General features: G+C 64.5%; 52 protein-coding genes and 1 pseudogene. 18 read left to right on the top strand and 35 right to left on the bottom strand.

The genetic code is table 11. The annotated features are described in order from the left end of the window. The 3 genes from JOY90_RS13345 to dctP form a co-directional block, all read right to left on the bottom strand. Nucleotides 1-1272 (bottom strand): TRAP transporter large permease (locus JOY90_RS13345; protein WP_291691593.1); only part of this gene is annotated, 1272 nt, incomplete at its 3' end. Beyond that, the gene (locus JOY90_RS13350; RefSeq protein WP_291691594.1) at nucleotides 1269-1823 is read right to left on the bottom strand and encodes a TRAP transporter small permease; all 555 of its coding nucleotides are present in this window, start codon (nucleotides 1821-1823) and stop codon (nucleotides 1269-1271) included. The genes JOY90_RS13345 and JOY90_RS13350, both read right to left, overlap by 4 nt. Then, nucleotides 1820-2842, bottom strand: a complete 1023-nt coding sequence (dctP, locus tag JOY90_RS13355; RefSeq protein WP_291691595.1) for a TRAP transporter substrate-binding protein DctP — start codon at nucleotides 2840-2842, stop codon at nucleotides 1820-1822. The genes JOY90_RS13350 and dctP overlap by 4 nt, the downstream gene beginning before the upstream one ends. 354 nt (nucleotides 2843-3196) lie before the next feature. On the opposite strand from dctP, the gene JOY90_RS13360 reads away from it, so the two are divergent. After that, nucleotides 3197-3445: a pentapeptide MXKDX repeat protein gene (locus JOY90_RS13360; RefSeq protein ID WP_291691596.1), complete on the top strand. Its 249-nt coding sequence runs from the start codon at nucleotides 3197-3199 to the stop codon at nucleotides 3443-3445. A 93-nt stretch (nucleotides 3446-3538) separates the two neighbouring features. On the opposite strand, the gene JOY90_RS13365 is transcribed toward JOY90_RS13360, so the two are convergent. Then, on the bottom strand, nucleotides 3539-3892 hold the full coding sequence (locus tag JOY90_RS13365; protein WP_291691641.1) for a DUF6481 family protein: 354 nt from the start codon (nucleotides 3890-3892) through the stop codon (nucleotides 3539-3541). A gap of 549 nt (nucleotides 3893-4441) precedes the next feature. On the opposite strand from JOY90_RS13365, the gene JOY90_RS13370 reads away from it, so the two are divergent. Both JOY90_RS13370 and JOY90_RS13375 read left to right on the top strand, forming a co-directional pair. Continuing rightward, complete coding sequence (locus tag JOY90_RS13370) at nucleotides 4442-4618, top strand: hypothetical protein (protein WP_291691597.1); 177 nt, start codon at nucleotides 4442-4444, stop codon at nucleotides 4616-4618. Nucleotides 4619-4819: 201 nt separating this feature from the next. Next, a complete protein-coding gene (locus tag JOY90_RS13375; RefSeq protein ID WP_291691598.1) occupies nucleotides 4820-5608 on the top strand; it encodes a hypothetical protein in 789 nt (262 codons plus the stop codon). Between the two features lie 103 nt (nucleotides 5609-5711). On the opposite strand, the gene JOY90_RS13380 is transcribed toward JOY90_RS13375, so the two are convergent. The 3 genes from JOY90_RS13380 to JOY90_RS13390 form a co-directional block, all read right to left on the bottom strand. Beyond that, the gene (locus JOY90_RS13380; RefSeq protein ID WP_291691599.1) at nucleotides 5712-5978 is read right to left on the bottom strand and encodes a hypothetical protein; all 267 of its coding nucleotides are present in this window, start codon (nucleotides 5976-5978) and stop codon (nucleotides 5712-5714) included. Nucleotides 5979-6090: 112 nt separating this feature from the next. Beyond that, a complete protein-coding gene (locus tag JOY90_RS13385) occupies nucleotides 6091-6276 on the bottom strand; it encodes a hypothetical protein (protein ID WP_291691600.1) in 186 nt (61 codons plus the stop codon). A 110-nt stretch (nucleotides 6277-6386) separates the two neighbouring features. Then, nucleotides 6387-6812: a hypothetical protein gene (locus JOY90_RS13390; protein ID WP_291691601.1), complete on the bottom strand. Its 426-nt coding sequence runs from the start codon at nucleotides 6810-6812 to the stop codon at nucleotides 6387-6389. Between the two features lie 23 nt (nucleotides 6813-6835). Here JOY90_RS13390 and JOY90_RS13395 point away from each other — a divergent pair, with 23 nt between their 5' ends. Both JOY90_RS13395 and JOY90_RS13400 read left to right on the top strand, forming a co-directional pair. Next, nucleotides 6836-7321, top strand: a complete 486-nt coding sequence (locus tag JOY90_RS13395) for a UTRA domain-containing protein (RefSeq protein WP_291691602.1) — start codon at nucleotides 6836-6838, stop codon at nucleotides 7319-7321. 86 nt (nucleotides 7322-7407) lie between these two features. Further along, nucleotides 7408-7950, top strand: coding sequence for a hypothetical protein (locus JOY90_RS13400; RefSeq protein ID WP_291691603.1), 543 nt, complete (start codon nucleotides 7408-7410; stop codon nucleotides 7948-7950). A 57-nt stretch (nucleotides 7951-8007) separates the two neighbouring features. Here JOY90_RS13400 and JOY90_RS13405 read toward each other — a convergent pair whose 3' ends face one another. Further along, nucleotides 8008-8451, bottom strand: coding sequence for a hypothetical protein (locus tag JOY90_RS13405; RefSeq protein ID WP_291691604.1), 444 nt, complete (start codon nucleotides 8449-8451; stop codon nucleotides 8008-8010). Nucleotides 8452-8608: 157 nt separating this feature from the next. Between JOY90_RS13405 and JOY90_RS13410 the strand changes: the two genes are divergently transcribed. Next, a complete protein-coding gene (locus JOY90_RS13410) occupies nucleotides 8609-8893 on the top strand; it encodes a hypothetical protein (RefSeq protein WP_291691605.1) in 285 nt (94 codons plus the stop codon). A 189-nt stretch (nucleotides 8894-9082) separates the two neighbouring features. Here JOY90_RS13410 and JOY90_RS13415 read toward each other — a convergent pair whose 3' ends face one another. Together JOY90_RS13415 and JOY90_RS13420 are read right to left on the bottom strand one after the other, a co-directional pair. Continuing rightward, the gene (locus JOY90_RS13415; protein ID WP_291691606.1) at nucleotides 9083-9328 is read right to left on the bottom strand and encodes a hypothetical protein; all 246 of its coding nucleotides are present in this window, start codon (nucleotides 9326-9328) and stop codon (nucleotides 9083-9085) included. Nucleotides 9329-10393: 1065 nt separating this feature from the next. Continuing rightward, entirely contained in the window at nucleotides 10394-10570 is a 177-nt protein-coding gene (locus JOY90_RS13420) for a hypothetical protein (protein ID WP_291691607.1), read from the bottom strand. 255 nt (nucleotides 10571-10825) lie between these two features. Here JOY90_RS13420 and JOY90_RS13425 point away from each other — a divergent pair, with 255 nt between their 5' ends. The 3 genes from JOY90_RS13425 to JOY90_RS13435 all read left to right on the top strand — a co-directional run bounded on the left by JOY90_RS13425 (nucleotide 10826) and on the right by JOY90_RS13435 (nucleotide 11776). Continuing rightward, entirely contained in the window at nucleotides 10826-11170 is a 345-nt protein-coding gene (locus tag JOY90_RS13425) for a CsbD family protein (protein WP_291691608.1), read from the top strand. 10 nt (nucleotides 11171-11180) lie between these two features. Next, entirely contained in the window at nucleotides 11181-11429 is a 249-nt protein-coding gene (locus JOY90_RS13430; RefSeq protein WP_291691609.1) for a hypothetical protein, read from the top strand. Between the two features lie 128 nt (nucleotides 11430-11557). Next, on the top strand, nucleotides 11558-11776 hold the full coding sequence (locus JOY90_RS13435) for a hypothetical protein (RefSeq protein WP_291691610.1): 219 nt from the start codon (nucleotides 11558-11560) through the stop codon (nucleotides 11774-11776). A gap of 18 nt (nucleotides 11777-11794) precedes the next feature. Here JOY90_RS13435 and JOY90_RS13440 read toward each other — a convergent pair whose 3' ends face one another. Next, nucleotides 11795-11917, bottom strand: a complete 123-nt coding sequence (locus tag JOY90_RS13440) for a hypothetical protein (protein WP_291691611.1) — start codon at nucleotides 11915-11917, stop codon at nucleotides 11795-11797. 113 nt (nucleotides 11918-12030) lie between these two features. Beyond that, complete coding sequence (locus JOY90_RS13445) at nucleotides 12031-12540, bottom strand: DUF1236 domain-containing protein (RefSeq protein WP_291691612.1); 510 nt, start codon at nucleotides 12538-12540, stop codon at nucleotides 12031-12033. 370 nt (nucleotides 12541-12910) lie between these two features. On the opposite strand from JOY90_RS13445, the gene JOY90_RS13450 reads away from it, so the two are divergent. The 5 genes from JOY90_RS13450 (at nucleotide 12911) to JOY90_RS13470 (ending at nucleotide 15312) form a co-directional block, all read left to right on the top strand. After that, entirely contained in the window at nucleotides 12911-13573 is a 663-nt protein-coding gene (locus JOY90_RS13450) for a phosphatase PAP2 family protein (RefSeq protein WP_367276924.1), read from the top strand. A 19-nt stretch (nucleotides 13574-13592) separates the two neighbouring features. Continuing rightward, complete coding sequence (locus JOY90_RS13455; RefSeq protein WP_291691613.1) at nucleotides 13593-13940, top strand: DUF3147 family protein; 348 nt, start codon at nucleotides 13593-13595, stop codon at nucleotides 13938-13940. Continuing rightward, nucleotides 13937-14449 carry a DUF3147 family protein gene (locus JOY90_RS13460; RefSeq protein ID WP_291691614.1) on the top strand — a complete coding sequence of 171 codons (513 nt, stop codon included), beginning with the start codon at nucleotides 13937-13939 and terminating at the stop codon, nucleotides 14447-14449. Before JOY90_RS13455 ends, JOY90_RS13460 begins: the two co-directional genes overlap by 4 nt. Before the next feature lie 9 nt (nucleotides 14450-14458). Continuing rightward, nucleotides 14459-14653 carry a hypothetical protein gene (locus JOY90_RS13465; RefSeq protein WP_291691615.1) on the top strand — a complete coding sequence of 65 codons (195 nt, stop codon included), beginning with the start codon at nucleotides 14459-14461 and terminating at the stop codon, nucleotides 14651-14653. A gap of 191 nt (nucleotides 14654-14844) precedes the next feature. After that, nucleotides 14845-15312 carry a hypothetical protein gene (locus JOY90_RS13470; protein WP_291691616.1) on the top strand — a complete coding sequence of 156 codons (468 nt, stop codon included), beginning with the start codon at nucleotides 14845-14847 and terminating at the stop codon, nucleotides 15310-15312. Between the two features lie 76 nt (nucleotides 15313-15388). Here the strand turns inward: JOY90_RS13470 and JOY90_RS13475 are convergent, their stop codons facing one another. The 18 genes from JOY90_RS13475 to JOY90_RS13560 all read right to left on the bottom strand — a co-directional run bounded on the left by JOY90_RS13475 (nucleotide 15389) and on the right by JOY90_RS13560 (nucleotide 35237). After that, nucleotides 15389-17230: an alpha-amylase family glycosyl hydrolase gene (locus tag JOY90_RS13475; RefSeq protein ID WP_291691643.1), complete on the bottom strand. Its 1842-nt coding sequence runs from the start codon at nucleotides 17228-17230 to the stop codon at nucleotides 15389-15391. A gap of 193 nt (nucleotides 17231-17423) precedes the next feature. Beyond that, nucleotides 17424-18065 (bottom strand): NUDIX domain-containing protein, encoded by a 642-nt coding sequence (locus tag JOY90_RS13480; RefSeq protein WP_291691617.1) that lies wholly within the window; start codon nucleotides 18063-18065, stop codon nucleotides 17424-17426. A 24-nt stretch (nucleotides 18066-18089) separates the two neighbouring features. Then, nucleotides 18090-19505 carry a UDP-glucose/GDP-mannose dehydrogenase family protein gene (locus JOY90_RS13485; RefSeq protein WP_291691618.1) on the bottom strand — a complete coding sequence of 472 codons (1416 nt, stop codon included), beginning with the start codon at nucleotides 19503-19505 and terminating at the stop codon, nucleotides 18090-18092. 11 nt (nucleotides 19506-19516) lie between these two features. Beyond that, nucleotides 19517-20575 carry a UDP-glucuronic acid decarboxylase family protein gene (locus JOY90_RS13490; protein WP_291691644.1) on the bottom strand — a complete coding sequence of 353 codons (1059 nt, stop codon included), beginning with the start codon at nucleotides 20573-20575 and terminating at the stop codon, nucleotides 19517-19519. Between the two features lie 11 nt (nucleotides 20576-20586). Continuing rightward, on the bottom strand, nucleotides 20587-21729 hold the full coding sequence (locus tag JOY90_RS13495; protein ID WP_291691619.1) for a glycosyltransferase: 1143 nt from the start codon (nucleotides 21727-21729) through the stop codon (nucleotides 20587-20589). Then, nucleotides 21726-22814, bottom strand: coding sequence for a glycosyltransferase (locus JOY90_RS13500; RefSeq protein ID WP_291691620.1), 1089 nt, complete (start codon nucleotides 22812-22814; stop codon nucleotides 21726-21728). The genes JOY90_RS13495 and JOY90_RS13500 overlap by 4 nt, the downstream gene beginning before the upstream one ends. Further along, nucleotides 22811-23941: a glycosyltransferase gene (locus tag JOY90_RS13505; RefSeq protein ID WP_291691621.1), complete on the bottom strand. Its 1131-nt coding sequence runs from the start codon at nucleotides 23939-23941 to the stop codon at nucleotides 22811-22813. The genes JOY90_RS13500 and JOY90_RS13505 overlap by 4 nt, the downstream gene beginning before the upstream one ends. Beyond that, complete coding sequence (locus JOY90_RS13510; RefSeq protein WP_291691622.1) at nucleotides 23938-25026, bottom strand: glycosyltransferase family 4 protein; 1089 nt, start codon at nucleotides 25024-25026, stop codon at nucleotides 23938-23940. Before JOY90_RS13510 ends, JOY90_RS13505 begins: the two co-directional genes overlap by 4 nt. Nucleotides 25027-25052: 26 nt before the next feature. After that, nucleotides 25053-26339, bottom strand: a complete 1287-nt coding sequence (locus tag JOY90_RS13515; protein ID WP_291691623.1) for a TIGR04295 family B12-binding domain-containing radical SAM protein — start codon at nucleotides 26337-26339, stop codon at nucleotides 25053-25055. Beyond that, the gene (locus tag JOY90_RS13520; RefSeq protein WP_291691624.1) at nucleotides 26336-27403 is read right to left on the bottom strand and encodes an NAD-dependent epimerase/dehydratase family protein; all 1068 of its coding nucleotides are present in this window, start codon (nucleotides 27401-27403) and stop codon (nucleotides 26336-26338) included. Before JOY90_RS13520 ends, JOY90_RS13515 begins: the two co-directional genes overlap by 4 nt. Further along, nucleotides 27400-28512: an NAD-dependent epimerase/dehydratase family protein gene (locus JOY90_RS13525; RefSeq protein ID WP_291691625.1), complete on the bottom strand. Its 1113-nt coding sequence runs from the start codon at nucleotides 28510-28512 to the stop codon at nucleotides 27400-27402. Before JOY90_RS13525 ends, JOY90_RS13520 begins: the two co-directional genes overlap by 4 nt. 219 nt (nucleotides 28513-28731) lie before the next feature. Continuing rightward, complete coding sequence (locus JOY90_RS13530) at nucleotides 28732-29940, bottom strand: phosphopentomutase (protein WP_291691626.1); 1209 nt, start codon at nucleotides 29938-29940, stop codon at nucleotides 28732-28734. Further along, a complete protein-coding gene (locus JOY90_RS13535) occupies nucleotides 29928-30866 on the bottom strand; it encodes a beta-xylosidase (protein WP_291691627.1) in 939 nt (312 codons plus the stop codon). Before JOY90_RS13535 ends, JOY90_RS13530 begins: the two co-directional genes overlap by 13 nt. Next, nucleotides 30863-31627 (bottom strand): TIGR04290 family methyltransferase, encoded by a 765-nt coding sequence (locus JOY90_RS13540; protein WP_291691628.1) that lies wholly within the window; start codon nucleotides 31625-31627, stop codon nucleotides 30863-30865. Before JOY90_RS13540 ends, JOY90_RS13535 begins: the two co-directional genes overlap by 4 nt. Further along, nucleotides 31624-32436, bottom strand: a complete 813-nt coding sequence (locus JOY90_RS13545; protein ID WP_291691629.1) for a nucleotidyltransferase family protein — start codon at nucleotides 32434-32436, stop codon at nucleotides 31624-31626. Before JOY90_RS13545 ends, JOY90_RS13540 begins: the two co-directional genes overlap by 4 nt. Before the next feature lies 1 nt (nucleotide 32437). Beyond that, entirely contained in the window at nucleotides 32438-33541 is a 1104-nt protein-coding gene (locus JOY90_RS13550) for a glycosyltransferase (protein WP_291691630.1), read from the bottom strand. After that, nucleotides 33538-34134: a histidine phosphatase family protein gene (locus tag JOY90_RS13555; protein ID WP_291691631.1), complete on the bottom strand. Its 597-nt coding sequence runs from the start codon at nucleotides 34132-34134 to the stop codon at nucleotides 33538-33540. Before JOY90_RS13555 ends, JOY90_RS13550 begins: the two co-directional genes overlap by 4 nt. An 8-nt stretch (nucleotides 34135-34142) precedes the next feature. Further along, on the bottom strand, nucleotides 34143-35237 hold the full coding sequence (locus JOY90_RS13560) for an inositol-3-phosphate synthase (protein ID WP_291691632.1): 1095 nt from the start codon (nucleotides 35235-35237) through the stop codon (nucleotides 34143-34145). Nucleotides 35238-35423: 186 nt separating this feature from the next. Here JOY90_RS13560 and JOY90_RS13565 point away from each other — a divergent pair, with 186 nt between their 5' ends. From JOY90_RS13565 to JOY90_RS13575, 3 genes are read left to right on the top strand one after another with little or no spacing between them, the layout of a single operon-like run. Continuing rightward, entirely contained in the window at nucleotides 35424-35561 is a 138-nt protein-coding gene (locus JOY90_RS13565) for a hypothetical protein (RefSeq protein WP_291691633.1), read from the top strand. Beyond that, complete coding sequence (locus JOY90_RS13570) at nucleotides 35530-35805, top strand: hypothetical protein (protein WP_291691634.1); 276 nt, start codon at nucleotides 35530-35532, stop codon at nucleotides 35803-35805. The genes JOY90_RS13565 and JOY90_RS13570 overlap by 32 nt, the downstream gene beginning before the upstream one ends. A 2-nt stretch (nucleotides 35806-35807) precedes the next feature. Further along, the gene (locus tag JOY90_RS13575) at nucleotides 35808-36893 is read left to right on the top strand and encodes a hypothetical protein (protein WP_291691635.1); all 1086 of its coding nucleotides are present in this window, start codon (nucleotides 35808-35810) and stop codon (nucleotides 36891-36893) included. Nucleotides 36894-36927: 34 nt separating this feature from the next. On the opposite strand, the pseudogene JOY90_RS40125 reads toward JOY90_RS13575, so the two are convergent. Beyond that, nucleotides 36928-37578, bottom strand: a pseudogene (locus tag JOY90_RS40125) (Crp/Fnr family transcriptional regulator); the annotation flags it as partial. A gap of 217 nt (nucleotides 37579-37795) precedes the next feature. Here JOY90_RS40125 and JOY90_RS13585 point away from each other — a divergent pair. Then, entirely contained in the window at nucleotides 37796-38722 is a 927-nt protein-coding gene (locus JOY90_RS13585) for a cytochrome c (RefSeq protein ID WP_291691636.1), read from the top strand. Nucleotides 38723-38726: 4 nt separating this feature from the next. On the opposite strand, the gene JOY90_RS13590 is transcribed toward JOY90_RS13585, so the two are convergent. The 4 genes from JOY90_RS13590 to JOY90_RS13605 form a co-directional block, all read right to left on the bottom strand. Beyond that, nucleotides 38727-39131: a c-type cytochrome gene (locus JOY90_RS13590; protein WP_291691637.1), complete on the bottom strand. Its 405-nt coding sequence runs from the start codon at nucleotides 39129-39131 to the stop codon at nucleotides 38727-38729. Beyond that, on the bottom strand, nucleotides 39112-40008 hold the full coding sequence (locus tag JOY90_RS13595; protein WP_291691638.1) for a cytochrome c oxidase assembly protein: 897 nt from the start codon (nucleotides 40006-40008) through the stop codon (nucleotides 39112-39114). The genes JOY90_RS13590 and JOY90_RS13595 overlap by 20 nt, the downstream gene beginning before the upstream one ends. Beyond that, complete coding sequence (locus JOY90_RS13600; protein ID WP_291691639.1) at nucleotides 39996-40259, bottom strand: hypothetical protein; 264 nt, start codon at nucleotides 40257-40259, stop codon at nucleotides 39996-39998. The genes JOY90_RS13595 and JOY90_RS13600 overlap by 13 nt, the downstream gene beginning before the upstream one ends. Nucleotides 40260-40333: 74 nt before the next feature. Beyond that, entirely contained in the window at nucleotides 40334-40936 is a 603-nt protein-coding gene (locus JOY90_RS13605; RefSeq protein ID WP_291691640.1) for a cytochrome c oxidase subunit 3, read from the bottom strand. Nucleotides 40937-41019: the final 83 nt, after the last annotated feature.

Consider the following 41019-nt stretch of genomic DNA (forward strand, 5'->3'; position numbering starts at 1 on the left):
CATCAGCCCGACGAAGGGCAGCACGCCCCAGATGATCTCGCCGAGGCTGATGTCGGGGGCGATGTTCTTGATGACGAAGAGGTTGAGCCCGACCGGCGGATGGATCAGCCCCATCTCCATCACAATGGTCATGACGATGCCGAACCAGATGATATCGAACCCAGCCGCGCGCAGCGGCGGCAGGATGATCGGCGCGGTCATCAGGATGATCGACACGGGCGGCAGGAAGAAGCCGAGCACGACCACCATGACGAGGATCGCCACCAGCAATTCCCAGCGCGGCAGGTGCATCGCGACGATCGACTCGGCGGCGGATTGCGAGATGTGCAGATAGCTCATCACGTAGGAATAGAGCAGCGACATGCCGATGATCATCATCAGCATGGTGGATTCGCGGATCGTCGAGTTCAGGATCGGCGCGAGGTCGCTCGGCCGCCACACGCTGTAGATCAGCGCGATCAAGGCGAGCGCGAGGATGCCGCCGAGGCCGGCGGTCTCCGACGGCGTCGCATAGCCGCCATAGAGCGCGATCATCACGCCGGTCAGAAGCAGCACGAAGGGGATCACCCGCGGCAGCACGTTGAAGCGTTCGGCGAGCGTGAATTCATCGCGGGCCAGGATCGCAGAGCTCGTGCCGGTCCTGGCATAGGCGACCTTCGCCATCTCGTATTCGCGGCGGAAACGGATCACCGCATAGGCGCCGAACAGCGTCACCAGCAGCAGCCCAGGCCCGATGCCGGCGAGGAACAGCCGGCCGAGCGACTTCTCCGCTGCGATCGCGAACAGGATCATGGTGATCGACGGCGGCAGCAGGATGCCGAGCGTGCCGCCGGCGGCGATGATGCCGGCCGCGAAGCCGCCGGAATAGCCGCGCTTGCGCATCTCGGGGATGCCGGCCGAGCCGATCGCCGCGCAGGTCGCGGGCGAGGAGCCGGCCATCGCCGCAAACAGCGCGCAGGCAAACACGTTGGCAACGCCGAGCCCGCCGGGGACGCGGTGCAGCCAGGCATGCAGCGCGGAGTAGAGGTCCGCGCCGGCGCGCGAGCGGCCGATCGCGGCGCCCTTGAGGATGAACAGCGGGATCGACAGCAGCGTGATCGAGGCCATCTCCTCGTAGACGTTCTGCGTCACCGTATCGAGCGAGGCGGCGGGCATGTAGATGCCCATGAAGACGACGGCAACGGCGCCGAGCGCGAACGCGATCGGCATGCCCGAGAACATCGCAAACAGCGTCGCCGCCGCATAGGAGACGCCGATACCGAACACGCTCATCGGCGCGCCGCTCCGGTCAGGGGAAGGACGATCTGCAGCAGGATCTGCACGCACAGCAGCGTCATGCCGCAGGCCATCAGTCCGTAGGGAATATCGAGGGGCGGCGACCACATCGAGTTGGAGACCTGGCCGTCGCTATAGGCCTCCCAGGTCAGCGTCCACGACTTCCAGGCAAAGAAGGCGCAGAACAACAGGCTCGCGACGTCGACCAGCCACAGCCTTATGCTGTTGGCGAGCGGCGACAACAAGCCGACGAACGCCTCGATGCCGATGTGGCCGCGCTGCTGCTGGACATAGGCCGCAGTCATGAAGGTCGCGCCGACCAGGAGGAACACCGCCGCCTCGTCCTGCCAATAGTTGGCGGCCTGGAACAGCGCGCGTCCGATGACGCTGTAGCTCAGAACGCAGCAGGCGGCGATCAGCGCCACCGCCGCGAACACGGCGATGACGCGGTTGATGAGCGCAAGCGCACCTTCGAGCATCGCCACGGGCCCGCGGCCGGTGGCTTGTCCCGTCAGCTGCCGGGGATCCTGGAGAGGACCATGCATCATGCGGAGACGTCGGATGCGAGCTTCAAGAGGTTGCCCGCGGTCGCGGTCTTGGCGCCGTAGTCCTTCCAGGCGGTGTCGCGGGCGATATCGCGCCACTTGCCGACAGTGGCGAGATCGAGCGGGGCGACCTTGGCGCCCGCCTTCTCGTAGACCTTGGCGACCTCGACGTCGTCCTCCTGCGCACCCTTCTTGCCGAACGCCTCGAGCTCGGCGCCGACCGCCACGAGGATGTCCTGGTGGTCCTTCGGCAGCTTGTCGAACACCGCCTTCGACATCATCAGTGGCTCGAGCATGAACCAGTAGGAGGCGCCCGCGCCTGAGGTCAACGCCTTGGAGACTTCGTCGAGCCGGAACGAGATCAGGCTGGTGGAGGAGGTGAGGCCGGCGTCGCAGGCGCCGGTCTGCATCGCGGTATAGATTTCGTTCGACGGGATCGACAGCACCGAGGCGCCTGCGGTCTGCAGCACCATGTCCATCTCGCGCGAGCCGCCGCGCACCTTCATGCCCTTGGCGTCCTCGGGCGCCACGATCGGCTTGGAGCGGCTGGCGACGCCGCCGGCCTGCCAGACCCAGGTCAGCAGGATGATGCCCTTGTCGGCAAGGAAGTCGGTGAGCGCCTTGCCGACCGGCTCGGTCTTCCATTTCAGGCCCTGGTCGTAGGTGGCAACCAGGCCGGGCATCAGGCCGATATTGGTTTCCGGCAATTCGCCGCCGGCATACGGCATCGGATAGAGGCTGAGGTCGAGCGCGCCCTTGCGCATGGCGGCGAACTGGGCGTTGGTCTTGATGAGCGAGGAGTTCGGATAGATCTCGGCAGTGATGTCGCCCTTCGAGCGCTTGTTCACCTCTTCGGCGAACATGCGGCAGAGCCGGTCACGGAAATCGCCCTTGTCGATGGTGCCGCCGGGAAACTGATGAGAAATCTTCAGCGCGGTTGCGGCCTGCGCGGTGCCCGTGCCGAGGCGCAGGATGGCGGGCGCAGCGAGGGCGGATGCGATGACGTGACGGCGTGTAAGCATGGTACTTTCCCCTTGATCGGTCATTGACCGAGTGCTCGAGCCGGCCAGAGCGTGTCAGCCGGTAGTCGCGTGTGACTGCTTCTGTGTTGATAGCCCGCCCCGGAACGGAGGCAAGGTTGCTGCGGCGCACACCTAGCCCAATCCCGCGGGTGCGCGGTGCGGCACTTTAACGCCCCCATCGCGGGCGAAATTGTGTCCGACCCCCTGAAGTTGAACTTTGTGAGTACTCTGAACCGCTATCGGCAGAAAATTTTTGTTTTTGCCTTACGTGTAACAATCACTCCAGTGCAAGCGTCGAGACGTGTGGCGACATCGGTCGCTCGCAAACACCAGCTCTCGAAGGGATGACCCTCCATGACCATTCGCACCCGCATCGCGCTCGGATTTTCGGCGGCTCTGATCGCCTCCAGCCTCGCGCTGGCGCCCACAGCTTTCGCCCAGGACAAGATGGGCAAGGACGACGCCATGAAGAAAGACACGATGTCCAAGGACGGCATGATGAAGAAGGACGGCATGTCCAAGGACACCATGTCGAAGGATACGATGTCGAAGGACGGCATGGCGAAGGACGGCATGAAGAAGGACGAGATGAAGAAGAACTGAATTGCCCATGCCCCGTCCGTGGCCCGCCTCGCACGAGGCGGGCCCATCTGATCGTGTTGGCGTGAGCTGAGGAACTGCGGCGACTGTGCGCCGCTACTTCTTCTTGCCGCGGGCCTTTCGCGCCGCGTAGCGCGCGTCGCGCTTGGCTTTCTGCTCGGCCTCCAGTGCCGCCAGGCGGGCCCCCTCATCCTCCTTCTCCCGCGCGATGCGGGCGGCCTCGGCGGCGGCGGCCTCCGTCGCGCGCCGGACCTCCTCGGCCTTGGCGGCTTCCTTCTCCTGCCTGATTCGCTCTCGATTGGCGGCGATCGCCTCGCGTTCGGCGCGGCGTTTGGCGACCTCGGGATCATCGGGGCCGGGTCGGGCGCGGAACTTGCTCAACAGGTCCTGCTTGGCCTGCTTTGCCGCCTTCTGTCTGTCGGCGAAATCGGGTTGCTTGAATCCTCTCATCGAACGAGCCTTGTCACTTTTCCGTTTAGCCTTGCGTACCGTCTTGTCGTGCGCGGGCCAGCGCACATTTGGTGTCACGGCAGCGGTGTACAGCGCGCCGCGTTCGGATTCCACCGAATATCCTGATCTGCCGACAACGCGATGACGAACGGCCGACTTGTCCGGGCGCTCCGGGGAAGCGGCGAATTTTTGCCTCGCGTGTGATTTCAATCATAGGGTTAAGAGCCCGGCGGCTCCTAAACCATGGCGCGTCTGAAGAGGAGTGTTTGTCATGACCGCACGGAAGACCTTGGGCTTTGCGGCCGCTGCCCTTGCCGGTGCGGCGGCGCTTATCTCGGCGGCGTGGGCGTTGCAGCCGACGGCGGATGCGCGACTGGGCGATGGATGGCGGTGCCGCACCATGGCCGTGTACACGAGTTGCACGCGGGTCGGTCATGCCGAGCCCAGGCTGCCCGAAGGAAGCAGAACGCCGCTCGCACAATTGCGCGTATGAGCGGCGGCGAGCCGTGCTAGAGGCGGCCCTCGGTGCAATCGACCATTGATCGTTTCATGACCGATCCCGAGCCAAGCGACAGCCGGCGCGGTGCGGCCATCGGCCTGATCGTCGTCGCTGTTCTACTGGCGGTGGGGATCTGGCTGGCGCGCGAGCTCACGGCGGCCAGCCGGATGCAGGATTGCGTGATGTCAGGCCGCACCAATTGCAATGTGATCGAGCCCGCACGATAAAGGCGCGGGTCGCCCACAGCGGTCTGATTCGAGCACCGTGACGGCCTGGAATTGTCTTGATCTTGCCGATTTGTAACAAGAAAAAACCGACCCGGTCGGGCAGCAATGGCCCGCCTGTCAGTTGACGCAAAATTGAGCTCTTGCAAAACAGAGCTTTCATGCGTTTGGGTGCCACGACACGGGCAAGGAGGGGTCGCAGCAATGAGCGTGTCCAATCGATCCAGGATCGTTTTTCCCTTGGTTTCCGCCGTCGCCTTGTTTGCGTGCCAGGCGCAGGCCCAGGATCATCGGCCGGGAACCGAAAGCGGCCATGCGGCGGCCCCGGTCAGGCCGGGCGTGCAGGCCCATCCGGGTGGTCCCGGTGGCCCCGTCCATCTGGGCGGCCCGGGCGGCCCGATGCACGCCGGCGGGCCAGGCGGCCCGGTGCGTGCCGGGGGGCCGGGCGGTCCCGTTCATGCTGGTGGACCGGGCGGCTACGCGCGTGGCCCCGTCCGCGGGCCGGACGCTCACTTCGCACGCGGGGCGATCGTCGCCCATAACTTCGGTGGGCATGCCTATCGCGGTCGCGTTGCCTGGGAAGGCGGACGCTGGCGCCACGAGATCCATGACGGTCGCGATGGCTGGTGGTGGGACGTCGGCGGCGTCTGGTACTATTACCCGCAACAATTGGATGGCCCGCCCACCTATGTCTCTGACGACTATGCCGACGACGTCGTCTATGCCGATGCGCCCGACGCTGCCTATGCCCCGCCGCCGGCACCGCCCCCGCCCGATCCGGGCGCGAGCGCGATTGGTGGCGCCGTGGTTGGCGGCTTGCTCGGTGGGCTCTTGACGGGACGGGCGAGCGGCGCAGCCGCGGGTGCCGTGATCGGCGGCATGACCGGTGCGGTCGCAGCCTCGCATCCCGGCTATTATCTCGCCGACGGCAACTGCTATTATCGCTACCCGTCTGGCCAATATGTCGCGGCTGATCCGCGTTGGTGTTACTGAGCTACAGGCCCGAACAAGCGAAAAGCCGAAGCGCCATGAGCGCTTCGGCTTTTTCGTTGACCGTTATGTTTTGACGCTGGGCGTGACGCCGTTCGAGTGAAGCTCAGCCTTCGGTCGCCGGCGCCTTGGCCGACTCCTCGGTGGGCGTCTCGGACCGACGCGACAGCCAGCTCGGCACCTCGAGATAACAGGTGCCTTTCGCATCCATTTCCGCCATCGTCCACTTGCTCGGATGCCGCTCCTTGCCGACATACATCCAATCGTCGGCAACGGGCGGCGGCTGGTCAGGCAGCGTCCTCAGCCACGCCGACCTTGCCCCCTTGGGAAGCCGATCTGGCTTCATCTGGTAGAGGTTATAGACGGGCCGCATCTTGTTACTCCCACGCAACAATACCGGTGGGAACCGTCAAACGAGGGCGCGGCGGAATTATGAACCGGTTGCGTCGATCCAGTGGCCGGACGCGGTGGGCGGCAGAGTGTTGTCAGTAGGACACGCCCGCGAGCGGCAACACACGCTGCAGGATGGCGGCGAGGCAGACCAGCACAACCAGAAGCTTCAGCAAACCCCCGAGGCGGCGGTCTCGGACGAAACTGTCGATCGCCCAGAAACAGATCGCGCCGACCACGACGATGATCAATATGCCGATCAACAGCGAAATCACACCCATCTACCCATCCCCGTTCACTTGTGTCGAGCGCGCAGCTTCCCCAAGCGCGCCGCGCCGTCAAGGGTCGGCCGCCATTCGGGCGCGGAATCTCGGGGGACGTGGAGAATGAGTCACCCCAGCGTTTCGTCCAGCACGAGGCCGCGCAACGGCTCGGTTTCATAGCGGGCATGGAAACCGCGCGGGTCGCGGCCCCAATTGCCGAGATCTGTGTTGACGAACTGACAGGGCTCGACGAGCTCGTGGTGGTGGTCGCTGGCATCGAGCACATGGCGCAGATAACCGACGCGTTGGATGCCCGGAAGCGGCTTCTGGCCGCGGACGCCGATGGTGAAGGAGGTCGAGGGTGCCCAGATTTGCCCGATATTGCCCCAGCTCTCGGCACGATAATGATGAATGTGGCCGCTGCACACCACGCAGCGCCTGCCGCCCGCGAAGATGTCCCGCAGCCGCGCCCGATGCTCGGGATAGATCGCGCTCTGGGTCGACGCGCTCTCCGCCGGCTCGCGATGATAGAGCGGTTTGATAGGGCTGTTCACCCATGACCTCCACGGCGCGCTGCGTGATCGATGACGACTGGCTGAAATCGACGAATGCACCGAGCCATACGCTGCTGGGCGTCGGCGAGCGGGCGATCTACGGCAAGGTGGCGGCCGCCCTGAAGATGCGCGATGGCGACATCGCGGTGTTTCTTCACCTGGTGGGCGAAGCGGACAACGTGTCTATCAGTGTCGCGAAAACCTACCTGCCGGCGGGCCGGTTTGCCGGGTTCGGCGAGGTGTACCGCAAGACCATGTCGATGACCGCCGCGCTGAAGAAGTTCGGCGTGCTCGACTATTTCCGCGGCGTGACGCGGTGCACGACGCACATGCCGTCGAAGGCGGACGCGCGGCATCTTGGACAACCCGCGACCGTTCCGGTCCTGCTGCTCGAAAGCGTCGACATCGATACGAGCTCGCGTCCGATCGTCTACCACGAGACGCTCTATGCCGGCGAACGCGTTCAGCTCGTCATCGGTGGGCAGCCCGAAGGCGTTGCGCGTAGCTGAAGGCCTGCGCAATTTATCGCTGTGTCACCTCTAACTCACTATTTCTGTTAGAGTTTTCGGTTCCATCAGCGTCATATTTTCGCCATTTGCGGTTTCTTAAAACCGAAACGCCGGAGCTAGTTCCGCGCAATCCGAAGCCGCCGCTGGACGTTTTGAGCGTCCCCGTCATCACGCGGCTTTCTCGATCGCTGGCAGCGATCTTCCTCTCCAAGACGAAGGAACAGTTAAGTATGCGTAATATCGTGGCTGCAACGGCATTGCTTTGCGTATGTGTATCCACCAGTGCGGAAGCCCGAACTCACCATCATCACTATCGTCATCATTCCCACGCGGCTCATGGCGGGCGGCCCTATGCGTGGTGCGGATGGTACATGCGCAGCCAGGTCGGCGGCGATCCCGGTCCCTCCTTCAATCTCGCGCGGTCCTGGGCGCATTACGGCGTGAGCGCCGGCGGCCCCCACGTCGGCGCCATCGTGGTGTGGCCGCATCACGTCGGCAAGATCGTCGGCCACGAGAACGGCCAATGGATCGTGCAGAGCGGCAATGACGGCCACGCGATTCGCACCCGCCCTCGCTCGCTGGCGGGCGCGATCGCGTTCCGAAGCGCGTATGCATCGGCGGCGTTCTGAACCACGCCGCGACAGCTCTTCATCGAAGCCGGTTCGCCGGCTTTGATGAGGTTGGCTCTATTTCTTCAGGCACAGTCCGACCGTAGGTGAGGTGCCGCATTTGGCGCCATCGGGCGCGCCGCCGGCGGGGCAGAACACCGAGACCAATGTTTCGCCGGCGTCGCAACTCACGGCGCCGTCGGCCTGCACCGAGCGCAGGCCCGCGGGCGCGGCATCGCCCTTGTCGCCTTTCTCCCCCTTGTCGCCTTTGTCTCCCTTCTCGCCTTTGTCTCCCTTCTCGCCGTTATCTCCCTTCTCGCCCTTGTTACCGGGCTTGCCTTGCGGCCCCTCGGGTCCTTGCATTCCCTGCGGACCTTGCGCACCCGCGACACCCTGGATGCCCTGAGGCCCTTGCGGACCTGTCGGTCCCTGTGCGCCGGTGTCGCCCTTCGGGCCCGGATCGCGACCGCATGCGGCCAGCGAGAGCGCGGCCGCCACTGCAAGCAACGGAAGAAGTTTCATGCGACGCTCCCATCCCAACGTTCCCCTTCGGCGACACTAGCCGAGCGAATCGGAGCGTCAACGCGGTCGGCAAGTGCGCGCAAATGTTTGCGCGTCTGTGGCGGCCGCGCCACGTTGCTGCCCCAGCGCCCCTACTGAAAGTTGCTTCGGCTATCCCATGCCGCGAAAGTGTTGCATCGATGCTGTCGGACGCGACAAAGATTCGCTTCTCCGCCGCAATGTTTCTTTGGCCGGTTCCCACGAAACGAGAGCAGCCGCTTATGAAGCCATTTTCCGCGCGTCGCGAAGATCGACAGAAACACAGCACTGGCAGGATTGTTGCATTGAAATGCATCGACGAGACGGATTCGATTTCATGTCGGCACTGATTGAACTGATTTATCGCGAATATTGCCGCGCACGCTTGGCCGAGCTGAGACTGCTGGTGGAGAAGCATGGCTGATCCCCGGCGGAGACTGGCGATACCAATCTTGCTGAGTGCGGCGTTGATTGCGGTTGCGGTATGGGTCGTGGCGAAGCCGCTGCCGCCGGCGACGCCGGTCACCTGGCACCATTCGCAGTCCGGCGGGTAGGGTCTGTCTGACGCGATCGTCGATCTCTGAAAGTGTGCGCGGCGTGACGATCGCGCCGCTCAGGCGCTGCCGCGTCCGGCCGGCAAGTTTCCTTCCACAATGACGCTCGCAGCCGACGACGGCTCTTTTTTGGTCGCGTTATAGCGGCGGATGGCCTGGTCGATCGAACGCTTCATCTGGAGGAATGCATCCTCGCGATCGGCCTTTTGCCCGCTCCGCTGCCGGCCCTTGTATTCGAAGCTCCATCGCCAGCCCTGTGGCGAGATGGCCTGAACCAGACTGTACTGGACACCACGATAGATCATCGGACGCGACAACTCACCAACATGCCGCTCCGAAACCAGGATCGGGGCGAACCACAAGCGGGATGACGTACATGGGACGAGATCGTCGTAGGACGAGCAGCCTTACACGCGAATCTTGACAAGCAGATGATTCCGCGGCGGTGCGCGATGGCGCAGCGTGGCAGGCGGCTTCCTCGGCCTCGCGATCATGCGCGAGGGCCGGGAAGACGACGAGCTGCGGGCAAATCATTTGGGTAAACGAGCCTTCGACCGCCGGGCGCCTTGGAGCGCGCAGGGCCGGCGAAGGCTGATCTGCGGTGAAACGCGTCTGGTTCGACGGGACCGTATTCCTACGGCAAAACTTTTCCCGGCCGAGCCCGTACCAATTGGTCGGCCGTGGCCTCCGTCGATCGGCACAGGGGCAATTGGAAGTGGTCGGCGGGGACCGCCCTGATTTCAGCGCGGCAGGGCGGTCCCACGATCTGATTGCGACGCGCAGCATCGATCTCTTGATGGGTAACCCGATGGAACGCGATACTGGCTCTTCGCCGTCTGGGCGGTGTGGTGCGCTGTCTTTGCGGGTTTGTTGCCGTTTCTGATCCTCGTGCATTGAGAATGGTCCGGCGCCGATCGCAGCCGAGGCAACGAAGCGCGAAATGGCTTCGAACCAAGCCGGTCATGCATCCGCGTCGACACGCGATCGTGAGAGAAACGCCAGCGCGCTTGCGGCTAAGCTTTGGGCCGGGTTGATCGAACCGGCTCTCGCGCCACGCGCGCCGACAGGATCAGGACCGACAGGCCAGTGCCCGACGGGGCGAGCGCCGACCGTGCCAGCGTCCTGCCGGCCAGGGAAAGCGAGCATCAGCCTCCGCGCCCCCCGCCGCGCAAGCGCTTGCGCCGGCGACTCGGGCGCGGTCGCTTATGGCGCCCTGGGCAGATGCCGGCGGGCGCGGTCGCGCGATCTCAATTGCGTGTCCGACGGCGCCATGATCTGTGATCCGGACATGGTGGCTTCGGCGGCCCTACGCCAGGCTGAAGAGCATTTGCCGAGGCTGCTGAATTCGGCTGCACTTCGAGGCGTCTGGTTCAATAGGTCAGCACAAGCAGCCGCTGCACGATCGCCCCGAGGCAAACCAGTGCGACGAGCAATTTCAACAGGTTTGCGAGGCGGCCATCCGGCGCGAACCGATCGATCAGCCAAAAGCAGATGGCCCCAACGATCACGATGATCAGGATTCCGATCAAGAGCGAGATGATATCCATGTCGTTCTCCCGGGCTTGCAACTCGCATCAGGCGGAGCGGTTCCGCCAAAGCGCAACAGTCGAGAGTCCGATGACGCGCTGCCACACTGGCCACGCATGAGGCGTCTCCCCCTCCAACCGGCGCTCCGCGTCGTGGAGTTGGAAGCGGGGAGGCTTGGGCCGATCTCGGATGCCGGCGCGAGCGCCGAGAAAATCGGTCGCAGGAACCACGATCGATTGCCGCTGTTAGCCCCGCGAGGTTTCAGGGAGAGTGTCATGGACAAGGACCGGATTGCAGGATCGGCGAAAGGGCTTGGCGGCAAGGTCGAGGCTGGGGTTGGAGAGGCGGTTGGGGACTCGAACACCCAGGCGGCGGGGCAGGTGCGGGAGGCGGTTGGCAAGGTGCAAGAGCTATACGGGCAGGCGAAGGATGCGGCGCGCGATGCCGCCGACACGGCCGTGAGCTATGTCGGGGGCGACGGTGTGGAAGCGGTCGAACGGCTGGTGAATCGGAACCCGATCGGCGCGTTGCTTTCGGCGGCGGCGGTCGGCTTTGCATTCGCCATGCTCATGCGACCGGCGCCTCGCCCCAAGCGTCGCAGGTACTTCTACTACGAGTAGGAGGCGGGGGATGATTGGCGAAGGCGAGCCGCTTCAGGATTTCGGCGCCAAGAGCAAGATCGAGCAGGCGAAAGAGGCCGTTCAGGCGGCGACCGACACCGTCAGAGTGACGACACAGACGGTCGCTGGCGCGATCGAGGCGGGACGCAAACCAGGCGCTCCATTGGACCGCTTGGCCCATTGGGCGCGGGCCGCACCGCTGCATGCCTTGGCGGTCGCCTTCCTCGCCGGCATGGTGGTCGGCCGCGGGCGGCGGTGACCACGTCGGCTGATCCGAGCGGGCGCTCGCGTCATCGCCCGTGCAATCGTGCGTTTCCTCAGTCGGCACCGGGTCGAGTTCTCGAGACGCATTGGTGCCTACGCCGCCCCGGCGGAGCCGGGGCGGGTGTGGACCCGGATGCGCTGAAGCTGAACGGGTTGACCGGACCTGCAGGAACTCAATTTATCGACGACGCGGAGCGCATTGAAATCGCATTGAAGCAGCCGCGAGTTCGGCTTCCTCGACAGCGTCAAGCCCGGCTCGCGTCAGGTGCCGCACCTGACCAACTCGGTGCGCGGCACTTCCTGGTGACCGATCGCATCACCGAATTCGGCCGCCCAGATTGAAGGCCGACTGCCAGTCGGTCAGTCCTCGCGGTCGAGATCCTTCGATTGGGGCGGCAGACCCAGGGTGCCGCCGTCGCCGTGCTCGAGATCGCGGTGTTCAGTCTCGGTCTTGTCGGCGTCCTCGACAACGGCTTCGCGCATTTCTCGCGCGGTGTCCTTGTGAGGCAAGGAACCGGGCATTTCCCTCGATGATTTTGGCGGCACGGCTTCTCTCCCGCATCTCGTATCCAGATCTAAACAGTTTCGGCGTCGCGTTATGCCACGCCAGGTACGATCGCGACGATCCGGGCGCTGTGCTGGTCCACGATGATCAAGGCGTCCTGCACCAAGACGTACTGATCACCCCAATAGCCGTTCAGCACCTGGGTCACCTCTGCAGGCAGGTCCTTCAAGACGACCTGCCGAGGAACGGAGGCGCCAATCATCATCTCGAACGGTGCCTTCTTGTCGATCTTCGGAGGCGCCGGTTGCCGGGCGATGATGTTTTTCACCTGATCCCGCTGCTGAGGATCGAGTTGAAGCGCATGAGAGCTCTCCTTGATGGCCCGAGCGCGTCCGCCGCTCGAGTCCTCCTGTCCGGAGGGATCATTCTTGCCGACGGTGCTTTCAGCGGACTGCTGCGCCGGGGCGCCGCGCGAGCCGGTGTCGTCCGATGCGGTGGCCGGATTGGCGCCGCCCTTGGGCGTGCCGAGCTGGTTTGAGGTGACGAACGGCCAGATCGAAACCGCTACGAACAGGACGGCTGCAACGATCCCGCCGGCCACGAGGAGTCGGCGAGTTCCATGGATGTAGGAGCGATCTTCGGGCATCGCATATCTCCGGTGCTGCCGATCCGACCGAGCGGCGCATGACTGCGCCGGCCGCTCGGTCGAGCCGTCTGCGTCTCTTCGGGGTTCATCGTCTCGACATCGGCGGGCGTTGCTTGCCGCACCTTCACGGTTCTCTATTGATGCTCGCTCGAAACCCTAGGAAGAGAAATCTGCCGCGCAATGACCGTTCCAATCCGAATTGGCGAGACGACGAAACGATCAGTCCTGCCAATCGAATTCAAGCGTCCTTCGCAATTGCAACACGAATGCGCCGATCGTCCTCCGGAATGTGACACTGAGATGAACCCCAACGGCCGGTGGTGCGTTGTGGAAGGAACCCGTTTTCTTCTCTGTGACGCAACTGCCCATGCCGATACCAGCCCGAATTCGTGCCAGTCGCCACCACATGTTCCCGATCACGGTGAAGCCGACCGGGGCTGACATTGCGATTTCGCGTGTCATCCTGCGCAACACGGCGCCGGCGCCGGAGGCCGTTGCCCGCGCCGTAACTTGGGGAGCCGATGAGAAGGTGCTTCTGGCTGTCGCCGCGGCCGGTTGGCTCGCCACGCGCGGGCGCGGTGAAGCGCTGCAGCGCGCAGGTAATCACGTTCTGCTGGTCACGGTGGCAGCTTCGTTGCTGCCACACGGCCTGAAAGGCTTGGTCAATCAGATACGACCGGATCGCACGACGATCCTGGGACATGTCCACGGCATCTCGATGTCGGGCAAGCGCGAGGATGCCTTTCCCTCCGGCCATGCGCTGCACATGGGCGCGCTCGCCTCGATCGCCGGCGCACTGTCGCCTGGCCCGCGCGCGGTCATTCGGACACTGGCGCTGGGCCTTTCGCTGACACGTGTCTTCGTGCTGGCGCATTGGCTGAGCGATGTCGCGGTCGGGTTCGCGCTGGGGGTTGGGCTCGAGCGATCGGTGCGATTGTGGACCGGCTTTCCGAAGGATCGGACCTGCGGGTCTCGCGAACGTTGTTGAAAGTGGGGATGAGGTGGAGATGACCGAATATCTCGTCCGCTTTCTCCTCGGAGGCGTGGTCGTTTCGGCCTTCGCGATGCTGGGCGACGTGCTGCGGCCCAAGAGCTTCGCCGGCCTGTTCGGAGCCGCGCCATCTGTTGCCTTGGCGACGCTGGGCATCGCCGTCTACCAGCATGGAGCGCGCTACGCAGCCCTGCAGGGCTACTCGATGATGGCGGGAGCGCTCGCACTTGCGCTTTACGGCGTCGTGGTCTGCCAGCTTCTCGTTCGCGCGCATTTTCGCGCACTCCCCGTCACCCTGCTGGCGCTCGTCGTCTGGTTGAGCGCCGCCTTCGGCTTGCTGTTTCTCGCGGGAGGATCGACATGACCCCGATACGCATGTCGTTTTCATCGCTGCGGGAAGGTCGCTGGTACGAATACGTGATTCGTTTCGCGCTGGGCGGTGCCGCGACGGTTTTCACCGGGTTCACCAGCAGGCAGTATGGCGCACTGGTCGGCGGCCTCTTTCTGGCGTTGCCCGCCATCTTCTGCGCCAGCGCGACGCTGATCGAGGCCCATGAGATCCGGCGCAAGCACGAGGCGGGGCTCGCTGGACAACGTCGCGGTCAGTTGTCCGCGGCCATGGATGCGGCCGGCGCGGCGCTCGGTGCAATCGGGCTGCTCGCTTTCGCCCTCGTCTTTTTCCTGTCGGTCGAAAGCAGTGTGCCGGCCGCGTTCGTCACTGCTTCGCTGGCGTGGGCGGTCGTTTCGGTCGCGGCGTGGTACGCGCGCCGCAAATGGCGGCATGTTCGGCATGCGCGGACGCTGCGGAGACGGTCGGCCGCCGAGAGCCTGGAACGCCGGGCGGCCGAGCGCCGTTTCCTCAAGGTGCATTAGGAGGCGCGAATGGCCGATGTCGAAGAACGCTTCGCAAGCCTGTTGGGACGGGCCGCGATGAAGGTCTGGGGCGACATGCCGCGCGACATCCAGGAAGCGCTGTTCGAAACGGCGATGAGAGGACACGAAACAGAGCGCGATGCATTCGCCCGCATGTTGCACGACCGCCATCCGCGAACGCTTCACCCGGCGAAGCCGAACTGAGACGGCGATCCGCGCAGCCGTCGCGGCGACGGTATCTCCGATTGCCGCATACTACGGGCACAAGCCAGCATCGTGGAGCGTTATCAAATATCTGTGGTCCGGATTGAAGACGAGCCATTTACATATGTTTACGACCTGGCTGAGCCCAAGATGATAGGCTCCTGCCGGGTTCGGGTGCTACGGGATTGATCATGACGCCAGACGCGTGTCCGCACTGCCGGAATAGGCTTGATATCGTTTGCGTAAAATTCGGCCTTCGCGGCGTCACGGCCGTATTTGCGTGCCCGAATTGCGCGATCGTCGCCGCAGATCATCGGCGCGAGGATTTCGCCGGCTCAGCACTTGCCGGTGCCTGGAGGGGCGCGTTCAGAAGGATTGAAGCGCTTAGCTCGCGCTACAGGTACATCACCCGGTTTCTGCTCGCCGCTGTCGTCCTGGCCGCCGTGCTTCGCCATGGTGTTCACGTCTACGGCGGGATCGCCCGGGAAGACATTCGTTGGGGCGCATTGCTCGCCCTGTTCCTGATGATCTCTTGTTTGGCAATATTCTGGGTAAGATGGCGTGTACGTCAGGGTGAGATCCCTGGCCAAATCGCACGCAAGATGCTCGTTCATGGATCCGGCCGCGTCCTGCGAAAAGGAAGCATCGGCAGGCCGTGAAGGGTCTCTTCGAAGATCAGGCGGGGCAAGCCAGGCTCCATCAGCCGGGAAGTCGTCTCGGGTGGGCTGATCGGGCTCAGTCGGTGCATCCGGGCTGTCGCTTTCGGCATTCAATCCGACCTCGGCCGCGTGCCAGAACTCGCGGAGCTGGTCTCTCCTTTTCAGGAAGTCGCTGCAGAATGCGAATACCGTAAGCTGGCAAGATGATCGCGCCATCGTCGTTCGCGGCGATATGCGCGCCGCTCAGTTGCTCAACCATGTTGGTACGCCAACCGGTCCGGATCATTTCCATGGGCAAGGAGACGCTTGCATCGGTACCGGAGAAGTTCAGGAGAACCAGCACGCCGCCGTCCCCTTCGGCTGGACGCAGGTAAGCGAGGATCTGATCGGCCGCCCCAGTATCGAGCACATGGAGTTGTCGGGAACGCAGCGCCGGCAGGCGCGCACGCAATGCAATCAAGCGCGTGTACCAGGCCCGCAATCCGTGCGGGTCGTCCCACTGGAGAGGGCCGTGCGGGCGGTAGGGCTCGAACGCCGCTCCGACATCGTCGCCCGAATAGAGCGCCGGAATGCCCGGAAGCGTCAGCAACATCGCGGCTGCGACGCGGGTTTGCTCGACGCCGTGCTGGGTGATGAATCGCGGGCCGCTATCGTTGTTGTCGAGAAAACGGAATACCGAAAGAGAAGATGACCGCGCTTGTGTATCTCGCAGCGCCGATCGCAGTCGTTCAGCGGTTTGCCGCTCGTCGGCGAAGGCGTTCTGCCAAGCCCATTGGCCGAGTTTCTCGGTCCAATCATAGGCAGCGGCGAATCCGCTCCGGGAATAATACCCGTCCTGCGATGAGGCTTCGGCGAGGAGCATCAGGTCCGGCTTGATGCGCTTCAGCTCGGCACTCCAGCGAGGCCAGAAGTCCGGCGCGCGCTGCCTTGGACCCCATGCCGCATCGACGCGAAACCCATCGACGTCGTAATCGCGCACCCAACGCGCGGACGCCTCGATGATCATGCGCTGCACCTCGGGCGAATCGAAGTTGAGGTTCTCCAGATTGTGCCAGCCAAAATAGTGAACCGCTGCGCCGGCTCGCACGCGCTGGAAAAAGTCGTAATAGGGAGAGCTCCTGCCGTTGAGCGCGGTGTCGGCGAAGTAAGGGTGCTGTTCGGAAAGGTGGTTGGCGACCAGATCGAGCACGACGCGCAATCCGTCGGCATGTGCCTGCGCGATCAGCTCGCGCAACTCCGCATCGCCTCCGAGCGCGTCGCGAACGCGGAACTGGTCGGTAACGGCATAGCCGAAATCCTCGTCCGGGGCGTCCGTTATCGGGGTCAGCCAAAGAGTGTTTACGCCAAGCGCCTTGATCGCGGGCAGTCGCACGATCACATCGGCCAAGCCGCGCCTCCCGAAACTTAGCGGTTCGACGCCATAGACGATGGCTCTGTCGATCCACGCGGCATGCTCATGCGCGGGACCGAATATCTCGGTGCGTCCCCGGCGTACCCGGAACATTGCGGTGCTCTCGTCGAAACGTCCGGCGGCGTCGGTAACCCGAAGTGTCACGAAATATTCGCCGTCAACGGTGGGCCGGGCGAGCGCAACCTGCTTGCCGACCGCCGGCAGGCCGGGAAGCGGTCCCGGGTTGGCGCCGGCGCGAACCCGCCAGCCACAGGTCGAAAGGGGGGCAGGCCGCGCCGGTGCAAGTTCGCTGGCGCCCGCGTCCAGCACGATTTCTGTTGCCGTGATGCGCAATCGCACACGCGCGATCGGCACGTCCCGGGCGCGAACAAGCCAGTGCTGAACGACCGGCTGGCCGCGCGGCGCGCCCTCGGCAAGACATTGCGCCTGCAAGCGATTGTCACCGGCATCGAGACGTATTCGGGCGTGCGCGTGGTCGCCACGTGTCGGCACGGTCGTGCTGCTCAATGGCGAGGTTATCGCCACCGCATCGCATGCGCCCGGCCTGACTGCGACCTCGATCCGCTTCCGAAAAGTCCACGCGTCGCCCGCGCCGGTGCTGAACGCAACCGGCGCCTCGATCGCGGCCGCGATCGAGGGCAGCAACGCCCAGAGCAGCGCGAGCCTTCGGCAGGAAGCGATGACGCGGCTGCGCACCGGCTCAATCGGCTGGTTCGGGCGGCAGCAGGGTGGTCAGCATCTCACGATTGAGCGCCAGCCACTGCAGGGCGACGATGGTCGGCGCGCTGTGCACGGCTTTGCGGCCGATCAGTTCGATCGCCTCCTCGATGCTGCAGCGGACGATCTCGATGTCCTCGCATTCGTGAGCGACGCCGGCCCGCAGCGGGAGCGAGCCCGAATCGATCCGCGCTACGAACAGATTCATCAACTCGTCGGAGAAGGCAGGCGCCGGCATCAGACGACAGAGCGGCACGAGACCCAGGACCTCGGCGCCGATTTCCTCCCGGCACTCGCGGCGCGCCGCCTGTTCCAGCGACTCCCCATCATCGACGCCGCCGGCGACGATCTCGACCATCTCGCCGCGATCCAGCGCGAGGTGAGCTGCGAGCCGGAACTGGCGGGTGAGCGCCACCTCGTCCCGAACCGGATCGATCGCGAGAACACCGACGACCGGCCTGCTGCGGAGGATGTCACGGTCGAACCGCTGCGGGACGACGTCACCGCGACCATCCAGTGAAACGAAGAATCGGTGGTATTCACGGTGTCCGCATCCGATCGATTGGGGAGCGGATAGTTCGGCATCTGGGCAACGACGGTCGCCGGACAATTCATCGTTCTTCATCGGGCCATCCGGGTTGATGGGCTGCTATTCGGCCGCCGTGATCGTCTCCTCTTCTACCTGCGACCGCAAGCCGCTCCGACGCTTCCAGCTCCGGGGTTGCGGAGCGACGGCCGGCCGGTCCGACGGGGGCCGATCGGCGCTGCCGATCCCGACATACCGGAAGCCGTTCGCACGCACCTCGGTTTCGCTCAGCAGGTTGCGCAAGTCGACGATCGTCGGAGTCCGCATTCTCGCTTTCAGTTGCTGGAAGTCGAGCCCCCGGAATTCGTCCCATTCCGTTGCAATAACGATCGCGTCGGCGCCGTGCGCTGCATCCAGGGCCGACGTGCAGTAACGCACGCGTGCTGGAAGAATGCCGCGGGCGCGATCGGTCGCGACCGGATCGTAGGCCTTGACCAGGCTGCCCGCATCGATCAGCGTCTGCGCCAGCGGGATGGAAACGGCATCGCGCATGTCGTCGGTTCCGGCCTTGAAGGTCAGGCCAAGCAGGGCGAATGTCTTGCCACGCAACGAACCGCCCTGGAGTCCCGCAACCTTGCGCGCCATCGCGCGCTTGCGGGCGTCGTTCGAGGCCAGCACCGTCTCGATGATGCGCATCGGTGCCTCATGGTCCTCGCCCATCTTCACCAGCGCGCGTGCATCCTTGGGGAAGCAGGAGCCGCCGAAGCCGGGACCCGGCTGGAGATAATGCATGCCGATGCGGCCGTCGAGACCGATGCCGCTTGCGACGTCGCCGATCCGGGCGTCCACCTTCTCGCAGAGGTTGGCCACCTCGTTGATGAAGGCGATCTTCGTCGCGAGAAAGCCGTTGGCTGCATATTTGATCAACTCGGCGGATCGGCGATCGGTCAACAGGATCCGTATCCGCTCGATTCCGACGCTGCGATAGAGCCGGACCAGGAGATCCGCGGCCCGCTGCTGCTGGGCGCCGATGACGACGCGGTCGGGCCGGACGAAGTCTTCGATCGCCCGGCCGGCGCGGAGAAATTCGGGGTTGGAGGCAACCTCGAAATCCAGTTCCGGTCGCAGGTTGCGGACCAGGTGCTCGATCTCGTCGCCGGTCCCGACCGGAACCGTGGACTTGGTGACAAGCACGGCGCCGGATTGCAGTGATGGCGCGAGCGTCTCCACGGCCGCGAACACCTGTGAGAGGTCCGCGTGCCCGTCGCTTCGTCTGGCAGGCGTGCCGACGGCCAGAAAAATGATCTCGCAAGTCAGCGCGGCCACCGCCGCGTCCGAAGTGAACGCCAGGCGCTTGCGAACACCTCGTTCCGCCACGACCTCGGCGAGGCCGGGCTCGTAGATTGGAATGCGCCCTTCCGACAGCAGCGAAATCTTGACGCTGTCGATGTCCACGCAGGTGACGTGGTGGCCCGCTTTGGCGAAGCAGGCGGCTGACACCAATCCGACGTAACCCGTACCGACGATTGCAATCCGCATTTCAACTGTCTCTAACCTGCTGGGTGGTTCGCCACGGTGAGATGATGTCTTCGCTTTGACGAGGTTCGCCTCGTTTGCTCACTCGCGACTTCCGTCGTCGCCAGCCGCAACGCGAAATAAGCGATGGTCGCCTCGAGCCCCTGTCTGAGCGATACGCGCGGCCGCCAGCCAAGTGTCCGGTCGGCTGCATCGACCACGGGTTTGCGCCGCTTCGGGTCATCCTGCGGCAGCGATTCGTACCGGAGGCGGGATTTCGAGCGGCTGCAGGCCAGGATCTCGCGCGCGACCTGCTCGATCGTCAGCTCCTGCGGGTTGCCGAGATTGAACGGGCCGGTGATGTCGGCCGGGCTCTCCATCAGGAGTTCGAGACCGTGAACGAGATCGTCGACGAAGCAGAAGCTTCGCGTCTGGCTGCCGTTGCCATAGACCGTGATCGGCTCGCCGCGCAGCGCCTGGACGATGAAGTTCGAGACCACGCAGCCGTCATTCTCGAGCATGCGCGGACCGTAAGTATTGAAGATGCGTGCGACCTTGACCTGGAGGGCATGAACGCGGTGGTAGTCGAAGATCAGCGTCTCGGCGGCGCGCTTACCCTCGTCATAGCAGGCGCGCGGGCCCGTCGGATTGACGCAGCCGCGATAGCTCTCCGGCTGCGGATGCACTTCGGGATCGCCATAGACCTCGCTGGTCGAAGCCTGCAGAAAGCGGGCGGATTTCTGCCGCGCCAGCTCCAGGAGGTTGAGCGTCCCGATCACGCACGTTTTCATCGTGTCGATCGGGTCGCGCTGATAGTGCGCCGGTGAGGCGGGGCAGGCGAGGTTGAAGATGCGATCGAGTTCACCCGGAATACGAAGCGGACCCTGCACGTCATGCTCGATGAACTGGAAATTCGAGTGGTTCAGCAGCGGCCGGATGTTGCGGATCGACCCCGTGAGCAGATTGTCGACGCACAGCACCGCGTAGCCGCGCTGCAGTAGTCTGTCGCAGAGATGCGATCCGATGAAGCCGGCGCCGCCTGTGACCAGGGCACGCCGGGAATATTTGTGGTGACTTCGCATCGCGGGCAGCATGTGCATCGTGATTATCCGTTGAGCTGTGTTTCAGCCGCCTGGATGGCACGGCCAGCGATATTGTGCGGCCGACGCGCGCGCCGGCTTGCCGCTTCGAGGTAGTAGCCCTCAAGCTGCTCGGCGCGATGATCGGCGGTGTGATCACGCAGAATGCGCCGGCGCGCCTGTTCGGCAATCGAGAGCCGCTTCTCTTCGGGCATGTTGCTGAGAATGTCGATCACCTCTCCCGGCGTTGCGGCGAGCAGAATCTCGACTGACGGCGTCAAGATCGTTTCGATGCCGGGCCAGTGGTCCGAGATGATCGGTGTGCCGCAGGCGGCTGCCTCGAACAGGCGCACGCTGGGAGAAAATCCCAGCGAGCGCATGTCGGCGCGCGTGACATTCAGCGCGAAACGCTGCCGCGCGTAGAAGTCCGGGTGTTCATGCGGCGCGACATGCGAGATCCGTTCGACATTGGCGGGCCAGACCAGATCAACTGGATATTTCGATCCCGCGACCACGAAACGTTCAGCCGCGAGTTGCAGCGCAGGAGTGACCAGCAGCGTCTCGAGCTGCGGCTGGCGATCCTCGCTGAAGGTGCCGAGATAGCCGAGGGACCAGTGCGGTGCCGCCGGTCGAGGCCGATGCAGGTCGGGATCAGCGCTGCAATAGAGGGGCCGGGCCATCGGGCTGCCATAGGCGTCCTCGATGAGGCCCGGAATCGGTCCACCGGTGAACGACAGATAGAGATCGAACCGCGGGATCATGGCAGTGGAGATGTAGGCCAGTCCTCGATCGAGGCCGGCGAGCGTCACCGGCGTGTCGATATCATAGAAGGCTTTGATACCTTCGGCGTGGCTCGTGACCCATTCGGCGATCGCGATCCCATCGGGCACGTAGGAGCCGACGATCACGAGGTCGGCGCCACGGACGAGGGGGCCGAACCGGCGCGGCACATCCTGAAGGCCTTGGTAGAGCTTCACGTCCCAGCCCGCAGGCCTGGTCAGATCGCGGTGCTCGCGGTACCAGGGCACGTCTCGCTCGAGGAAGGTCACGCGGTGGCCGCGCCGAGCCAGCGCTTCGATCAGTGCGCGATAGGTCGTCGCATGACCATTGCCCCACGACGAGGTGACCGCGAGTCCGATGATGACGATATCGAGCTGCTTGGGCGTCATGCTGCCGCTCCCGTGGCCGCGCCGATACCCTCGATCACCTTGTGGAATTGCTGGGCACGACGGGCATAGGTGTGGTGTGCCAGGATCCGGGCCTGGGCGCGCCGGGCGATGGTGGCCGCGCGCACACGGTCGAGTGCGTTGAGATGTCCAGCCACCTCGTCGCCATCGGCTGCGACCAGCACTTCGACCCCGGGTTCGAGGAAGTGGTCGATACCCTCCCAGGCGTCGGTGATCAGGCACGCGCCGGCCCCGATCGCCTCGAAAACGCGAGTCGGCGGCGAGAAGCCGTATTTCGCCATGCTGTCGCGGTTGACGTTGAGCGTGGCGAGCGCCGAGGCAAAGAATGCGTTGTGCTGAGCCGTTCCGACATGACCCGCCTTGCGGATGTTCGCTGTCATGGCCTTGGAAGCCCAGCCGGCGCCACCCAGCAGGAAACTTCGCGACGGCAGCCGTGCGGCGACCTCGATGAAGAACCGTTCGACCCGGATTTCGCGGTCCGGCAGTCGGTTGGCCAGCAGCGTCAGATCGCAGGAGAACTCCGGCCGCGGCGGAACCGGATGGTGCGTGTCCGGATCGAGCGCATTGTAGATCGGAATGCAGTCGCGGGCGCCCGCCATGCGATAGTCCCGCACAACCCTGTCGCCGCCGCCATAGGTCAGGACGAGATCATAGCCCGAGATTGCGCCGCGTAGATGGTGGTGCGGATCAGCCGCGATAGCTTCCAGCGTTGCCGGCGCATCGACGTCCCAATAGATGCGCATCGCCGCGGAGGGGATATCGGCGACCGCCTTCTCCAATTCGACGTCGAACACGCCCACTCCGCTGGCCTTCACCAGAATGTCGGACGAACGGGCGGCGTCGATCAGCGCGCGTTGCCATCCCTCCGGCGTGGCGGGATAGACGACGACTCTCGCCCAGGGCGGATCATCGATGTCACGGTGGATCTGGCGCTCCAACGCGTCGGGCTCGAAGAAAGTGACGTCATGTCCGAGCGCTGCAATCTCCTTCAGCATGCCGCGATAATAGGTGGCCGCGCCGTTCCAATAGGACGAAACCAGGCTCGATCCGAAGAAGCCGATCTTCATGCCAATGCTCCTTCTTGCGGGGCGTCAATGGTCGAATGCCGGGAGTTGCGGATTTGCGTGACGATGCCGACAAGCTCGTGGGCGCGGTGGCGGCAGGTGTGGCGTTCGACGACCAGGCGAAAGCCGGCGTCGGCGATGGTGGCGGCGAATGTGTCGTCCTGCAGGAGGGCGAAGAGCGCGTCGCGCATCTGCGCGCCGCCGGCGACCGGGACATAGCTGCCGGGGGTGAAGAGTCCTTCCGAATCCGCCCATGGAGCCGAAACGATCGGGATGCCGCATGCCATCGCCTCGAACATCCTGATCGTGGGGATGCCGGGCAGCGCGCGCGCGTAGGGCCGGCGCGGCACATGGATCGTGGCGCGAGCACGCGCAAACGCAGCAGGCACCAGGTGCGCCGGCAGCCAGCCGCCATAAGCAATGCCGGCGGCTTCGATCTGTTCAAGCGCGTCATCCGGATAGCGGACGCCGAAGACGCTGGCGCGGAGTTTCAGCTCGATGACGGGCCGGATCAGGTATTCCCGGAGCTCGGCGCTGCGTTCATCATCGCCCCAGTTGCCGATCCAGGTGAGGTCGTGATCGGATCGCAGATGTGGCATCGGGTGATACAAGGCGGTGTCGGCCGCCTCGTGCCAGGTGTAGGCGCGATCGGCCCAACCGAGGTCGAGATAGATCTGGCGCAGCACCTCGCCGAAGGCGAGCACGCCGTCAAAGCCGTCGAGATCGAAGCGTGCGAGCTGCTCGGGCGCCGTGACCGCGCGGTGATGGGTATCGTGGAAGAGCAGGGTGAAGCGTGCACCCCGACTTCGGCGACGGCCGATCCGCTCGATCAGCTCCGGGCTGTTCCACTCGTGGACCACGACGAGATCCGCCCCATCGAGCGCGTCATCGAGATCGAGGGACGGTCCATAGAGGCGAATGTCGATGCCGGGAAAGAGCGAGGGAATCTCGTTCAACGCCCGCTCGCCGCCGTCTCGGATCGCGTTCATTCGGCTCCAGCCGTCCTCTGGCTCATAGACGACGACCTCGTGGCCGAGCCGATCGAGCTCACGCGCGACGCCGCGCAGGAAATGCGCGTTGCCATTATTCCAGCAGGAGGAGAATGCATGACAGAAAAAGACGCATTTCATGCCATCACCTCGGCAGCCAGGGTGAGATCCGCTTTCGTATCCGCGCCGAGAAGGTTGTGGTAAAGGGCCGCATATCGATCAGCCATCTTTCGCAGCGTATAGCGCCGCGATCGCAGCAGCGCCGCCTGCTGCAGGAAGGCGCGCATGGCCGCGTCCGCCGCGAGGCGCGTCAGGCAGGCGCGTAGCGCGGCGACATCGTTCGCTTCGACGAAGAGCGCGGCGCCGTCCCAGAGCTCACGAAAGGTTGGGATATCGGAGAGTACCAGCGCGCAGCCTCGCGAGGCGGCCTCCAGCACGGCAAGGCCAAACGGCTCATACCGTGCCGGGCTCACATACACCGCCGCCCGCTGCATCAGGCAATCGAGCTCGACATGGGAGACAGGGCCGAGCAGTTCGATCCCCTCGCAGCAGGCGGCAGCATCGGCCGCAGGCCCGGCTACACGGATACGCCACGCGATTTCATCGGAGACCTGCGCCAATGCCGAAAGATTCTTGGCCGCATCCCACATCCGCCCCGCGGCAAGAACGAAATTCTCCTTTTGGATCGCGGTCCCAACCTTTGACGCGATTCCGTTCCAGACTACATGTCCCGGCGAACAAGGGCGATAGAGATCGCGCACCGAGTTGTAAAATGTCCGGGTGGGGCACACCCAAGCATGCGCGCGGTCGAGCCCGAGCGAAACGGATTCCGTATAGCGCCGCCATCGCGGCTCGGAAAGCCAGGCGCCGTCATTGCAGGCGATCGCCCACGAATTGACGCAGGAATGCGCGCTGACCACGACAGGACAGCCCCAGGCGAACGCCGCCTCGCGAAAGCCGTTGAGATGGACGATATCGGGTGCCAGCCGCGCCTGCAGTTCGGCGAAGAACCGGCGCGCGGCTGCGACGTCGCTACCATCGGGGTCCTGCCATTCGAGGGCAAGAGGGCTTTCGATCAGATGCACCGACGGTGCGAGCATCGACCGCTGCTCGGGGCCTGCTACAGGTCCCTGGGTGACCAGATGGACATTCACCCCGCTTGCGGCCAGCGCGCCGGACAGCGCGGTAGCGAAAGTCCAGACGCCGCCGACCGTGTCGGCCGTCATCAGGATGCTGAGGCCTGCGAGATGCATCATCGGATCTCCCGCATTTCCAGCTCGCGCAGCGGCGCCGGACGCTCGTTCTGGACGTCGCTGAACTGATCGAACATTGCGAGGTAGTGCGCATGCGCACGCTCCCAGGCGACATTGTCGGGCTCCCCCCACAGCTTCCGGTAGTCCGGCGAGCCGGGATAGGGATAGAGCGGCACCGGATCGTTGGCCCAAACGCCGCTGTCCTGCATGCGCCGCCGCCAGCGCTGCACGACGGGATCGTCATCCTGCGGCATCTCGATCAGGTTGGCTTGCACGAATGGAACATGGCGGCGCGCCTCGACCAGGCGGTCGGCGAGCTGATCGGTGGTCATCTTGCAGTTCTTCGCCAGCACCGCGCGACCCTCTGGCGTCAGGCTTTCGATTCCGGCTTCGATCGAGACGCAGCCGGCGCGGCCGAGTAGCGCCAGCATGTCCGGCTTCCACAGATCGATGCGCGTCTGCACGCCGAACTTGACACCAGATCCGACCAGGCCGTGCAGCAACTCGGCGTTCGGCAGAAAGATCTCGTCGATGAAATAGACGTATTCGGCGCCCTGTCGACGCAGCCCGCCGATCTCCTGCAGGATCACCGCCGGCGGCCGCTTGCGATAGCCGTTGCGGAAGTTTTCCTTGGCGCAGAAGGTGCAATTGTACGGGCAGCCGCGCGAGGCCTCGACCTCGGCGCCGGGACCGACCGGTTCGGCATCGAAACGGTGATGATGGTGATGATGACGGCGCACCATCTCCGCCGGCCAATCGAGCGGCGGCTGATCGACGAAGCCGACGGCTTGCGGGCCGCCATTGACCCGGATGCGGTTCTCGTCGGCGAAGCACAGACCGGCAAAGTCGCGCTCGCCATTGGCGAGCCGCAGCAGCGCATGCTCACATTCGCCCATCACCACGATATCGACATCGAGCTTGCGCAGCGCGGCGCCCGGCGTGGTCGAGCCGTGCGGGCCGACCGCCACCAGCGTTGGTGCGAGCTCGCGCAGCGCGGAGGTGAGCCGTTGCGGCACGCGCAGTTCGGGCGGTGCGCAGCGCCAAAACAGATAGGTGGGCGCGGTGGTGACGACGACGATATCCGGGCCGAAGCCGCGCAGCTCCGTCTCGATTTCCACAAGCGAGAGATCGAACATGTGGGCGTCGAGCAGCAGCGTGCTGTGCCCGGCCTGCCGCAGATAGTGCTGGGAAATTCCGAGCTCGAGCGGCAAATGCGGGCAACGGCAACCGAAATAGATGCTGCCCGAAAAATCCCAGTTCGGATTGATGAGCGCGACCCGGGTCATGCCACGACCTCGCGGCTCATGACGGCGCCGGTGAACCGGCCCTGCAGCCAATGCTGCAGCGAAGCCAGGCCGTCGGGTAGGGACGTCGTCGGTCGCCATCCGATGGCGGCTGAGAGCGCTCCGACGTCGCTGACATACCAGGGCTGATCGCCCGGACGCCAATCATCGAATCCGAAGCTGATCTCGTGTCCGACCAGCCGGGCCAGCAGCTCGATCAGCTCGAGCAGGCTGACGGAATTCGCCGGTCCGCCGCCCAGGTTGAAGACACGGCCGTGGGTGCGGTCGATCTGATCGAGCGCCGCGATCCACGCCGCGGTGGCGTCTGCCACATAGAGCGCGTCGCGGACCTGGCAGCCGTCGCCATAGATGGTCAGCCGATCACCGCGAAGCGCCGACAGCAGGAAGTGCGCGATCCAGCCCTGATCCTCGGTACCGAACTGGCGCGGGCCGTAGATGCAGCTCATGCGCATCGTGACCGTGCGCAGGCCGAACACCCGCGCGTAATCGTGAACGTACTGGTCCGCCGTACCTTTCGAGCAACCATAGGGGCTGTAGAAGTCCAATGGAGCACTCTCGGTGACGCCACGGGCTAGCGCTTGATGCGTCGGAACGTAGCGGCGATCGACGCGGCGGATCTGCGTATCGTCGACCAATCGGCCATAGACCTTGTTGGTGGATGCGAAGATGACGGGCGCCGACGGGTTATGGCGCCGCACCGCCTCGAGCACGTTGACGGTGCCGCGCGCATTGGTCTCGAAGTCGTCGCAGGGGTCTTCCAGGCTGGTGGTGACCGCAACCTGCGCCGCCAGATGGAGAACGGCACGCGCGCCACGCACCGCATCGATGACGATGATCGGATCGCGCACGTCGCCGATCGCAATCGCGATCTCGTCGCGGTGGCGCGACTTCAGCCATTGCGCATTCTCCCGGATGCCGGCGCGGGCGAAATTGTCCAGGATGAGTACGCGATCGCCGCGGCTGGCCAGCCGATCGGCCAGGTTGCAGCCGAGGAAGCCGCAGCCGCCGGTGATGAGGATGGGCTTGTCGCCATCTGCGATCGTCATGCCACCAGTCCTCGGCGCAACAATTCGTCGGTGGCTTTTTCGGCCTGGTCGTCGGCAACCTGGTCGGCCAGGTAGCAGGCCAGTTCGTCGAGGCCTTCCTCGAACTCGACCCGTGGCTCGAATCCGAGGAGTGTTCGGCTCTTCGCGATGTCGGCGAAGCAGTGGCGGATGTCGCCGGCGCGGTATTTGCCGGCAATGCGCGGGACGAGTGCGGCGCGTTCCATGACCCGCGCGAGATCGTGCGCAATGGAAAGAATGGTGCGGCTTCGTCCCGACCCGATATTGAAGACGTCGTCGGAATGGCTGCTCTCCAACGCGAGCAGGCAGGCGCGGGCGACATCGCGGACATGGACGAAGTCGCGACGCTGCAATCCGTCCTCGAACACCAGCGGTGCGCGCCCATTGAGCAGCCGGGCGGCGAAGATCGCCAGCACACCAGTATAGGGATTCGACAGCGCCTGGTTGGGCCCGAACACGTTGAAGAAGCGGAGCGCGACGGTTGGAATGCCGTAGGCCTTGCCGGTGATCAGGCACATCCGCTCCTGCGCGTACTTGTTCAGCGCGTAGATCGAGCTGAGCGAGGGCCGCTTGGTTTCGGGTGTCGCGAGCGGTGTGAGGGGGCGCCCAGCGGTGTCCTGCACTTCCCAATCCGCCCGTTTCAACTGACTGACGGAGCGCTCGTCGGGCGAAACGGCCCTGCCGTCTTCGTCGCGGCAGAGCCCTTCGCCGTAGATGCTCATCGAGGAGGCAACCACCAGACGCCCGACCGGCCGCTTCGTCAGCGCCTGCAGGAGCGTGGCGGTGCCGAGCTCGTTCGTCCGGACATAGCTCTCGATGTCATACATGCTCTGGCCGACGCCGACGATCGAGGCCAGATGCATCACGCGGTCGACGCCATGCAGCGCCCGCTCCACAGCGAGCTCATCAGTCATGTCGCCTACCATCAGCTCAACTTCCTGGGCGAGATAGGCTGGCCGCCTCCGATCGGAGCCGTGAACCTGAGGTGACAGATTGTCGAGTACCCGGACGTCGTGACCCGCGTCGAGCAACGCGGCTGCCACGTGCGATCCGATGAATCCGGCGCCTCCGGTGATCAGAGCTCGCGTCATGTCGCCTGGTCTCCTTCCACACGAGAGGGTCGAGGGGCCGTTGGTGTGTCGGAGCGAAAGCGTCCGCGAATGCTTCGAAACCATCAAGTTACGACGATCGCGCCGTGTCACTCCTGAGGTTAGAAGCAGTGCATCGAATGTTCGTTCCTCCGCAATGTACAAACGAAAATTTCTCTAACCTGGATCATTAACCCAGGTGAATCGCTGCCACGCGAGAGGTCAGAACGGCTGACCGTGGGCGAGCGGCGGCAGCTCGAGATGGCGCGCGACGGTGGCTCCGATATCCGCAAAGCCGGTACGTTGTCCGATGGGCGCCCGCTGTTTCCCGCTCCAAAGGAGAACCGGCACCTGTTCGCGCGTATGGTCGGTGCCGGGCCAGGTCGGATCGCAGCCATGATCGGCCGTGATCACCAGCAGATCGTCCGATTTCAGCCGCGCGATCAACTCGGGCAGCCGGCTGTCGAACGTTTCCAGCGCGGCGGCGTAGCCGGTGACGTCGCGCCGGTGTCCATAGACCGTGTCGAAATCGACGAAATTGGCGAACAGCAGGCCGCCTTCGCTGAGGTGCTCCCAGCCTTGCACGGTGCAGTCGAACAGCACGTCGTTGCCACTGCCCTTCTTGTTCTGGCCGGTGCCGCGGTGGGCAAAAATATCGCCGATCTTGCCGACCGATACGATGTCGCGCCGATCGGCGGCTGCGATGTCGAGCAGAGTGCTCTCCGGCGGCGGCACCGAGAAATCACGACGATTGGCGGTTCGCCGAAAGGTCTGCGGTGACGTTCCGACGAACGGGCGTGCGATGACCCGACCGATATTGAGCGGATCGACGAGGCGGCGCGCGATCGCGCATACCTCGTAGAGCCGGGAGAGGCCGAAGCTCTGTTCATGAGCTGCGATCTGGAAGACGCTGTCGGCCGAGGTGTAGCAGATCGGCTGTCCGGTCGCGAGATGGGCGACGCCGAGCCGAGCGATGATCTCCGTGCCGGAAGCGTGGCAATTGCCAAGAATGCCGGGCAGATCCGCCTCGGCGCAGAGCATTTCGATCAGCGCATCTGGAAAGCATGGGGTGCTGTTCGGGAAATAGCCCCAATCGAACTGGACGGGCACGCCGGCGATCTCCCAATGGCCGGATGGCGTGTCCTTGCCCAGCGACTGCTCGCTGGCGCAGCCGAAATGCGCGATGGAGGAACCACGATACGCGAGCCCGGGCGGACATCTGCCGGTGGCAAGGCAGCTTGCCTGTCCGAGACCGAGCCCTGTGAGATGAGGCAGATGCAGCGGACCCTCCCGCCATTCGCTGTCCGCTTCACCAAGTGCGCAGGCTTCGGCGATATGGCCAATCGTATCCGCACCTTCATCGCCGTAGCGCGCCGCATCGGGCGCGCCGCCGATGCCGACGGAGTCGAGGACGAGGATCATGGCACGCATAATGCTTTCTCCTCCGGGGCAGCCGGTCCGGCGTCAGCTTTCCCGCAGTAGCGATCAATCATGCTGGCGCAGAAGTCGGCGAATTCCACGGGCTCGCGCGGCGGGCTGGTGTGATGCGGCGCGATGCCGCGATGTTCGGGCGTAAAGCAGAACGTCACCGTGATGTCGAAGTCGGCGAGCGCCCCCATCTGCCGATCGAACCAGTCGAGCGCGCCGGGACGGAAGCTGTCGGCCCAGGAGAGCCCAGTCCTGAGATGGCGCACGCCGAGCCGGCGCATCCAGCGCGCCGCCTCGTCGAGCCGATGATCCTCGAAATGAAACCACTGGCACAGTCCCAGGGAGGCCGCGTGCTGGGCGAAGATTTCCAGGGCGGGTTTCGGCGTGCCATCCTCGCGCAACAGCCCCATGTGAAAATGCCGGTAATAGGAGGAACCTTCGGCCTCGCGGTGTCGTGTCGTCGCCTCCCAGGTCGCAGGCAGGTCGTAGAGGCTGTACCAATGGATGCGCGGCGCGTGTCCTGCGAGGAGCTCGGCGGTGCGTCGTACGCCCCAGGCCTGCACCTCGTCGGCGCCGAAGGACGACACGCCGACTTCGGTCACCCAGACCGGCAGGCAGACCAGCGCCTCAATTTCGGCGAGCTTCTGCGGCCACTCGTCGATTTTCCACAAGTTCCAGTCCAGCGGAAAGCCGTGTACCGCGACCGCTTCGACATGATCGAGCACGCCGCGTGCTTTCATGTTCTCGATGAAGCGCGGATCAATCGGCGAGATGCCGCCGAGCACCCGCGGCAGCGTCGGGTGCACGGCGCGGATCGCCTTCGCCGCCGCGACCGCCATGGCCGCGAACTGCTCCCACTCGGGATCGATCAGGATGTCCCAGTGCGACTTGTTATTCGGCTCGTTCCAGATCTTGGCAGCCTCGATCATCGCGCGCCTCGCGCCGGATAGACGGCACCATCCGCTTGCGGCCGTTCGGCTTTTCCACAGAGATAAACCTCGTCCTCAGGATGCGCGAGAATTTTAAATCCGGCGCTGCGCAGCATTGCCTCCGCACAGGCGCGATTGGGCGCCCACCAGTTGGTAGGATCATCGGCGTATTCGCGCTCGATGAAATGCAGCTTTGGATAGCCGGGGCTGTCGAACTGTTCGGTGGTCCAGAAATCATAGTTCTCGTCGACGGGATCGACCCGGCCTTGGCCACGCAGCATCGACTGGAACAGGAGCAGGTCACGCGCGACATGCTCGTGGATCAGGTCGAGCGCAAGCAGTGGATGACGCAGGTGGTAGAGCACGCCCATGAAGATCACGAGGTCGAAGCGCTCGCCGAGGCTGCCTACGTCGTACGCCGACAGCTTGCGGAACTCGATCTTGAGGCGGCTGACGTCTGCCGCAAACCGCGCCTGCGCGAGATACTCGTCGTCGGTGTCGAGCCCCAGCACGCGCTCGGCGCCGCGACGCTTCATCTCCATGGCGTAGAAACCGGCGTTGCAGCCGATGTCGAGCACCGACTTTCCTTCGAGCCGGTCAGGAATGATCCGCGAGAACCGCCGCCATTTCACCATCGGGTAGTCGCCGAGAAAATGCGACGGCGCGGTGCTGACGCCGTTGAGGTCGAGATTGTGAAACCACGGTCCGAGCGCATCGACGCGCCGGCGGATTTCGTCCTGTGAGAGCATGGCCGTGGTCATGATGCGCTTCTGTCGAACGCTGGCATTCCAGTCTCCGCCGTCTCGGCAGGCGTCGCGGCTCGGAGACTTGATCGCGGACGGCTGATCTCGGCGCTGGTGTCCAGAAGTGCCATGGCCGTCCGGTAGCCCTTCACTGTGCCGACGTCGACATAGACATCACCCGCTTTGACGCCGATGCCGCTGCCGCCAGCCGCAAGGTAGCCGTTGACGAGCGTGCCGAAATATTCGTCGCGACGACCACGCTGCAGCCATAGGGAGTGCAGGTCGCGGAAGCCTGCAGCCGACATCTTGAACGCGCCCCAGATCCAGTTCGAGCCGGCATCCGCTCGTTTGACTTGGATCTCCCGGACCTGCTCGCCATCGAGCACCACGGCGTCGAAGAGTTCAGGCTGCTCGACCGGAAACAGCAAAAAGGAAAGATCGGCGGTGGGCAGGGCAGCGAGTGCGTTCTTGGGAAACCAGACCGTATCGGGCAGGCCGACCATGACATCGTCGCGGTCACCGATCACCGTGCTCGCCCTGAACACCGCGTCGCAGAGGCCGGCAGCGTCCGGCTGCACCACGTAGGCGAGCTGCGCGCCGTCGTAATGATCGCCGAAATATTCCAGGATGTCGGATTTGCCCGGCGAGATCACGAAGCAGATCTTGTCGGCGCCGCCGAGGATCAGCCGCTCGACCAGATATTCCGAAACGGCGCAAGGCCGGGACGTGTCTCCGTCGCTGCGGCTGCCGACGGGCAGCAGCTCCTTCGAGAACGCCAGCGGCTGGATGCGGCTGCCCCGGCCCGCCGCGGGTACGACACCCCACATCTCAAGCCTCCTGCGCAATCGGCAGATCGGCGCGCGGGCCACTCGATCGCTCGAGATGTTCGACCAGCTCGGTCGCGCGCTTCGCGGAACCGTGCCAGGCGAGCGTCCGTTCACGCGCGCGGCTTGCCATGCGTAGCAGCACCTCGTCGTTCGCCTCGATCGCGGCAATCACGTCGGTTTCGTCACGGCCAAGCAGGATTTCCTCGCCAGGCTCGAAGAAGTCGTCGATCCCGTCCCAGGCATCACTCAATAGCGGAGCGCCGCAGGCTGCTGCCTCGAACAGCCGGCCCGATGGACACCAGCCCATCTCCGCCATGGCCGGCCGCGTGACGTTGAGCGTCAAGCGCGAGGAAGCGAAGAACGCCGCGTGCTCCGACGGAGGCAGATGGCGCACGAAATAGATATTGGGTGACCACGGGAAGTCCGGCGGATACTGTGCGCCGCCGATCAGGAAACGCAACCCTTGCCGCTGGCGCGCGGGCGCGACGAACAGCGTTTCCAGCACATGTTGGCGGTCCACCGAATAGGTTCCGAGATACGAGAGGTGCGCCTCATAATGCGGCTGCCGCTCGACCGGGCGATGAATTTCAGGGTCCACATGACCATAGAGAGCCACGATCCGCCGCGCGCCCAGTCGCCGGCGAAATTCCTCGAATGCTCTCGGGCCGCCAGTGAAGCTGAGCACGAGATCGAAATCACTCAGGCCCCGCGGTCCAATGTACGGCACGGTTTCACCCGCGCGCAGCTTCGCAAGCGTCACCGGCGTGTCGAGATCGTAGAAGACGCGCAGCCTGCGGGCCTCCTCGAGAACGAGCTCGGTCGCGGCGAGCGCATCGGGACAATAGGAGGTGACAATGACGGCGTCCGCATCGGTGACGTCGGTGAGCGCATTGGGACGAATGGCATTCCAGGACGGATAGAGCTCGAGGCGCCCCCGCGGCAGTTCGAACAAGTCTCTGGTTCCCGCATAGTAGGGCACGTCGCGTTCATAGAAGACGACATGGTGACCCATCCGCGCGAGATTCTTGCACAATCCGCGCCAGAGCGTCGCATGGCCATTGCCCCACGACGAGGAGATCGTGAGGCCGAAGATGACGATCTTCACGCCGGCACCCGCTGGTTGAACGTGGAAATGTGAATGCCGGCGCGATCCACCGACAACGTAGTGATGCTGGCCGGCTCGACCTCGATGGCGACATAGTCGTCGAGGCGAAGCTGCGAGTAATGCAGCAGCGCGGCGCGGATTGGCTCCGCATGGCTGACGATGACGAGCGCGCCATCGCTGTCGTCGTGTCGCAGTTGCTCGAGATGCCGCACGACTCGCGCCTGAAGGGCCTGCATCGTCTCGCCGTTCGGCGGTCGGCTGCTTCCGCGCGCGTGATTCCAGCGTGTCCAGGCGACATCGCCTTCCAGTTCCTCGAAGGAGCGGCCGGTCCAGTCCCCAAGGTCGATCTCGTCCATGGCTGGGACGATCTCCACGGCAAGGCCGAAGCGCGCCGCCAGGATATTGGCCGATTGTCGCGTCCGTTGCTGCGGGCTCGACTGGATGGCGGACGGTGGCGGCAGCAGGAAATCCGTGCACCGAGCCATTTGCCGGCAACCCTGGTCGTCGAGGCCGACGCCCGGCATCCGGCCGCACAATTTGTGGCCGAGCAGCGCGTGGTGTCCGTGGCGGACGAGATGAATGGTCTTCACCATGGCGGTGGTCAGGCCTTGTTCTCGATGAAGGCATTGGTGCGAAGACGGGCTTCTTCGTCGGTGAATTGCTGCGGCGGCGACTTCATGAAGTAGCTCGACGGCCCGGTCAGGGCACCGGCAATGCCGCGGTCCATGGCGAGCTTGGCGCAACGCACGGCATCGATGACGACGCCAGCCGAGTTCGGTGAGTCCCAGACCTCGAGCTTGAGCTCAGCGGCCAGCGGCACGCCGCCGAAGGTGGTGCCTTCCAGGCGGATATAGGCGAGCTTGCGGTCGGTGAGCCAGGGCACGTGATCGCTCGGCCCGACATGGATGTTCTCCGCATCGAGCGGCACGTCGAACTGGCTGGTGACGGCCTGAGTTTTCGAAATCTTCTTCGAAGCGAGGCGGTCGCGTTCAAGCATGTTCTTGAAATCGGTGTTGCCGCCGAAATTGAGCTGATAGGTGCGGTCGAGCCGCACGCCGCGTTCGCGGAACAGGTTGGCGAGCATGCGGTGCAGGATGGTGGCGCCGACCTGGCTCTTGATGTCGTCGCCGATGAGCGGCAGCCCGGCGTCCTCGAATCGCCGCCGCCAGCCAGGATCGGATGCGACGAACACCGGGATACAGTTGACGAAAGCGCAGCCGGCTTCGATCGCGCGGGCGGCATACCACTCGGTGGCCTGTTGTGATCCGACCGGCAGATAGGATACGAGGACGTCCGTGCGCGATTTCGTGAGGACATCCGTGACATCGGTCTCCTCCAAGGCGGCAATGGGAACGTCGTCGGCGAGATAGCAGCCGACGCCGTCCAGCACGGGGCCGCGGTGAACGATCACGCCGGTCTCGGCGACAGCCGAAAATCGGTGAGTGTTGTTCGGCCCTGTCCAGATTGCCTCGGCGACATCGCATCCGACCTTGTTGGCGTTGACATCGAAGGCCGCGGAGATCTCGATGTCTCGCACGTGGTAGCCGCCGACATCCACGTTCATCAGGCCCGGTACGGGCTCGTTGGCATTTGCATTCCGGTAGTAAGTCAGTCCCTGAACGAACGAGCTCGCACAATTGCCGATGCCGACGATGCCGACGCGGACACGTCGTCTGTCCTGAAGACGGGAATGCATCTGTCGGTATCCTCCTGCACGTATAGCGCCGAAACGTAAGTACGTCGCGAACGTACCGGGCTTTTGTTCGTTCCTGTGGCGAAGCGCCCAATGACGGGCCCGCGTCGAGTCGAACGAACAAAGTGCGAAAAACTTAACTTGGTTTAGAAAGTGCATGTGATCCGGCGGCATGCAGCTTCGAAGAAGATGAAGAACAACAAGCAGGTAATGCCAGCACTTGAAACGAACAAATCCGGAGCGGATGCGTTCGTCAGTGAGGCGATGGGGCCGGTCGATCTGAACGGAACAGAAGATGAGCGACAGCAAGACGACCACCAGTCATGAGACGATCCGCCGATGGGCCGAGCAGCGCGAGGGCCGGCCGGCGACAGTGCGGGCGACCGAGGAAGACGGGCACGCGGGAATCCTCCGCATCGATTTCGATCCGAAAGAGAAGGCGCTGGATCCGATCGAGTGGGATGAATTCTTTCGCAAGTTCGACGAGTCCCATCTGGCATTTCTGTATCAGGATCGAACCAACGACGGCGGGATCAGCCGCTTCCACAAGTTCGTTCATCGCTCGCAATAGCGATGACCGGGAATACCGGCGAAGAGGACCGCGTCGCGGCCGACGAATGGGCCGCCGCGATCCGCGCGGGGGACTTCGACCGGGCCTGGGCGATCAGCGATCGCAACCTGAACAGCCATCGCGGTGAATGCGGCGACAAGCATGACGGCCCGCGTCATCAGCAGCGCATCTGGCGCGGCGAGATGCTGAGCGGACAGCGGGTGCTGGTTCGCTGCTATCATGGTCTGGGCGACACCATCCAGTTCATCCGTTTCGCGAAGCCATTGCGCCAGTTGGCACGGGAAGTTATTGTCTGGTGCCAGCCGGAATTACTGTCCCTGGTCGGGCGAGTGGAAGGTGTCGACCGGGCCATCGCGCTGCATGACGGCACGCCGGAGGTCGATTTCGATACCGACATCGAGATCATGGAGCTCCCGCATGCCATCAAGGCGACGCGCGATCAGGTAGAGATGCGTGAGCCATATCTGCGGCTCGGGCCATGCGGGGCGGCGCCTCGCGACAGGGGTCTGGCCGTCGGCGTGGCTTGGGAGGTCGGAGACTGGGACAAGCGGCGGTCGATACCGCCGGCGGAATTGCGACGAATCCGGCTTCCGGGCGTTCGGCTGTTCTCGTTGCAGCGCGGCGACGGGGCTGCGGCCGTCGATGAGATCGGCGCGATCGACATCAGCACGCCAGATATCGAAGCGCTCGGCCATCGGTTGCGCACCATGGACATCGTCGTCTGCCCGGACACGATGATCGCGCACTTGTCCGCAGCGCTCGGCTGTGAAACCTGGGTCATGCTGCATTCCGATTGCGATTGGCGATGGCCGAAGACGGGCAGCACGGCGCTTTGGTACCCGAGCGTGCGTTTGTTCCGTCAGGCGAAGCCAGGAGATTGGCGCGGCGTGGTGGACGAGGTCCAGCGCGCGATTGAGGACATGATGAGCGCCGCCCCATGGCGGTTCACGGAGGCATTCGCACGTGAGCCGTCCGCTCCGCCGTGGCGTGCGGCGACGACAGAACATGTGCTGCGCCGTTCAAGCCGGGCAGACGCAGATAATCCGGATCGAAACGCGCCAGTTGGATCAGGCCTTCCCAATCCGTGACTGTCACCATGCGCGAACGCCAGTTCAAGAGGCGCCTGCGGCGGAGCTCCTGAATGATGCGGTTGGCGTGCACGGCGGAAATGCCGCAGGCCGCCGCGAGGTCGGACTGGGTGAATGGCGACGGAAACTGATCGTCCCTGGCGTGCCCGACGGCACGAAGACGCCAGGCAGTCTCGCAGACGAGGTGAGCGACGCGGGTCAGCGAATCGCGGCTGCCGAGGTTGATGATCCAGTTGCGAAGCAATGCCGCGTCCGCGATGGCGAGGCGCGAAAACGCGCGGGAGAGGCCGGATGACAGCGATGCAGTCTCGCGAAGGAAGAGGTGCGGCACGGACGCGACGACGACCGGACCAAGTGTGCTGAGACTCGCAGCGACTTGAGGAGAATCGACCGTGTAGAGGTCGGGCATGTCGCCGACCACGTACAGCGAGGTAATCTGCCCGCCCTCGCATCCAGCCTCGCGCCAGCAGAGATAGCCCTGAAGCAGCAGGCAGCAGTGGTCCGGCTGATCGCCCTTCCTGAGGATGGTCTCATGCGATGCGAAGTGATCGATCCTGAACGGCATCCTGGCGAGCAGCTCGAGATCCGCGTCCGACAATTGGGAGATGTTGGCGAGGCGGGCCGCAAATCTCGTGTAGGCAAATCCTGTCTGCATTCCCGGTCCGTCAATGGCAGCACGCAACATGCGTCGTCGCTCAGGCCCCACTTCGCGTGTTCCGGCGAGGCCTGCACCACGGCGTCGATCATTGGCAGTTTCTCGCGATCAATGTTTTCCTGGAGAGGAACGTTCCTATTTGCGAGCCCTGTCCGTCGCCCAATTCCCGCGCTCTCTCTGATCGCTGGCAGGAACATTCATCGGAGCTGCGCGATTGTCGGGCATCCGACATCAACTTCGGCAATCGATGCGCGCGCATTTTGGGCTCATTTCCGCCGCGATGACCATGGTGGCCGCGGCAGGTCTGCTCGCCGGCTGGCTGATCACGGCGCCGCAACCCGTCGCGGCCAACTTCCTTCCGCCGGGAACGCTCGAGCGGCAAGGCGACCCGGCGCGCGGCCAGTTGATTTTCGCCGCGGGCGACTGCGCGTCCTGCCACGCCACGCCGGGACAGCCGGACCGCCTCCGTCTCGGTGGTGGCCTGGCGCTGGCGTCTCCCTTCGGCACCTTCCGCGTGCCGAATATTTCGGCGGATCCGGTGGATGGCATCGGCGCGTGGCGGGCCGGTGATCTCGCCAACGCCCTGCTCAGCGGCGTCGCCCCGGACGGCAGCCATTACTATCCAGTCTTTCCCTATCCGAGCTTCGCCCATATGGCGATCTCCGATGTCGTCGATCTGATGGCTTATCTCCGCACGCTGCCGGCCGTTTCCGGCCGCGCGCCGCCGCACGATCTCAATCCGCTGTTCCGGTTTCGGCGGTTGATCGGATTCTGGAAACTGCTCTATCTGGACCGGACGCCGATCAAGCCGGACGTGCGGCACAATCCCGAATGGAACCGGGGCCGCTATCTGGTCGAGAGCGTCGGCCATTGTGCCGAATGCCATTCGTCGCGCGGACTGCTCGGCGGCATCAGGGAAGGCACGCGTTTCGCAGGCGGCGTGGACCCGGAGGGGACCGGCTATTACCCGAACATCACGCCGGCGCACATCGGGAGCTGGTCGAGGCAGGATATCGCGGACATGCTGAAGGGCGGCAATACGCCCAACCACGGCCGCGTCGGCTCTTCGATGACGGAGGTCGTGCTCAATACCGCGATGTTGCCGGACAGTGACCGGCAGGCGATTGCAGCCTATCTCAAATCGCTCCCGGCGCGACCGACACCCCGTCCATGACCGCTCAACGGGAATAGAGATAGGCCGCGACATCGCGCGCCTCCGCTTCCGAGATGCCTGTCGCCGGCATGACCGAATTCGGCGATAGCTGCTGGGGCGCCACGATCCACTGAACCAGGTTGTCGGCCGAATTGATCGCCACACCACCAATATAGACGCGATGCAGGAGGCCTGCGAGCGGCGGACCGACCTGGCCATCGGCGCCTGGAACGCCCGGAATGGTGTGGCAGCCGCCGCAACCATAACGGCGCAACAGATCCGGCCCATGGGTCGGGTTGCCGCCGGTGATGGCATGCGCGACCTGTTCGCTCCGCTGTTGCGACGACCAGGCGACCGCCGTGGCCGCCGCCGCCACGACGCAAACCGCCGCGGCAGTACCGAGCCAGAGTTTAGAAGAGACGAGCCGCATGACCCTCCCTCGTTCGCCCGCCGGAGCGGCTGATCCAGATCGCCAGGAGCGCAAGTGCAGCGCCGGCATAGATGGTGCCGGCCGGCACCCACATGATGACGCCGGCAAGTTGTTGGTCGTCCAGCGGCGTCATTCCCCAGGCGGGAGCCGCCGCCGTCTGGACCTGATAGAGAACCCGTGGCGCCAGCGCCATCCAGGCACCCAGCGCGCTGGTGTGCAGCATGGTGACGAACAGATGCCAGGCGCCGGCGGCGGCCTCGTTCGGCCGCAGCACCGACCACCAGAACAGCACCGCGGTCGCAAAGAAGCCGAGGTGCTGCAGGCGGTGCAGCATCACATGGGTCACGGCGGCATCGAACAACAGTGGCGCATGCCACGCCCAGATGACGATGCCATGCAGGATGGTCGCATTGCGGCCGCGGCTCAGCCAGTCCCAGGCCGTGCGGATCGGATGTGAACGGAGCAGGCGTCCGATGGCGACGCGGCGGCGCCGGGGCAATGACCACAACAGCGTACCGAGCGGCCGGGCGAACACGATGAGCGGCGCGGACACCGCCATCACGATCTCATGTTCGATCATGTGGAAGGTGAAGAGCTGCTCGCCCAGCCAATGGAGAGGTGAAACCAGTGCGCCCGCGAGACTTGCCCAGCCCAGGAGGCAAGCGATGTCGCGCCGGAATCGGACCGGAGATTGGCTGCGGCTGCGCTGATGCAGCGCCGCAGCGCCAGCCGCGTAGAGGGCGCCAAACACTGCCAGGGGAACGACGACCCAGGGGTCGAAAGTCCATGCTGCACGCTCACTGGGCCCACCGGGGCCATGCGCGAACGCAGGTGCGACGCACAGCAAGGCAATCAGGAGCAGGCCTATCGTTCGCATCCGGTCAACACCACGGAGGCGATGGCTTGCATCGCAAGGGCGAACGCGAAGACCAGTGACGACAACGCGCTGAGTTGGGCTGCGAAATGAACCGTGCCGGGAGCGCCGAAGCCGTGACCCTCGCTGCGCGCGGATCGCCAGGAAACGACACCGCCCAGCGCGGCGCCGAGGGCGGCAGCAACGGATATGGCGGCGGATAGGCAGGTCTGCCTCTCGCAGTCCCAATAGGGGAGGATCTGGCCGAGCTGCATGTTGATCGCCCAGAGCAGGGTGGCGACCCAAAGGCCTGCCCACGCCCTCAACCTTGCCAGGGTCCTCGAAGCGTTCATAGCCGTGCTATCCAGTAGATGCAGCCATAGATGGGAAGCCACGCCGCCACGACAAAGTTCCAATACATGGCGTTGTCCTGAACATCGCCGAAACGCCGCGGATTGCGGCCGTGGCGCGTGAACATCAGTGCGGCGAGCACCAGCGTATCGACGAGATCCGTGATGATGTGGGTGGTGTGCAGGCCGAGCAGGGTCCAGATCACCGAGCCGTAGGCATTGCTGTCCCAGCTCACATTCAGCGCGCCGAACTCGAATGCGCGCACGATGAGCGGGGCGATGCCGAGCAGCGACATCACCACCATCCCGATGCGCACCTTGCGCAGATCCTGCTGCTCGGCCCACCGCGACACCAGCCAGTTCGGCAGCGCGCTGATGAGGAGGATCAGCGTCACCAGCGTTCCCGGCAACAGATTCGGCGGCGGCGCATTGATCGGCCAGACCGCGGCCAGGCTCATCAGGTAGAAATAGATGCCGATCACCAGCGCGAAGCCGGTGCCCTCGATCAGCATGAAGGCGGCCGTGCCCCACCAGGTCACGCTCGCCCTGCCGAGCCCGTGCAGCGGCAGCCCGGAGAGATCGGCGACGATACGCTCCTTCATGCCTCGTCCTCCGGCACGCGCTTCGGCCAGAACCAGCCGATCAATGCGACGGCGACCGGAATGGGACCCCACACCACGGCCCA

Source organism: Bradyrhizobium sp., from assembly GCF_019242285.1.
In the GTDB taxonomy this organism is placed as follows: Bacteria; Pseudomonadota; Alphaproteobacteria; order Rhizobiales; family Xanthobacteraceae; genus Bradyrhizobium.

Excerpts from the sequence above, each read along its gene's own strand:
- JOY90_RS13365 (WP_291691641.1), bottom strand. The coding sequence starts at position 3,892 with ATGAGAGGATTCAAGCAACCCGATTTCGCCGACAGACAGAAGGCGGCA.
- JOY90_RS13480 (WP_291691617.1), bottom strand. The coding sequence starts at position 18,065 with ATGAAGAACGATGAATTGTCCGGCGACCGTCGTTGCCCAGATGCCGAA.
- JOY90_RS13430 (WP_291691609.1), top strand. The coding sequence starts at position 11,181 with ATGATTGGCGAAGGCGAGCCGCTTCAGGATTTCGGCGCCAAGAGCAAG.
- JOY90_RS13605 (WP_291691640.1), bottom strand. The coding sequence starts at position 40,936 with ATGAAGGAGCGTATCGTCGCCGATCTCTCCGGGCTGCCGCTGCACGGG.
- JOY90_RS13595 (WP_291691638.1), bottom strand. The coding sequence starts at position 40,008 with ATGCGAACGATAGGCCTGCTCCTGATTGCCTTGCTGTGCGTCGCACCT.
- JOY90_RS13565 (WP_291691633.1), top strand. The coding sequence starts at position 35,424 with ATGAAGAACAACAAGCAGGTAATGCCAGCACTTGAAACGAACAAATCC.
- JOY90_RS13405 (WP_291691604.1), bottom strand. The coding sequence starts at position 8,451 with ATGAAACTTCTTCCGTTGCTTGCAGTGGCGGCCGCGCTCTCGCTGGCC.
- JOY90_RS13575 (WP_291691635.1), top strand. The coding sequence starts at position 35,808 with ATGACCGGGAATACCGGCGAAGAGGACCGCGTCGCGGCCGACGAATGG.
- JOY90_RS13600 (WP_291691639.1), bottom strand. The coding sequence starts at position 40,259 with ATGCAGCTCGGCCAGATCCTCCCCTATTGGGACTGCGAGAGGCAGACC.
- JOY90_RS13425 (WP_291691608.1), top strand. The coding sequence starts at position 10,826 with ATGGACAAGGACCGGATTGCAGGATCGGCGAAAGGGCTTGGCGGCAAG.
- JOY90_RS13370 (WP_291691597.1), top strand. The coding sequence starts at position 4,442 with ATGACCGATCCCGAGCCAAGCGACAGCCGGCGCGGTGCGGCCATCGGC.
- JOY90_RS13470 (WP_291691616.1), top strand. The coding sequence starts at position 14,845 with ATGACGCCAGACGCGTGTCCGCACTGCCGGAATAGGCTTGATATCGTT.
- JOY90_RS13380 (WP_291691599.1), bottom strand. The coding sequence starts at position 5,978 with ATGCGGCCCGTCTATAACCTCTACCAGATGAAGCCAGATCGGCTTCCC.
- JOY90_RS13490 (WP_291691644.1), bottom strand. The coding sequence starts at position 20,575 with ATGCTGCCCGCGATGCGAAGTCACCACAAATATTCCCGGCGTGCCCTG.
- JOY90_RS13520 (WP_291691624.1), bottom strand. The coding sequence starts at position 27,403 with ATGACGATCGCAGATGGCGACAAGCCCATCCTCATCACCGGCGGCTGC.
- JOY90_RS13350 (WP_291691594.1), bottom strand. The coding sequence starts at position 1,823 with ATGATGCATGGTCCTCTCCAGGATCCCCGGCAGCTGACGGGACAAGCC.
- dctP (WP_291691595.1), bottom strand. The coding sequence starts at position 2,842 with ATGCTTACACGCCGTCACGTCATCGCATCCGCCCTCGCTGCGCCCGCC.
- JOY90_RS13440 (WP_291691611.1), bottom strand. The coding sequence starts at position 11,917 with ATGCGCGAAGCCGTTGTCGAGGACGCCGACAAGACCGAGACTGAACAC.
- JOY90_RS13555 (WP_291691631.1), bottom strand. The coding sequence starts at position 34,134 with ATGGTGAAGACCATTCATCTCGTCCGCCACGGACACCACGCGCTGCTC.
- JOY90_RS13590 (WP_291691637.1), bottom strand. The coding sequence starts at position 39,131 with ATGCGGCTCGTCTCTTCTAAACTCTGGCTCGGTACTGCCGCGGCGGTT.
- JOY90_RS13410 (WP_291691605.1), top strand. The coding sequence starts at position 8,609 with ATGCCGCGAAAGTGTTGCATCGATGCTGTCGGACGCGACAAAGATTCG.
- JOY90_RS13540 (WP_291691628.1), bottom strand. The coding sequence starts at position 31,627 with ATGACCACGGCCATGCTCTCACAGGACGAAATCCGCCGGCGCGTCGAT.
- JOY90_RS13570 (WP_291691634.1), top strand. The coding sequence starts at position 35,530 with ATGAGCGACAGCAAGACGACCACCAGTCATGAGACGATCCGCCGATGG.
- JOY90_RS13385 (WP_291691600.1), bottom strand. The coding sequence starts at position 6,276 with ATGGGTGTGATTTCGCTGTTGATCGGCATATTGATCATCGTCGTGGTC.
- JOY90_RS13465 (WP_291691615.1), top strand. The coding sequence starts at position 14,459 with ATGGCCGATGTCGAAGAACGCTTCGCAAGCCTGTTGGGACGGGCCGCG.
- JOY90_RS13530 (WP_291691626.1), bottom strand. The coding sequence starts at position 29,940 with ATGCGTGCCATGATCCTCGTCCTCGACTCCGTCGGCATCGGCGGCGCG.
- JOY90_RS13360 (WP_291691596.1), top strand. The coding sequence starts at position 3,197 with ATGACCATTCGCACCCGCATCGCGCTCGGATTTTCGGCGGCTCTGATC.
- JOY90_RS13455 (WP_291691613.1), top strand. The coding sequence starts at position 13,593 with ATGACCGAATATCTCGTCCGCTTTCTCCTCGGAGGCGTGGTCGTTTCG.
- JOY90_RS13375 (WP_291691598.1), top strand. The coding sequence starts at position 4,820 with ATGAGCGTGTCCAATCGATCCAGGATCGTTTTTCCCTTGGTTTCCGCC.
- JOY90_RS13460 (WP_291691614.1), top strand. The coding sequence starts at position 13,937 with ATGACCCCGATACGCATGTCGTTTTCATCGCTGCGGGAAGGTCGCTGG.
- JOY90_RS13415 (WP_291691606.1), bottom strand. The coding sequence starts at position 9,328 with ATGATCTATCGTGGTGTCCAGTACAGTCTGGTTCAGGCCATCTCGCCA.
- JOY90_RS13515 (WP_291691623.1), bottom strand. The coding sequence starts at position 26,339 with ATGACCCGGGTCGCGCTCATCAATCCGAACTGGGATTTTTCGGGCAGC.
- JOY90_RS13485 (WP_291691618.1), bottom strand. The coding sequence starts at position 19,505 with ATGCGGATTGCAATCGTCGGTACGGGTTACGTCGGATTGGTGTCAGCC.
- JOY90_RS13535 (WP_291691627.1), bottom strand. The coding sequence starts at position 30,866 with ATGATCGAGGCTGCCAAGATCTGGAACGAGCCGAATAACAAGTCGCAC.
- JOY90_RS13560 (WP_291691632.1), bottom strand. The coding sequence starts at position 35,237 with ATGCATTCCCGTCTTCAGGACAGACGACGTGTCCGCGTCGGCATCGTC.
- JOY90_RS13495 (WP_291691619.1), bottom strand. The coding sequence starts at position 21,729 with ATGACGCCCAAGCAGCTCGATATCGTCATCATCGGACTCGCGGTCACC.
- JOY90_RS13510 (WP_291691622.1), bottom strand. The coding sequence starts at position 25,026 with ATGACGGCCGACACGGTCGGCGGCGTCTGGACTTTCGCTACCGCGCTG.
- JOY90_RS13500 (WP_291691620.1), bottom strand. The coding sequence starts at position 22,814 with ATGAAGATCGGCTTCTTCGGATCGAGCCTGGTTTCGTCCTATTGGAAC.
- JOY90_RS13545 (WP_291691629.1), bottom strand. The coding sequence starts at position 32,436 with ATGTGGGGTGTCGTACCCGCGGCGGGCCGGGGCAGCCGCATCCAGCCG.
- JOY90_RS13505 (WP_291691621.1), bottom strand. The coding sequence starts at position 23,941 with ATGAAATGCGTCTTTTTCTGTCATGCATTCTCCTCCTGCTGGAATAAT.
- JOY90_RS13420 (WP_291691607.1), bottom strand. The coding sequence starts at position 10,570 with ATGGATATCATCTCGCTCTTGATCGGAATCCTGATCATCGTGATCGTT.
- JOY90_RS13585 (WP_291691636.1), top strand. The coding sequence starts at position 37,796 with ATGCGCGCGCATTTTGGGCTCATTTCCGCCGCGATGACCATGGTGGCC.
- JOY90_RS13525 (WP_291691625.1), bottom strand. The coding sequence starts at position 28,512 with ATGACGCGAGCTCTGATCACCGGAGGCGCCGGATTCATCGGATCGCAC.